48 protein-coding genes and 1 pseudogene (1 of these 49 only partly in view) are annotated in these 57,671 nt (G+C 65.1%); 28 read left to right on the forward strand and 21 right to left on the reverse strand.

Going from position 1 to position 57,671, the window contains the following annotated elements; genetic code table 11:
• The first annotated feature begins 534 nt into the window (after positions 1-534).
• The 3 genes and pseudogenes from TSH64_RS04675 to TSH64_RS04685 all read left to right on the forward strand — a co-directional run bounded on the left by TSH64_RS04675 (position 535) and on the right by TSH64_RS04685 (position 3,987).
• Complete coding sequence (locus TSH64_RS04675; RefSeq protein WP_109452283.1) at positions 535-1,548, forward strand: IS110 family transposase; 1,014 nt, start codon at positions 535-537, stop codon at positions 1,546-1,548.
• Positions 1,549-2,068: 520 nt separating this feature from the next.
• Positions 2,069-3,269 (forward strand): annotated as a pseudogene (locus TSH64_RS04680) (IS256 family transposase).
• A 352-nt stretch (positions 3,270-3,621) separates the two neighbouring features.
• Complete coding sequence (locus TSH64_RS04685; protein ID WP_109095766.1) at positions 3,622-3,987, forward strand: response regulator; 366 nt, start codon at positions 3,622-3,624, stop codon at positions 3,985-3,987.
• Between the two features lie 163 nt (positions 3,988-4,150).
• On the opposite strand, the gene TSH64_RS04690 is transcribed toward TSH64_RS04685, so the two are convergent.
• The 6 genes from TSH64_RS04690 to TSH64_RS04715 form a co-directional block, all read right to left on the reverse strand.
• Entirely contained in the window at positions 4,151-4,516 is a 366-nt protein-coding gene (locus TSH64_RS04690; RefSeq protein ID WP_109095767.1) for a response regulator, read from the reverse strand.
• The gene (locus TSH64_RS04695; RefSeq protein ID WP_109095768.1) at positions 4,513-7,668 is read right to left on the reverse strand and encodes a chemotaxis protein CheB; all 3,156 of its coding nucleotides are present in this window, start codon (positions 7,666-7,668) and stop codon (positions 4,513-4,515) included. Before TSH64_RS04695 ends, TSH64_RS04690 begins: the two co-directional genes overlap by 4 nt.
• Before the next feature lie 472 nt (positions 7,669-8,140).
• Positions 8,141-8,425: a hypothetical protein gene (locus tag TSH64_RS04700; RefSeq protein WP_109095769.1), complete on the reverse strand. Its 285-nt coding sequence runs from the start codon at positions 8,423-8,425 to the stop codon at positions 8,141-8,143.
• Positions 8,426-8,474: 49 nt separating this feature from the next.
• Positions 8,475-8,630: a hypothetical protein gene (locus TSH64_RS35580; RefSeq protein ID WP_158279295.1), complete on the reverse strand. Its 156-nt coding sequence runs from the start codon at positions 8,628-8,630 to the stop codon at positions 8,475-8,477.
• 260 nt (positions 8,631-8,890) lie between these two features.
• Positions 8,891-9,490, reverse strand: a complete 600-nt coding sequence (locus TSH64_RS04710) for an exopolysaccharide biosynthesis protein (RefSeq protein ID WP_247872752.1) — start codon at positions 9,488-9,490, stop codon at positions 8,891-8,893.
• A gap of 43 nt (positions 9,491-9,533) precedes the next feature.
• Positions 9,534-10,727 (reverse strand): sensor histidine kinase, encoded by a 1,194-nt coding sequence (locus TSH64_RS04715; protein WP_247872753.1) that lies wholly within the window; start codon positions 10,725-10,727, stop codon positions 9,534-9,536.
• A 348-nt stretch (positions 10,728-11,075) separates the two neighbouring features.
• Here TSH64_RS04715 and TSH64_RS04720 point away from each other — a divergent pair, with 348 nt between their 5' ends.
• From TSH64_RS04720 to TSH64_RS04755, 8 genes are all read left to right on the forward strand, one after another.
• Complete coding sequence (locus TSH64_RS04720; RefSeq protein ID WP_109050833.1) at positions 11,076-11,636, forward strand: hypothetical protein; 561 nt, start codon at positions 11,076-11,078, stop codon at positions 11,634-11,636.
• A gap of 51 nt (positions 11,637-11,687) precedes the next feature.
• Positions 11,688-12,086, forward strand: coding sequence for a YsnF/AvaK domain-containing protein (locus tag TSH64_RS04725; protein ID WP_109095773.1), 399 nt, complete (start codon positions 11,688-11,690; stop codon positions 12,084-12,086).
• Between the two features lie 54 nt (positions 12,087-12,140).
• The gene (locus TSH64_RS04730) at positions 12,141-12,869 is read left to right on the forward strand and encodes a YsnF/AvaK domain-containing protein (protein WP_109095774.1); all 729 of its coding nucleotides are present in this window, start codon (positions 12,141-12,143) and stop codon (positions 12,867-12,869) included.
• Positions 12,870-13,037: 168 nt separating this feature from the next.
• A complete protein-coding gene (locus TSH64_RS04735; protein WP_109095775.1) occupies positions 13,038-13,556 on the forward strand; it encodes a hypothetical protein in 519 nt (172 codons plus the stop codon).
• Positions 13,553-13,804, forward strand: a complete 252-nt coding sequence (locus TSH64_RS04740; protein WP_109095776.1) for a hypothetical protein — start codon at positions 13,553-13,555, stop codon at positions 13,802-13,804. The genes TSH64_RS04735 and TSH64_RS04740 overlap by 4 nt, the downstream gene beginning before the upstream one ends.
• Entirely contained in the window at positions 13,801-14,163 is a 363-nt protein-coding gene (locus tag TSH64_RS04745; protein ID WP_109095777.1) for a hypothetical protein, read from the forward strand. The genes TSH64_RS04740 and TSH64_RS04745 overlap by 4 nt, the downstream gene beginning before the upstream one ends.
• 173 nt (positions 14,164-14,336) lie before the next feature.
• A complete protein-coding gene (locus TSH64_RS04750; protein WP_109095778.1) occupies positions 14,337-14,963 on the forward strand; it encodes a response regulator transcription factor in 627 nt (208 codons plus the stop codon).
• Positions 14,964-15,552: 589 nt separating this feature from the next.
• Positions 15,553-20,187 (forward strand): chemotaxis protein CheB, encoded by a 4,635-nt coding sequence (locus TSH64_RS04755; RefSeq protein WP_109095779.1) that lies wholly within the window; start codon positions 15,553-15,555, stop codon positions 20,185-20,187.
• Positions 20,188-21,084: 897 nt separating this feature from the next.
• Here the strand turns inward: TSH64_RS04755 and TSH64_RS04760 are convergent.
• From TSH64_RS04760 to TSH64_RS04775, 4 genes are read right to left on the reverse strand one after another with little or no spacing between them, the layout of a single operon-like run.
• On the reverse strand, positions 21,085-21,579 hold the full coding sequence (locus tag TSH64_RS04760; RefSeq protein ID WP_247872755.1) for a DoxX family protein: 495 nt from the start codon (positions 21,577-21,579) through the stop codon (positions 21,085-21,087).
• 3 nt (positions 21,580-21,582) lie between these two features.
• Complete coding sequence (locus TSH64_RS04765; RefSeq protein ID WP_109095780.1) at positions 21,583-22,344, reverse strand: DNA-binding domain-containing protein; 762 nt, start codon at positions 22,342-22,344, stop codon at positions 21,583-21,585.
• Entirely contained in the window at positions 22,334-23,209 is an 876-nt protein-coding gene (locus TSH64_RS04770; protein WP_109095781.1) for a DUF692 domain-containing protein, read from the reverse strand. Before TSH64_RS04770 ends, TSH64_RS04765 begins: the two co-directional genes overlap by 11 nt.
• A 37-nt stretch (positions 23,210-23,246) precedes the next feature.
• Positions 23,247-23,564, reverse strand: a complete 318-nt coding sequence (locus tag TSH64_RS04775; protein WP_199237466.1) for a DUF2282 domain-containing protein — start codon at positions 23,562-23,564, stop codon at positions 23,247-23,249.
• A 245-nt stretch (positions 23,565-23,809) separates the two neighbouring features.
• Between TSH64_RS04775 and TSH64_RS04780 the strand changes: the two genes are divergently transcribed.
• Positions 23,810-24,736: a LysR family transcriptional regulator gene (locus tag TSH64_RS04780; protein WP_109095782.1), complete on the forward strand. Its 927-nt coding sequence runs from the start codon at positions 23,810-23,812 to the stop codon at positions 24,734-24,736.
• A gap of 45 nt (positions 24,737-24,781) precedes the next feature.
• Here the strand turns inward: TSH64_RS04780 and TSH64_RS04785 are convergent, their stop codons facing one another.
• The 8 genes from TSH64_RS04785 to TSH64_RS35585 all read right to left on the reverse strand — a co-directional run bounded on the left by TSH64_RS04785 (position 24,782) and on the right by TSH64_RS35585 (position 36,328).
• Positions 24,782-27,481, reverse strand: a complete 2,700-nt coding sequence (locus tag TSH64_RS04785) for a glucosidase (protein ID WP_109095783.1) — start codon at positions 27,479-27,481, stop codon at positions 24,782-24,784.
• A gap of 19 nt (positions 27,482-27,500) precedes the next feature.
• Positions 27,501-29,546 carry an amylo-alpha-1,6-glucosidase gene (locus tag TSH64_RS04790; protein WP_109095784.1) on the reverse strand — a complete coding sequence of 682 codons (2,046 nt, stop codon included), beginning with the start codon at positions 29,544-29,546 and terminating at the stop codon, positions 27,501-27,503.
• 14 nt (positions 29,547-29,560) lie between these two features.
• Entirely contained in the window at positions 29,561-31,768 is a 2,208-nt protein-coding gene (locus tag TSH64_RS04795) for an FAD-dependent oxidoreductase (protein ID WP_109095785.1), read from the reverse strand.
• A complete protein-coding gene (locus tag TSH64_RS04800) occupies positions 31,761-32,792 on the reverse strand; it encodes a VOC family protein (protein ID WP_109095786.1) in 1,032 nt (343 codons plus the stop codon). Before TSH64_RS04800 ends, TSH64_RS04795 begins: the two co-directional genes overlap by 8 nt.
• A complete protein-coding gene (locus tag TSH64_RS04805) occupies positions 32,789-34,351 on the reverse strand; it encodes a GMC family oxidoreductase (protein WP_109095787.1) in 1,563 nt (520 codons plus the stop codon). The genes TSH64_RS04800 and TSH64_RS04805 overlap by 4 nt, the downstream gene beginning before the upstream one ends.
• Positions 34,341-35,150 (reverse strand): aquaporin, encoded by an 810-nt coding sequence (locus TSH64_RS04810; RefSeq protein WP_109095788.1) that lies wholly within the window; start codon positions 35,148-35,150, stop codon positions 34,341-34,343. The genes TSH64_RS04805 and TSH64_RS04810 overlap by 11 nt, the downstream gene beginning before the upstream one ends.
• Before the next feature lie 3 nt (positions 35,151-35,153).
• Positions 35,154-36,002: a glucose 1-dehydrogenase gene (locus TSH64_RS04815; protein WP_109095789.1), complete on the reverse strand. Its 849-nt coding sequence runs from the start codon at positions 36,000-36,002 to the stop codon at positions 35,154-35,156.
• Between the two features lie 152 nt (positions 36,003-36,154).
• Entirely contained in the window at positions 36,155-36,328 is a 174-nt protein-coding gene (locus tag TSH64_RS35585) for a hypothetical protein (protein ID WP_158285340.1), read from the reverse strand.
• Between the two features lie 266 nt (positions 36,329-36,594).
• On the opposite strand from TSH64_RS35585, the gene TSH64_RS35240 reads away from it, so the two are divergent.
• Positions 36,595-37,287, forward strand: a complete 693-nt coding sequence (locus tag TSH64_RS35240) for a hypothetical protein (protein ID WP_146207986.1) — start codon at positions 36,595-36,597, stop codon at positions 37,285-37,287.
• Positions 37,288-37,612: 325 nt separating this feature from the next.
• Here TSH64_RS35240 and TSH64_RS04820 read toward each other — a convergent pair whose 3' ends face one another.
• Positions 37,613-39,766 carry a molybdopterin cofactor-binding domain-containing protein gene (locus tag TSH64_RS04820; protein ID WP_109095790.1) on the reverse strand — a complete coding sequence of 718 codons (2,154 nt, stop codon included), beginning with the start codon at positions 39,764-39,766 and terminating at the stop codon, positions 37,613-37,615.
• Positions 39,763-40,245 (reverse strand): (2Fe-2S)-binding protein, encoded by a 483-nt coding sequence (locus TSH64_RS04825; protein WP_109452289.1) that lies wholly within the window; start codon positions 40,243-40,245, stop codon positions 39,763-39,765. Before TSH64_RS04825 ends, TSH64_RS04820 begins: the two co-directional genes overlap by 4 nt.
• Positions 40,246-40,511: 266 nt before the next feature.
• Here TSH64_RS04825 and TSH64_RS04830 point away from each other — a divergent pair, with 266 nt between their 5' ends.
• From TSH64_RS04830 to TSH64_RS04840, 3 genes are all read left to right on the forward strand, one after another.
• A complete protein-coding gene (locus TSH64_RS04830) occupies positions 40,512-41,408 on the forward strand; it encodes a LysR family transcriptional regulator (RefSeq protein ID WP_109095791.1) in 897 nt (298 codons plus the stop codon).
• Between the two features lie 329 nt (positions 41,409-41,737).
• The gene (locus TSH64_RS04835) at positions 41,738-43,804 is read left to right on the forward strand and encodes an FAD-dependent oxidoreductase (RefSeq protein WP_158285341.1); all 2,067 of its coding nucleotides are present in this window, start codon (positions 41,738-41,740) and stop codon (positions 43,802-43,804) included.
• A gap of 88 nt (positions 43,805-43,892) precedes the next feature.
• On the forward strand, positions 43,893-45,071 hold the full coding sequence (locus TSH64_RS04840) for an ABC transporter substrate-binding protein (RefSeq protein WP_109095793.1): 1,179 nt from the start codon (positions 43,893-43,895) through the stop codon (positions 45,069-45,071).
• A 42-nt stretch (positions 45,072-45,113) separates the two neighbouring features.
• Here the strand turns inward: TSH64_RS04840 and TSH64_RS04845 are convergent, their stop codons facing one another.
• Positions 45,114-45,878, reverse strand: coding sequence for a helix-turn-helix domain-containing protein (locus TSH64_RS04845; RefSeq protein WP_247872756.1), 765 nt, complete (start codon positions 45,876-45,878; stop codon positions 45,114-45,116).
• Between TSH64_RS04845 and TSH64_RS36190 the strand changes: the two genes are divergently transcribed.
• The 12 genes from TSH64_RS36190 to TSH64_RS04900 all read left to right on the forward strand — a co-directional run.
• Positions 45,864-46,115, forward strand: a complete 252-nt coding sequence (locus TSH64_RS36190) for a hypothetical protein (RefSeq protein ID WP_247872757.1) — start codon at positions 45,864-45,866, stop codon at positions 46,113-46,115. The genes TSH64_RS04845 and TSH64_RS36190 overlap by 15 nt on opposite strands.
• Positions 46,090-47,115: a LysR family transcriptional regulator gene (locus TSH64_RS04850; protein ID WP_247872758.1), complete on the forward strand. Its 1,026-nt coding sequence runs from the start codon at positions 46,090-46,092 to the stop codon at positions 47,113-47,115. The genes TSH64_RS36190 and TSH64_RS04850 overlap by 26 nt, the downstream gene beginning before the upstream one ends.
• A 291-nt stretch (positions 47,116-47,406) precedes the next feature.
• Positions 47,407-48,591, forward strand: a complete 1,185-nt coding sequence (locus TSH64_RS04855) for a CoA transferase (RefSeq protein ID WP_109452293.1) — start codon at positions 47,407-47,409, stop codon at positions 48,589-48,591.
• Between the two features lie 74 nt (positions 48,592-48,665).
• On the forward strand, positions 48,666-49,541 hold the full coding sequence (locus tag TSH64_RS04860) for a branched-chain amino acid ABC transporter permease (protein WP_109095795.1): 876 nt from the start codon (positions 48,666-48,668) through the stop codon (positions 49,539-49,541).
• A complete protein-coding gene (locus tag TSH64_RS04865; RefSeq protein ID WP_109095796.1) occupies positions 49,534-50,490 on the forward strand; it encodes a branched-chain amino acid ABC transporter permease in 957 nt (318 codons plus the stop codon). The genes TSH64_RS04860 and TSH64_RS04865 overlap by 8 nt, the downstream gene beginning before the upstream one ends.
• Positions 50,487-51,233 (forward strand): ABC transporter ATP-binding protein, encoded by a 747-nt coding sequence (locus TSH64_RS04870; protein WP_109095797.1) that lies wholly within the window; start codon positions 50,487-50,489, stop codon positions 51,231-51,233. Before TSH64_RS04865 ends, TSH64_RS04870 begins: the two co-directional genes overlap by 4 nt.
• On the forward strand, positions 51,220-51,942 hold the full coding sequence (locus TSH64_RS04875; RefSeq protein ID WP_109095798.1) for an ABC transporter ATP-binding protein: 723 nt from the start codon (positions 51,220-51,222) through the stop codon (positions 51,940-51,942). Before TSH64_RS04870 ends, TSH64_RS04875 begins: the two co-directional genes overlap by 14 nt.
• A gap of 94 nt (positions 51,943-52,036) precedes the next feature.
• Positions 52,037-53,986 (forward strand): AMP-binding protein, encoded by a 1,950-nt coding sequence (locus TSH64_RS04880; RefSeq protein ID WP_109095799.1) that lies wholly within the window; start codon positions 52,037-52,039, stop codon positions 53,984-53,986.
• A 23-nt stretch (positions 53,987-54,009) separates the two neighbouring features.
• Positions 54,010-54,792: an SDR family oxidoreductase gene (locus TSH64_RS04885; protein ID WP_109095800.1), complete on the forward strand. Its 783-nt coding sequence runs from the start codon at positions 54,010-54,012 to the stop codon at positions 54,790-54,792.
• 12 nt (positions 54,793-54,804) lie between these two features.
• Positions 54,805-55,614 (forward strand): enoyl-CoA hydratase/isomerase family protein, encoded by an 810-nt coding sequence (locus TSH64_RS04890; protein ID WP_109095801.1) that lies wholly within the window; start codon positions 54,805-54,807, stop codon positions 55,612-55,614.
• A gap of 347 nt (positions 55,615-55,961) precedes the next feature.
• Positions 55,962-56,810 (forward strand): MaoC/PaaZ C-terminal domain-containing protein, encoded by an 849-nt coding sequence (locus TSH64_RS04895; protein WP_109095802.1) that lies wholly within the window; start codon positions 55,962-55,964, stop codon positions 56,808-56,810.
• 85 nt (positions 56,811-56,895) lie between these two features.
• Positions 56,896-57,671: the 5' portion of an acyl-CoA dehydrogenase family protein gene (locus TSH64_RS04900; RefSeq protein ID WP_247872759.1), read on the forward strand. Its footprint extends 259 nt past the window's final position; 776 of the gene's 1,035 nt are visible here — the first part of the coding sequence; it begins with the start codon at positions 56,896-56,898; its stop codon lies beyond the right edge, outside the window.

Here is a 57,671-nt window from a genome sequence, read left to right on the forward strand (position 1 = left end):
GACGCTGCGCCTCCAACCCGGCGTTCGAGAGGGCAGGGGGCACGCGACCTTGTCGACCGCTGCCCCGACTGATGCGCCAGATGCCCCTTTGCAGCAACGATCCAGAGCCGGTCAGCGTGCTCCCACCACAGTAAGGAAGGCGGGGTTGTCAAGCGCTTCGTCAATGGTGGCCTGCATAATGTCATTGGGAAGCTTGGTGAGTTCCTCAACTGAACCGAAGACTGAACTGATGGTGTGGATGCCCCCTCTCGTCGGCATCGGAGTATGCCAGGATGCAGTTGTCAGGCGCGCCCTAGAACTGCCGCCCTGGCGACACGAAGGCTGAAGGCTGCCCCCCGGTTGCCCCGGTGGGCCCACAGGCTTGATCCTCCTCGGGCTGGAAAACTGCCCGTCGGATCAAGCCTATGGACTACCGGGACAACCTGAAGCCCATGCTGCGGTAACGATGGCAGAGGGGGCAGCGCTCGTATTGCCAGGGAAATAGGGATGTCGTTTGACAGCAGTGTTTGTCTGGCCTTGCTGAAGGAGGGCGGCATGACTGAGACCTATCTGGTGGCGATTGATCTGGGGAAGCGGCATTTTCAGGTGTGCGCGACGGATGAAACGGGCAAGACGCTGTTCAACAGGGCCTTTTCCCGACAGAAGCTGCAGGAGTTCTTGGACCAGCTGCCGGCCTGCATCGTGGCGATGGAAGCCTGTGCGACCAGCCACCATTGGGGTCGCATTGGCCTTGCGGCTGGGCATGAGGTTCGGCTCATTCCGCCGATTTACGTGAAGCCGTTCGTTAAGCGGCAGAAGAACGATGCCGCCGATGCGGAGGCGATCGCGGAAGCGGCACGCCGCCCGAACCTTCGGTTCGTTGCGGTCAAAAGCGCCGAACATCAGGCGCGCGCCGTCACCTTCCGCACCCACCAGTGTTTCGTGAAACAGCGCACCCAGCTCATCAATGCTCTGCGCGGCCATCTGGCGGAATTCGGGGTGATCGCTCCCGGCGGAGCGACCAATGTCAAGCAGTTGGAGCAGGCGATCCGCGAGGAGGGCACCGATCTGCCGGCAGTCGTGCGAGAGATGGCCCGCTTTTACCTCGAACAGATTGCGGCTCTGACGATCAGGATCGACGAGTTGGTTCAGCAGCTGCAACTGGCGTCCCGCACGGATAGCTTTCTGCGGCGCCTGTGCACGGTTCCAGGCGTTGGTCCCGTGACGGCCGGGGCCATTGCCGCCTTCGCGCCTGACTTGCGGACCTTCTCCAACGGCAGGAACTTCGCGGCTTGGCTTGGTCTGGTACCGAAGCAGCATTCGTCCGGCGGCAAGACCCGGCTGGGCGGCATGAGCAGGATGGGACAGGAAGACATCCGCAAGCTGCTGATCGTCGGCGCCATGAGTTGCATCCGATGGATCTGCCGACGCGGCACGAACCCGGACAACTGGCTCGGCCGTCTCTTGGCCCGCAAGCCACGCATGGTTGCCGCCGTCGCCCTGGCCAACAAGATGGCGCGCGCCATCTGGGCGATGGTGGTCAAGCAACAGGATTATCGGACAGCGTGATCCGGAGGAAGCAAAAGGCGACCAACGGATTGCGTTGCGGGCCATCCGGCCCGGGCAGGAAGATCGACTGACGGTGTAGGCGGCAAGGACTTCAATGTTCAGATGGAGAGATCCAGTCCCGGCGCGCGAGCGTCACAGCTCTCTGAACCGATGTGGGCTCCATCTTTCGAACAGCATACCGGCCCGTGGCCTTGTCAGGCCACATCATGAGGCCTGACACACGACCGATAGAATGCCCGGCACGCCCTACAATGTCAGAAGATTCCTCTTGCTTAACCGGGGGCATCCACACACGCTCCGGGTTTCTCGGAGGCCATTTGTGTTGAGTCACACCGCCATAGCGACGTCCTCGGTTTGGGTCACGTCCCAGAGCGTGGTGTAGGAACTGTGGGTAAGCGGGCCGCCGAAGCGCCTCCACATGGCTGGCGTAGGCGGGCCGGTTCCCCACAGCGGGGCGGTCATCGTGGATCTTCGGTAGAGTCTGGTCACCACACCTCAACCCGACCGAAGGGTGACCACGATGACCGACGAGATGATGGCGCTTCGCGCGCTGCTGGAGAAGAGCCCTGACGCCGACGTTCTGCGCGAGATGATCGGTTTCGCGGCCGAGCGGCTGATGGAGTTGGAGGTGCAGGGCCTGACCGGTGCTGCCCACGGCGAGCGCTCCGCCGAGCGGCTGGTCCAGCGCAACGGCTACCGCGAGCGCGACTGGGAAACCCGCGCCGGCACCGTCGAGCTGCGCATCCCAAAACTGCGCAAGGGCTCGTACTTCCCCGGTTTCCTGGAGCCGCGCCGGATGGCCGAGAAGGCGCTGACCGCGGTGATCCAGGAAGCCTACGTGCACGGCATCTCGACGCGCTCGGTGGACGACCTGGTCAAGGCGCTCGGCATGGGCGGCATCTCCAAGAGCCAGGTCAGCCGGCTGTGCGAAGAGATCGACGAGCGGGTGAAGACCTTCCTGGAGCGCCCCCATCGAAGGCGACTGGCCGTACCTGTGGATTGACGCCACCTATGTGAAGGTCCGCCAGAATGGCCGCATCGTCTCGGTCGCCGTCACCATCGCGGTGGCGGTGAACACCGATGGCCGGCGCGAGGTGCTGGGCATGGATATCGGCGCCTCGGAGGCGGAGACCTTCTGGATCGACTTCCTGCGTAAGCTCAAGCGCCGCGGCTTGGCCGGCGTGAAGCTGGTGATCTCCGACGCCCACGAGGGCATCAAGGCCGCCGTGTCCAAGGTGTTCCGCGCCACGTGGCAGCGCTGTCGGGTGCATTTCATGCGCAACGTGCTGGCGCATGCCGGCCGGAGCGGCCGGCGCGTGGTGTCGGCCTTCATTGCCACGGCGTTTGCCCAGGACGACGCCGGCGCCGCCAAGGCGCAGTGGCGCCAAGTCGCCGATCAGGTCCGCCCCAAGCTGCCGAAGCTGGCCGCCCTGCTCGACGAGGCCGAGGACGACGTGCTGGCCTTCATGACCTTCCCCAAGGAGCACCGCGCCAAGATCCACAGCACGAACCCACTGGAACGCCTGAACGGCAAGATCAAGCGGCGCACCGAGGTGGTCGGCATCTTTCCCAAAGAGGCGGCGATCACCCGGCTGATCGGTGCCATCCTGCTCGAACAGAACGACGAATGGGCGGTGCAGCGGGCGCGTTACATGACCCTGGAAACCATCGCCCCGCTGCGCGATGATCTTGCCCTCACGTTGCCCGCTGCGGCCGCGTGACCGTCCCGGCTCCTACACCACGCCTCGGGACACGACCGTTGGGAAAGTCCGACAACTCATCGCGATCAGCCGAACGGCTTCTCGCTTGAACTCTTTGGTCACCTTACGACGTTGACCAGTACCCATGCCAAACCTCCCAGTCTCTCAGGCTATGGATGGAATTGCAGGAGTTGGAATATCTTTCCCCTTCCAAATCGGAAACGCGACCGGTTGTAGTGCTTCCATATGTTGGCGCTACCAATATGAGAAAACTGACTCCCCGTCAGCGTGCATAGCCATTGCTTTTGTCCAACTGCAAATCGCTGACCAAAAGCTCATGCTCTACGGGAAACCTGATTAAAGGGAGCGGCGGATGTCCCAAAAGCTGCTGAACGGCCGTCGTGTCCTCATCGTTGAGGACGAGTTCCTCGTCACCGTCGTTCTAGAGACGGCGGTCCAGGAGGCAGGAGCCAGTGTGGTTCGGCTTGCCGCTTCGACCGTGGATGCTCTTGCGCTGATTGAAGCCGAGCCCTTCGATGTTGCGCTTCTGGACGCCCGATTGGATGAAGAGCCGGTCTCTGACGTTGCCGAAGCTTTGGAAAAACGAGGCATTCCATTCGTTTTCCATTCGGGATATGGCCCAGAACATCTTCCAAGCAGCCATCGTCATCGCCCCCTGCTCCGTAAGCCATCACTTTCATCCAGTGTCGTCCATGCACTGTACGAGGCAATGGAATAGCTGGAACCGGGCGGAAGGCCCATTGCAGCGAAAGACGCTGACTCTCTGCCGGCCTCTTATGGTTCGGTTATGTCCCCCATCATCGTTGGGTCGACGGTGGACACGGCCATCCGGCACCGTGCCTTTCACGGTTTTCCACTTTGATGGGCTCGTCGGTGCCCGTTCATGCCATGGCAGTGCACAACATGCGAACGATGGCAGCGGGGGCGCAGGGCTTCCGAAGCAACGGTCTGTGTCGGTGTTGTTGCGGAAGGAGTTCCGCCCCGTATCCCGAGTGGAAGACAAATGGCTTCGCGCCGGCTTCGAGCGCGTCGGCGACGGCAGTCACCCGCTCATCGTCGAGCCGGACATCCAGGATGGCGGCATCGAAATCTTCCCGTTCGATCAGCGCCAGGGCATCCGCCACGCAGCTGGCCATGCCGATGATGGTGGCTCCCGCATCCTGCAGGATTTCCTCCAACGCCATGGCGATCAGCAATTCGTCCTCGACGATCATGATCCTGCAGCCTTCCAGATGCTTTCCGGTCATGAAGCATTCTCAGGGGGGGCGGGGCTTTCGTCGTCGCTCCTCGTCTGGGCGACCGGTACGGTGAACGTCGCCTGGAGACCGGTCGGATCGTAATCCACCATGACATCGCCGCGCAGTTCATAGCGGATTTGCTGGGTGATCAGCTTGGAGCCGAAGCCATGATGGGTGGGAGGCGACACGGGGGGACCGTCCATCTCGCGCCAATGGACAAGCAGCACCGCATCGGCATCCCTTTGCCCGAATTCCCAGGTCACGACGACGCGCCCTTCCGCCACGGACAGTGCGCCGTATTTCAGCGCGTTGGTCACCAACTCGTGGATCACCATGCCGAGCGCCAACGCGGCCTTGGGCCGGAGTTGAACGGCAGGTCCGTCAACGGCAAAGCGTCCTTCGCTGGTGGCATAAGGCTTCACCTCATTGAGCACGACGTCGCTGAGGAGAACGTTTCCCCAACCGTCACGGGTCAGCAGATCGTAGGTGCTGGCGACCGCCTGCAGGCGCCCGAGAAACGCCGTGCATTCCGGTGCCTCGGCAATCGCCTTCAGCGTCTGCTGGGCCAGGGCGGTGACGACGGCCAGCATGTTCTTGACGCGGTGGTCGAGTTCACCGATGAGCTGGCGCTGCTGCTCCTCGGCCTCCTTGAGCGACGTCACGTCGACGAAGGTCAACAACAGGCCTTCCAGATCGTTGCGGGCCTTCCGGTAAGGCAGGATGCGCATCATGTAGTGCCTGGTCCCGTCCCTTGACCGAACCGCCTTTTCCACGGTCGCCGGGTCGGTTAGCGCATGTCTCAGATCCCGATCCAGATCGACCTGGTCGAGATGGCTGACGATATCGGTCAGCGGACGACCGCGGTCGGTCGCGATCAGATTGAAAATCTGGGTGATCGCCGGCGTGAAACTCCGGATCAGCAGGGATCGGTCCAGGAAGATGATCCCGATCTGGGTGCTGTTGAACAGATTCTGGAGATCGCTGTTGGACTGGTCCAGCTCCTCGACCTTGCTGTTGAGTTCGATATTGACTGCGTGAAGCTCCTCATTGACGGATTGCGTTTCCTCTTTGGCTGTTTCCAGCTCCTCATTGGTCGATTGCAGTTCCTCGTTGACCGAGATGAGTTCCTCGTTGGCGGACTTCAGTTCCTCCAATGAGGTTTCATACTCTTCGATCGTGCTCTGGAGACGCTCCTTGGTATCGCGAAGTTCACGTTCCAGCTGCTCCACCGCACCGGGATCCTGGCCCCAGTGACGCTCCTTGCCGTAGATTTCCTCCGCAGGACTTGGATCTCCGACATCGGAAAACAGGACCAGGAAGAAGGGTTCCCCTTCGCGGTCGAACGGCTCGATCGTCAGATCGAGCATTTGGACACGATCGTCCACCTCCACCGCCAGGTGCTTGCGGGTTACCGGCTTGTGGGTCTGCATCGCCTCGTGCAGGGCGCCGCGAAGATCGAGCCGAAGTCCCTTGCGGGCCATCGCCAGAAGCTGGCGGTTCGGGGCGCCGGGCGGCGCCTGAAGGTATTTGCCGGTGTTGGCGGAATAATAGACCACCTCACTGCTTTGATTGACGACGACATGGGCCGGAGCGAAACGCTCCAGCACGCGCGCCTCCACATGCCCACGCAGATTGGCGGCGTTGGACTGGATCGAGCGGGGGGTCTCGGCCGATCCGCGAGGCGTGCGGCCGCCATGCTCCGCCATGGCGAAGGGAATGGTCACGGAAACCGCATCCTGCCGGCGGAACAGGCGATGTTTTTTGTCTATGGGCACGAACAGCGTCTGATGTTGCCCGATGGTCTCGGCCACGCCGAGGAAAAGATAGCCGCTGGGGCGCAATGCATAGTGGAACATTGGGATCACCTGATCCTGAAGTCCCATCCCCAAGTAAATGAGCAGATTGCGGCACGAAATCAGGTCGATGCGTGAAAATGGCGGGTCACGGACGACGCTGTGCGACGAGAAGATGCACAGGTCGCGCACCTCCTTGCGAACGAGATAGCTGGTGCCGTCCTCAGTGAAATGGCGTTTGAGCCGGTCCGCCCGCACATCCCGCACCAGATTGGCGGGATAGCGCCCGGTGCGTGCCACTTCCAGGGCATGCTCGTCGATGTCGGTGGCGAAGACCTGGATCTTCGGCACGCTGTGGAGGGTTCCCGCATATTCGGACAGCAGCATGGCGATGGAGTACACCTCCTCGCCGGTGGCGCAGCCCGGCACCCAGACGCGCACCGCATCGCCGACGCTTTTCCCGGCGAACAGATGCGGGATGACGAGTTCCTCCAGCGCCCGGAAGGTCTCGCCGTCGCGGAAGAAGGTGGTGACACCGATCAGCAGATCGCGAAACAGTGCCGCGGCTTCGGTACGGTCCTCACGCAGGTGTTCGACATAGCTGTCGATGTCCGTCAGCCGCAGGGCCTGCATCCTGCGTTGGACACGGCGCAGGAAAGTGTTGTGCTTGTAGCCCTGGAAATCGTGCCCGATCTGATTGCGCAGAATGGTGGTGATGCTTCTGCGTGCCGATTCCAGCCGCGCATCCTCTTGAACATCCTTCTCACCCGTCAGATCGCCCAGCGACGTGGCGGTTCGCGCGTAGTCCACCAGCGTCGCCGCCATCGTTTCGACCGGCGCGACAAGGTCGACGACGCCGGTGGCGATGGCGCTGTTCGGCATGCCGTCATGGCGGGGAATTCCGTCATGCCCTTGGGCGATGGTGAAGCCGCCCCGTTCCTTGATCGCTTTGACGCCCAGAGTGCCGTCGCTGCCGCCGCCCGACAGGATGATGCCCACCGCTCTTTCACCGCAGTCGCTGGCGAGCGAGCTGAGGAAGAGGTCGATGGGGTTGCGCTCGCGGCGGGAGGCGCTGTCCGGCCGGACATGCAGCCGGCCGCTGTCGATGGTCAGCAGGGTTCCCGGCTGCAGGGTGTAGATGCGGTTTGGCTCGACCAAATCCCCGTCGCAGGCCTGATGCGCCGGCGTGGGCGTGCATCGGCCGATGATGTCGGCCAGCAGGCTTTCGTGTTCCGGTGACAGATGCGTCACGACCACGAAGGCCATGCCGCTGTCGGCAGGAACGGCGCCGAACAGCCCCTCCAAGGCCTCCACCCCGCCAGCGGATGCGCCGATCCCGACGATTGGGAAGGATGCCTTGTCGCTCATGCTGCTGCCCTTCCACAGATCCTGACGATCCGGATCGATGTCGTTTGAGGATGCCGGGGATGGCGCTCTTGTCGGCGATGAGCTTTTCTACAGTTCAACTGGAGCACCCCCTCGGGACGATGGCCGGCCGTCCCTGGTGGCGTTCTTCCTCACAGTCGATGCCAAATTCTGACGCGGACGGTCAACTCACTCTCTAGCACCTTCCTTTGGTTGGGCACCACCGTCATCGTCCCAGTTGCGAAGCAGAGTGCTACGCTCCCGCTGGAGTAGACGCTCATCGCCGATCCTTGCGGTCACCGGTGGCACGGACGCGGTTTCAATGAACATTTTCCCGTTCAGGAAATGGACTGACGACGAACGATGTTTCAGTTGTACGGTTTGCATAACGACACCTCCTCTGCGGTAAAGTTCGGTGCGGAACGGCTTTCCGCGATAGACGGAGCATTGCTCCGCCCGGCCCTCGCAACAATGTTCATCCGGGCAGGAGAGCTGCGTTTCCCGCCGGTTCCAGGAGCCGGTCCAGTTCATCGGGGTCGATGAGCACCGTCTGCTCCATGGCCATTCCGCGATTGGAATGCGGAAGACGGAGCCAGGTCGCGCTGCGCCGATACACAGGGAAGGAGAGCGAGTCGATCAACTCCTCGTCGGTCTCCACGATGTAGCTTCCCGCCGGTTGCACCCCGTCGACGCCGCTCAAGGCAAAAGGATGGGCGAACGTTACGGTCCTGCTGGTGGTGCGGGTGAATGCGTTGGTCATCGAAGGGTGCTCCCATTCATGTCCGGCGGATTTCCTTGAAAGCAGCTGTCTATCCGCCCGAACTGGAGAACAGCAGCCCGGCAAGAAAGCCGACTGAGACGCCGAGTGTCAGATAAGCCATGTTCTTCCATTTCGGCGCGGACAAAGCCCAGGCGGCACGCTCTGAAACCATCCACTCCGACAACGTCCCGTGCGTGAGCGACATGGCGATCTCCTTCCGGATATTTGCTTCGAAATATGGTGCCGCCGAATTTTATTACAATGGAGAGGGGCAAATAATTACATTGATGCTTATTTGATTCGGACTGCCGCCAGCCTCCGCTGGACAGGATCCTCTACCTGGATGATTCTTGAGCGTCCCTCAGGCTGCCTTCTCACCATTTGCTGCGATGGAGCAACGACTTGCATGTCAAAGCACGCGGCAAAAACCTGCCATACGCGGCCCTGACCGATGTGAGCCACGGCTCAAAAAAACATGGACCGGACCACCTCGACCGACTGCCAGACGGTGATCGCCGTGGCGATGAGAACGGCGGCGGCCATCGCCAACGACACTGCCAGCAACACCCCGTCCTCTTCCAGATAGGCCAAGGCGATCAGCATGATCGTCACCGCCGGGACGACATTGCTCAGCGGAATGGGAACGAAGAAGACGCCTGCCAGCACGAGGACGACCAATCCGACCACGCGCGTCGTCGTCTCGAACGGCATCTTCCAGCGCGGGCGTATGACCGTCTCCATGCGCCTCAAAACCGGCACGGTACGATCGACCATACGGACCAGGCGCTGTGTCGAGAAACGCCGCGACATGATCGTCCTGGGAAAGGCCGGAGTTTCCCGCGCGAGGATCATCTGGAACGCGGGAATGGTCAGCAGCAGCCCGACGACCGGCGATGTTCCCGGAGTCAGCCCGATCAGTGCCAGCAACAGCAGAACGACGCCGAAGGAGCGCTTGTGCAGCCTGTCCAGCAGCCAGCCGAATGTAACGCCCTCGGCCGGAGCTTCTGCGAGCAGGCCACGCAAAACCTCGGATGTCGGGATATGCGGGGGCAAGACCGCGGTCATGACCGCATCGCTCCGGCAGTTTCGGTGGGGCGACACCTGCCTGTCATGCCGGGATCGACACCGTAACGGTCGTGCCGGCGCCGGACCCGACGGTCAGACCGCCTTTGACCTGCTCGGCCAGCAACTCCATCAAGGTGAGGCCGAGCGACCCCGTGCGTCGTTCGTCGGCCATGCCGATGCCATCGTCACTGATGCTCATGCGCAGGACTTCGTACGAGATTTCCCGGAACGAGACGGCGATGCGGCCGGATCGCCCGTCCGGGAAAGCGTATTTCAGCGCATTGATCATCGCCTCGTTGGCGATGAGGGCCAGCGGGATGGCCCGATCCGGTTTCAGGAACACCTCGTCGGCTTCGACATCCAGCACCACCCGCAAACTCTGTGCAGGCTCGAAGGACATCAGCAGGTCGCGGCACAGCATCCGCAGATATCCCCCGAACTCGATCTCCTGCAGCCCCTGCGTCCGGTAGAGCGTCTCGTGGATCTCGGCCATGCGGTCCAGCCTTTCCACGGCGCTGTGCAGCGCCTCCTGCACGGCCGGCTCCCGGCCATGTGTGAGGTCCAACCTGATGCGCAGGAAGGACGAGGCCATCTGGAGGGTGTTTTTGACGCGGTGGTTCACCTCCTTCATCAGGTTGTCCTTGTCGCGCAGCAGCACGTCCTTGTCGGCAAGGGTGTTGCGCAGCACACGCTCCACCTCGGTGCGGCGCTCAACTTCGGCGGCAAGTTGGCGATTGAGCTCATCCAGCCGCGCGGTGCGCACCGAGACACGGTGATCGAGTTCTTCGTTGAGCTGGCGCAATCCGTCTTCCGCCGCCTTGCGCTCGGTGATGTCGACAAAGGACACGAAATGGTGGCGGATACGGTCTTCTTCGAAAACGGGGGCGACATGCTGGAGCACCCATAGCGGCTTTCCGTCCCTCCGATAGAGACGGACCTGACGCACGATGGCCTCGCCGGCGCGGAGGGCAAGGCCAATGGCGCGCGCCACCTCCGGGTCGGTGCCGGAGCCGGACAGCAGATGATAGCTCTTGCCCAGAATCTCTTCGCGCGCATAGCCGCTGAGCCTGGTGAATGCGGCATTGGCGAAGACGATCGGGATATCCGGCAGGGTGGGATCGGCGATCAGCATGGGCATCAGGGTCGTTTCCGCGGCCACCACGAAGGGACCTCCGCGCGCTGCCTCCATCCTGACCATTCTCTCTGCGTCCTGTTGGTCGCGGGGATTATCGGGCATGCAGCGCTCCTTCGTCCGATCCATTATTCGAAAAGGATATAGCCGCTGAATGCAGCCTTCCCAGGCGAAGAAGTGGCAGAGCCTGTTCGCTGGTTTTGCGTCGAATGGCAAAATATACCGATTGATCCACGGCAAAAATCTCCTGACCTTCTTACGTATGTAAAATATAGCTTCACGAACACCAAAAGAACATCTCCTTTATATTCAGCAATTTATAGTTCCTAATTTCAGTTTATGTTTTCAAGGCCATTGATATTTTGCGGTGCGGCATAATATAGGATTAAGTCATCGAGGTAGAGCGCAGCGCTCCCTTTCAGCTCTCGCACCCCAAACAGTCATGGAGACGTCATGGACGACGGCACTCATCCCACCCCCACCATTCGCCCGACCAATCGCCCTACCATTCGCAGTGCCAGCGACGAAGCCGCGGCGGGTAACGACGCGCCGAAGGGCGCCGGCATCCGCAGCGCCAGCGAGGAGCACACGGCGAAACCTGCCCGCGAGCTTGGTCAGCAGCCGAGGCCCTGGCCGCCGAGGCTGCCCGGCGCTTCAGACAACCAGGGCTTTCCGGAATCCGTCCGGACCGCCGGCCAGAGATTTGACCGTGCTCTCAAAGACGGTCTCGACGAGGGTGGCGGTCGGGCCACGGCACTCGGCGGTGCCCTGATGGCAGGCTATGGAACGGCCATTTCAGAGGCGGTCTCCTTCATGGGCCAAGCCGCGGAACGCCAGAACGAACTGTTGGGCAGCATGCTTCAGGCCCGCGGCCCACAGGACATCATGACGGCAGGACAACGCTACCTGCTCGGCGGATGGCTGGCCTTCTTCGAAGCCAATGTCCGCGTCGCCCAGGCTGCGTCCCGGCTGTCGCAAGACACCGCGCACAGCCCGCCCCGGCCTGGCGCCTGAGGCCGCCGGCGCTCTTCAAAGCCGCATGACAATATTTCGGGAGGATCTCCGTTGACCGGTTCGGAAAAGGAGACGCAGACGCTTCTCACCGTCGAAGAGCAGGTGGGCGTCCGCAAACGCCGACAGGTCACCGGGACCGTCCGCGCCAGCACCTTCAGCCATGAGCGGGAACAGGCGGTCGAAGCCGACCTGTCGACGGAAACACTGGAGGTCGAGCGGGTTCCCATCGGACGGTTCGTCGATGGCCCGATCCCCGACCGCCAGGACGGCGACACCACCGTCATCTCGGTGATCGAGGAGGTGGCGACGGTGGAGGTTCGCCTGAAGCTGGTGGAGGAGGTTCGGATCACCCGCCGCACCGCCAGTCGCAAGATGACCGACCAGGTCATGCTGCGCCGTCAGGAGGTCGTCATCGAACAGGATCCGTCTTTGGACAACCCCGTGACTTGAGCGGCCTGACTTACCTCAAGAAATTGAATACTTTAAATCCTACTGGAGACTATCATGAGCACGATCATCGTTGGACTTTACAAGGAAAGCGGTTCCGCCAAGAAGGCCTTCCAGGCCTTGGTCGCGGCGGGCTGCCAGGAAGCGGACATCGAGACCTTCGGCGGCGCCGATAGCGCCGACAAGGCCGCCCAGGGCCTGCTGGGGCACGGTTTCGACAAGGAACTGGCCGAGCAGTACGGTGCAGCCATCCGCCAGGGCCACACCCTGGTTGCGGCCGACATCGCCGACCAGGATGCCGACGCGGCGGAAGCCATCCTCGATGAAAACGGGTCCGTTGACCTGCCCGAGCCCCCTGCGGTGCGGAAGCCGGCCCAGAAGGCGGGCAATGGCGCCACCGTCGAGCAGGAAACCCTCCAGTCGGTGAAGGAGGAGGTCGAGATCGGCAAGCGCCGGGTCGCCAAAGGCGGATTGAAAGCCGTGTCGGAGATCACGGAAACCCCAATTCAGGAGACCGTAACGCTGCGCGACGAGGCGGTGGGCGTGGAACACCGCAAGGTCGATCGGCCTCTCCGCCCCGACGAGGAGAAGGCTGCGTTCGGCGAGAAGACCGTCGAGCTGACGGCGACCTCCGAAACGCCGGAAATCACCAAGGAAGCCCGCGTGGTCGGGGAGGTCGTGTTGTCCAAGACCGCTTCCGAACAGGAAAAGACCGTGGGAACCGTCGTCCGACGCAGCGATGTCAAGGTGGAGCCTGTCGGAAACAAGCCCGGCAACAAGCGCTGATCTGAAGCGTGCACAACAGACGGGGCGGCCGTTCGGCCGCCTCCCGCCGCAGCGGATACAACCTGCGGCGGAGCGATTGAAGGTCAATCGAAGTGACATCCAGATTCATTTCCCGTTTGTCGGGAGATTTATATCAATAGAAACACAAAATCGATTCCGAGACATTGAATGTCCACCGATGTATTTCGGCGATATCCCATTGTGGAAAACTCTGGGAACCCCCACTTTAATTATTTCAAAGCCACCCCACGCCTGCTCATTTTTACCGAGGATTGCAAATCCGAGGTGTTTCCTGGCGTGACTCGATCCGGATGGCATGGCTGCCGCCATTGCCGACAAACCGGTCCACATCGGAGACACTTTATGAATTCCCGGACAAGGCTGGCCTTCTTCATTCTTAAAACCCACGCCGGATGGATCGTCCGTGCGGACGGCTTCGTCTATCCGCCCTGCGCCGACCAGATCGATGCGCTCGCCAAAGCCATTCGGGAAGCGCAAGCAGCGGAACGTCTCGGCTTCGCCAGCGTCGTGCTGGCGCAATCGGCGGCAGGGGAACCCTGCCATGTCCGCTGGTGCTGTGCCGGCAATGACGGAGCGGCACAGGCGGTTATGGAGCCTCCATATCCGATAATTCCGGCCATGGCTGACATCCTGACGCCGACATCCGCATCGGAGGAACGTCCATGACCCCCCTTCTCCATTCCATCGAGGGGCGATGCCCCCGTGGCGCCGATGCGTTGCGTGAGCAGCTGCGCTGGATGAATGCCGAGCGCCGCTGGCATCCAACTGTCTACGGCGCATCGCCGGACCAGTTTCCCCCCGCCTTTACACCACCGAGCCACGTCAGCCTGCCGCAGGGTGCCACGCTGACCCGCCTTACCAGAGCCTGTGCCGCGGTTGGTGCGGACGCCATCAAGGAACGGATGATCTCATGAGCCTATCAGCCCATTATACCGTGTCGTGCCGTACAGACGGGTGGTTCGTCGGGCTTGAGGGGGAACGCTACGGCCCCTTTCCCAACGGACAGGTCGGTGCCCTGATCGCCGCTGTACAGGCCGCCAACCACGCCGGAAAGGACGGCCACGATGCCCGCGTGCTGTTGCGTATGGCGGATGGCCGGACCGACGCCGTCTGGATATTCGGCGTGAACAGCTACCCGTCGCCCTGGGTGGAGGAATTGCATCGGATTGCACAACTGCCGCGGCGCGACCGCGCGCGTGCACCGATCCCGTCCATTCTTTCAACAGATCTGCAAGCCATGATTCCGGATTCTGCGGTTGCTGGCCGGGCGTGACTGGGCCGGCCAGGATTTTCCTTGTTTGTTCAGGCACGAATTTCAGAATTTCCCCTTATTAAAAAATAAAAAATCTCCAAATAGCAGGTCGCCATTCCAATATTATGAGCGCAATACTACCGAATTATTTTAGAAATCCGGAGTATCTGGTAATGTCTCTTGTTTCCATATCCATGATAGACGCGAACAATCTTTTCCGCCAAGGATTGAAAGCCATGTTCGAGGAGCAGGGTTTTCACGTCGCCAAAGAGACTTCGTCTCTCAAGGCGGCACTCCAGATCGTCCAGGAAGGCGACGCATCACAGGTCATTTTGATCGATCCTGTCGGCATCGGCGACTTCACGGATCTTATCCGGGCACTGAAGGTGGCCTGTCCGGACACGCATGTGGTGGTGCTTACCAGCACTCTGGACGCGGAAATCATGACGAAGGCCATCCAGGCCGGTGCGGACGGATTCTTGATGAAGGACATCTCCATGGAGGCGCTGGCGCAATCGTTGCGGCTTGTCATGATCGGCGAAACGGTCTTCCCCAGCGCCTTGGCCGCACTGCTGATCGACAGTCGCCTGAACGGCGCCGCCGATCTGGCGGCGCCGAACAAAGGTGTTTCCAGGCGCGAGGCGCAGGTTCTGCGCTGCCTGCAGAATGGCAGTTCCAACAAGAAAATCGCCAACCATCTCCGGATCACCGAGGCGACCGTCAAGCTTCACCTCAAAAGTTTGCTGCGCAAGATCGACGTCTCGAACCGCACGCAGGCCGCCCTCTGGGGCCTCAACAACGGCTTTGCGGATGCAGAGTGACCGGACTTTCTCTGACGGCATCATGGGATGGCCGCCGTGCCGGCCATGGACGGAAGCGTGAAGCCGGCGACGTGACACTCACCGCAAGGGATTTGGCGCCCTCCGGCCCATTGCGAAGCGGTTGGCCGCAGCCGGACAGATCAGCCGGTTATCCCGTTGGTCCAGGCACAGGTTCTGCCAATCTGTTGTCATAGAAGATGTGGCTGAGCCACATATTCACTGCATCGCGTCGATGCGCAATCAATATTTTGCTGTTCCGAGTGGTGTTCCTGTGCAGGATAACGCATCTATTTTTACCAAACCCCACATAGATAGAAAATAAAGAAGCTATAGAAATTATCGTTTGACAGATCGTAATTTTCGCGTTAATTTTATTCTTATTTCATAAGTTCCCTGAATTTGCCGCAGAGTTATGGGGGTAATTAATTTAACATCTGTCTTCTTGAGAGCATGTGCAAAATTTATATGTGCTCTAATTGTTTAGCGTCTACACGTTAATTTCATGCTCTCCTGCCATGAAACCCGGCGGGGCGAGGCTTGGCTAAGAATTTTCTCTGACTCGAATCGTCGTATTGGCGGAAAGCCGATCATGATGTCGGCGGGTGAAGGCACGGATCGTCATTGTCAGGACATTCCCAATATGGATCAGGATGAACAGCGGCGCATACGGCCCGGCCCTTTGGCGATCGTCGGCATCGGTGCCTCGGCTGGCGGCCTTAAAGCCATCACGGCCCTGCTTAGAGCAATACCGGCTGACAGCGGTTTGGCCTTTGTGGTGATTCAGCACCGGATCCCGAACAATGAACGATTGCTTGCCGACCTGTTGAAAAATGTGACGGTGCTGTCGGTCCATACGGCTCATGACGGGATTCCGCTGGAGGCCGATCACATCTACATCGCTCCGGCGGGTCGGTTGCCGACCATGGAGGCCGGCCAACTGCGCATCCACGAATCGCGGCAGTCTGTCGACGCGACCCTGCCCATCGACGTTTTCTTCCGCACACTGGCGACCGACCAGCAGGAGAAGGCGATCTGCGTCGTGCTGTCCGGTACCGGCGCCGACGGCACCAATGGACTGCGTTCGATCAAGGAATGCGGTGGGCTGGTGGTCGTGCAGGATCCGACGACCGCCGACTTCGACGGCATGCCGGGCAGCGCCATCGCCACCGGCATGGCCGACTATATCCTGCCGCCGGAGCGCATGCCTGGCGCCATCGTCGATTTCGTCCACCAACCCTATATCGGCCCGGCAACGGTTCAGAAGGCCGAAGCGCCGGACGGCGCGCTGGGCGGCATCATCGATCTGCTGAGCGCGCACACCAAGCGCGATCACAGGGCTTACAAGCCGCGGTCGCTGACCCGCCGCATCGAGCGGCGGATGGGGATTCACCATATCGCCGATATGACGGAATACCGGGCGTTTCTGGGCACCCACCCGGCCGAAATCGAACTGCTGTCCCGCGACATCCTGATCAGCGTGACGCGCTTTTTCCGCGATGGTCCGGCGTTCGACATCCTGGCCGGAGACTACATCGTCCCACTGGTGCGGAACCAGCCGGCGGGCAAGCCGATCCGCGTCTGGGTCCCGGCCTGCGCCACCGGGGAAGAGGCTTACTCCATCGCAATCCTGTTGATGGAGGCCTGCGCACGAAGCGGCGTATCTCCCGGCTTCCGGGTCTTCGCAACCGACGTGGACAATCGGGCGCTGACCGTCGCCCGCACCGGCCTGTATCCCGAAACCATCACGGTCGACGTGTCGGTCGACCGGCTCGCCCGCTTCTTCACAAAGGTCGAGGGCGGCTACAAGGTCGCCAAGCCATTGCGCGATGTGGTTTCCTTCGCCCAGCACGATCTGCTCAGCGATCCGCCTTTTTCCAAGCTCGACCTGATCAGTTGCCGCAACATGCTGATCTATATCGAGCCGGACGTGCAGAAGGCCATCTTCGCCCTGTTCCATTTCGCCTTGTTGGATAATGGCGGCCTGTTCCTCGGTACGGCGGAGAACCTTGACACGCTCTCCAACCTGTTCGCGCCTCTTTCAAAAAAATGGCGTCTGTACCGGAAGATCGGTGCGACGCGCAGCAGTGCGATGGCGGTCCCGACGACGGGGGGGCGGTCCGCGGTCCCGGTGCCGACACCGCCCACCCCCTTGCGCGGCACCAGCCCGGCGGACATCATCCGACAGGCCCTGCTGCTTGAATACGCGCCGGCGGCAGTTCTGATCGACGGGCTGCATCGCATCCAGTATCTCTTCGGTCCGACCGGCGATTTCCTCGACCTGCCAACGGGAGAACCGCCCTGGGATCTGACGGCGATGGCACGCGGAGAGTTGCGCCTGCAGCTCCGCCGCGCCGTCGCACAGGTGCTCGCCGTGCACGGCCGGGTTCAAATCTCCGGAATCCGGCACAAGCGTCACGGCATTGTGGTGCCGGTGACCGTTCTGGTTATCCCGGTGCGTTTCCCCCGGGCCGGCAATGACTTGTTTCTGGTGACATTCACGGCGGACCACGCGGCGCCAAGTACACCGGTCGCCGAGACCGCGCCGCTGCCGATGGAAATTGACGGCGTCGAACAGCTCGAAAACGAGCTGCGCATGACCCGTGAGGAGTTGAACGACACCATCGAAGAACTCAGTGCCACCAGCGAGGCGCTGCGGGGCGCCAACGAGGAGATCCTGTCGATCGGCGAGGAGTACCAGTCGACCACGGAGGAGCTGGAGACATCCAAGGAAGAGCTGCAATCCCTCAACGAGGAACTCAGCACGCTGAACTCCCAGCTGCATGAAAAGGTCGACGAGCTGGAGGCGACCACCAACGATCTGGGCAATCTGCTGAGCAGCACCGACATCGCCACGGTCTTCCTGTCGTCAGACATGCGGATCAAGCGTTTCACGCCGTCGGCGGCCCGGCTGTTCGCTCTGCTGCCGCAGGACGCCGGACGCCTGATCACCGATATCGCCCGACATTTCTCCGATCCTTGCCTGCTGCCCGACATCCGGTCGGTGCTGTCATCCCTGATGCCGTTGGAACGGGAAGTGTCGACGGACGACGATGCGACCTTCCTTCGGCGCATCCAGCCCTACCGGACGCAGCAAGGCCGGGGGGAGGGGGTCGTGATCACCTTCAGCGACGTGACGCCGCTGAAGCGCACCAGCCTGGCCATGGCTCTGCAGGCCCGCCAGTACAAGCTGATCGCCGATCTCGGGCGCAGGGACCTCATCGGAGCGGAAGGCCCGGAGATACTGGCGGAAGCGGCCCGTCTGATTGCCGAAGGGCTGGATGCGGACGGCGTCGCCATCCTCGGTCCCAGCGAGGATCCATCGGGCCGGCGCACCGGGGACGCTGACGATCTGATCCTGTTCGGCAGTGCCGGCCTCTCCGTTCCACAGGAGCCTGCCGTCAGGATCCCCAGCGACATGTCGACACTGGTCGGACGGGTGTTCCGGTCCCGGCAGCCGTCGATCGTCGAGGATTTCGCCACCGATCAACGTGTCCGCTCCTCCATGGCGCTGTCGGGCAGCCACTTCGTCAGCGGTCTGTCGGTTCCCTTCGGTGGCGCGGCACGCGGACCATCCGTTCTCGCGGTTCTGAGCCACAAGGCCGGACGGTTCAGCGATGCCGACCTGGAATTCGTCCACGCCATCGCCAGCGTGCTGGGGCTGGTCATCGAACGGGCGGGGGTGCTGCGCACAGCGCGGGCTGAGCGCGATTTCGCCCAGGCCATCGTCGACACGGTCCGCGAACCGCTGCTGGTGCTGGACGAGATGCTGCGGGTGGTCGGCGCGAGTGCGGCCTTCCACCGATCCTTCGCCACCACGCCGGACGGCGTGCTCGGCATCCAACTGGCCGAGACGGCCGGCGGTCTGCTGGCCGATCCCGAGCTGCACCGGGTACTGGAACGGATCATACCCGATGGCACGGTCATCGATGCGCTGGAACTGACCATCGGTCAGGGTGTCGGCGACCAAGGCGCCGGGGGACGCCGCACCCTGCTGCTGAACGCCCGCCGGCTCAATCAGGCGGGCCAGCTGATCCTGTTGGCGATGGAAGACGTCACAGAGCAGGTGCGCGTGCGCGAAGCCCTCGCCGCCGCCAAGGCTGCCGCCGAACTGGCAAGCGCCAGCAAAACCCGATTTCTTGCCGCTGCCAGCCACGACCTGCGTCAGCCGGTCCAGGCCCTGCTGATGTTCCATCATCTGGTGGCGATGCAGCCGCAGGGCGAGGCGGCGGCAAAGCTGCTGGTCAGCATGGGCAACGCGCTGGGCGCCATGACCGCCATGCTCGACGACATCCTGGATGTGTCGCGCCTCGACGCCGGCATCATCCATGTGACGCTCCGGCCGTGTCCGGTCCAGACGATGATCGATTCGCTGTGCGCCGAGTTATCGCCGTTGGCCGAGGCTGCCGAACTGACATTGCACAGCGTTCGGACGAGCCTGTCGGTGCAGAGCGACCCCAAGCTGCTGGAGCGCATCCTGCGGAACTTCATCGCCAATGCGATCAAATACACCGACCAGGGTCGCATCGTGGTGGGCTGCCGCCGTGCCGGGCCGAACCTGCGCATTCAGGTCTGGGACACCGGGCGCGGCATTCCGCCGAACCAGTTGGCATCGATCTTCGAGGAGTTCCATCAGGTCGACAATCCGGAGCGTGACCGGCGGCAGGGGCTGGGGCTGGGCCTTTCCATCGTGGAACGCCTTGCCGCGCTGCTCCATCACCCGATACGGGTCAAATCGGCGCCAGGGCAAGGATCGATGTTCGAGATCCTGGTTCCGTTGGCCAGTCCGGACGATTCCCTTCCGAAGGACGAGGAGATGGTCGTATCCGACGGCGGCAACGGCGAGCGGGTGGTGGTGATCGACGATGACCCGACCGTCCTCGACGGGGTCGCCGCCTTTCTCCATGAATTGGGCTACGATGTGGTGGCTGCATCCGATGGCGACACGGCGGTGGAGCGGTTGGGGAACGGGGTACCGGATTTGGTCATCGCCGATTTCCGGCTGAAGGGCACGGAAACCGGATCGGAGGCAATCCGCCGGCTGGAGCGGCATTTCGCCGCCCGGCTGCCCGGAATCCTTCTGACCGGAGACACCTCGCCCGCGCGCATCCGGGAGGCGAGCGCCAGCGGCTTCCTGTTGCTGCACAAGCCACTGAGCCCGGAGCCTCTGCTGACCGCCATACGACACGCCCTGACGGACCGCTTCGTGGAGCCGGGAACCGCCTGATCCTCTACCCGGTTCCTCTGCCAAGGCTGGTCAAGCAACTCAGGGTTCCACCTCATCCGTCCAGATTTGGAACCCTGTCAACTGAACACCTCGATAAACCACCTCTGCACGCGCGTTGAGGGCAGCGAAAGACCCGCGCTCGTGGAAAAGAAGCGTTCTTTGGAGACTGAACTCTCGATTTTAGTCCAAAAAATGGTGGGAATATGCGGCTTTATTGGTGATATGCGCGCGTAGTTCGCTTCTCAAGCCAGATCGGACGTCGGAAATTGTACGCGAGGTTGGCGATCCCGAACTCCACCGTCGCGTGAGCGAGGCCGATGGTGTGGCCCCGGTGTCGGCCGCCCCTTCGGCCTTTCGGAAATGCACCATGCTGCGGCGTCCCGCCGCCGTGATGGCCGCTTTGTTGGCTTCTGAACGGTAGGCGCTGTCCGCCCACACCCGGCTGTCGATGTTGATGTGCGACTTGTAGCCTACGAGCCGGCGCAGGACGTCCCTGGACACGCTGAGCGCCGGTCCCTCGATGACTGGCTGGCTGCCGCCCGCCGGAACGTCGCTGGAAGGCTTCGCGTCCGGGCTTCGGAGGACTTGGCGGCCGTACGGGCGCAGCATAATCGGCTGAGCTGACCTGAATATCGGGGGCAGCTCAGCGGTCGTCTTCAAAATTTAAAGGCGATGCATCGCTCGACTGACGGCATTAAACATCTACCGGTGGCAGAGTCAATTCTCGGTGGCTTCGCGCCCCCGCAACCAACCTTTTCGTAGCAAGCCGTTGAGATGCATCGCATTTCGACGGCTTTTCTATTCTGGCGCAACCACCGAGATTTGTCTGATGCAGCAGGTCTGGTGCCAGTGGTCAAGGCGTAGCAGATCCGCTGCATCTGCATGATAAGCCGCCGCTCAGCGCGGCAGCCGGTGGCGCAGCACCCCGTCCAGCGACAGACTTCCCGGTCCGTGCACCACGATCGCCAGAAGCAGAAACATCCAATAGAAATGCTCGACGGAATCGTAGCTTGGGTTGGCGGCACCCAACACGAACTGGATCACCAGTGCCATGCCAAGCAGCGGCAGCGCCGCCAGCCGGCTGAACAGCCCAATCACCAGAAGCACCGGCATGCCCAATTCGAACATGGTGCCGAGCGTGGCCGCCACCTCGGGCGGCAGCAGAGGCACTTTGTACTCATCGGCGAACAGTAGAACAGTGGTGTCCCAGTCCTGAATCTTGGTCAGGCCAGAGGTGAAGAACACTTTGGCCATCCATAGTCTCATGCCGAGTTGCAGCACCGGTGCGCCCCAGGCGTTCAGCCGGCTGATAACGACGTCCACCATGTCAATGATGGGGACGAGCGGAGTGTGACGCGGACGCACGGGCGTCGTAGCGGCGAGATCGATCATCTCTCATTCCTCCAGAGGAAAGGAAAAGGCGGTGAAGGTGCCCAGTTGCAGATGGGCCAGAAGGGCAGCCTGCAGATCGAGGCCGGGATCGGTTCCGGCTGCGGCGGTGGAGGCGTGCCAAAGGTCCGCGCCCGCCGACAGGGCGAGCAGCAGAGTGAACTCGCCGCGGCCGATAGCCACAGCGCACACCTCGGCCAAGGGGCGGACGATCAGCACCTGTTCGCCGCCCGGCGGCGGGTCTATGGGCAACGGGCCGGGCGGCGGCTCGTCATGGCGCAACGCCTTCCACAGGTCGAGGACAGGGTGTGCCACGGTGAGCAGGTGCGCCGACGGGTGCAGCGTGAAGCGCAGCTCCGGGTAGCGGTGCTGGGGCACGGCGCGGAGATCCGCCGGGTCGAGCATCGGCGCGTCGGCGGCAAAGAAGGCGGCGTTCCACGCCCATTCGAAACGAGCCAATTCAGCCGCCTCCGGCATCTCGTCCAAGTGGTCCGGGAAGCGGTCGCCGAAGGCGAGGATCTGCGGGACGTGTGGCGGATGCCGGCGGACGTAACCCGCCGCGGCGCGGCGGAACACCGCATGGCCGAGCAGGCGTACCGTTGCCGGGAAGGCCGCTTCCAGCGCCTCCACCAGCGAGCCGACGACGTTGTTCGCATGGACGGCGAACCGCACCGGGGCGGGGACGGCGTCGCCCAGGATTCCGGGTGGCGGAGCGGGGTGGGCCGACAGGAGCTGCCGGCGCATGGCCGCTTGCAGGTCACGCAGCATGGCGCATCTCCAGCAGGTGGTCGGCGCGCGCGGCTTCGGCCATCAGCACGGCAAGCTCCGGCACCCGCGTGTCCCACTCCACCAGCACCGGGCGCGGGCCGATGCGCTCCAGGGTGGACGCCAGCAGCGCCCACACGGCATCGGCCACCACGTCGCCATGGTCGTCGATGAGAAGCGTGCCGGTTCCCGTCTCGTGCACGGCGTGGCCGGCGACATGGATCTCCCCCACCGCCTGGGCGGGGACGTGCGCCAGGTATGCGTCCGCATCGAAGCCGAGGTTGCCGGCGCTGACGTACACGTTGTTGACGTCCAGCAGCAGGCCACAGCCGGTGCGCGCGGCGAGTTCGGCCAGGAACTCCCATTCGGGGATGGTGGACTGTTCGAAGTCGAGGTAGCGCGAGGGGTTCTCCACCAGGATCCGCCGGCCCAGCGTCTCCTGCGTGCGCTCGACGTTGCGGCGAACGAGGTCCAGCGCCTCTTCGGTGTAGGGCAGTGGCAGCAAATCGTTGAGGTAGGTGCCGCCGGTGACGCTCCAGGCCAGATGGTCTGAGACAAGGTCCGGCTCCAGGCGGTCGTACAGGGTGGCCAGCCGAGCGAGGTGCTCGGGATCGACTCCCTCGGCCGAACCGAGGGAGAGGCCGACCCCATGGCAGCTCAGCGGGTAGTCCCGGCGGATCGCCTCCAGGGCGCGCAGCCGGGGACCGCCGGCCGCCAGATAGGTCTCGCTGTGCACCTCAATCCACGCCACGCGCGGGCGGGAGGTGAGGAACTCCGCGACGTGGCGGTGCCGCAGTCCGATGCCCGCCTGGGAGGGCACGGGGAAGGACGCTTTGGCGGCATGGTTCGCGGGAATCGGGGTGGACATGGGAGACGTCTCCGGCGGCCGGCGGAACGGGGTGGGATCAGCCCTTCTTGGTCATGTCCTTGGGCGTTCCGATGCCGTTGAACGCTTCGGTCTTGCCACCGATCTCCTTGCAAACGCCGGCCTTGACCGCGCGCCACTCGCCGCCGTCGTAGTCCTTGGCGGACTGGCCGGCGCAGGAATGGGTGCCGGCGGCGTTGGCGCAGCTGTTCTGTCCGGCCTTGGAGACGCCGTAGCACTTCTCCAGCCCCGAGGCCTCGGCCGCGGCGGCGCTGTGCAGGGGGATCAGCGCAGCCATCGACAGGGCGCCGGCCAGCGCGGCGGCAACGGTCATCGTCGTGTTCATCTTGGCGGTCATGGTTTCTCTCCTCATGTGGGGCCTTCCGTTGTTGGAGGCGTCCGGTGAAGATCAAAGTATTTGTTGGACGACCTCGACGGAAATGCCTGGTGAGTATTTGTTGCATAGCCGCCGGCTATGGACGGATCACGTTCCCTTCGCGCCCTATCACAATGATGTGAAAGGTTGTTTACCGGCCTCCCCCAACTGAGCACCGGCATCGGCGGCATCACAGTGTATGATCGGTCACGAAAGGGGGTCCGATCATGGAGATGCACCAGATCCGTTACTTCCTGGCCGTCGCCGAAACGCTGAACTTCACGCGCGCGGCGGAGCAGTGCAACGTCACCCAACCCTCGCTGACCCGCGCCATCCAAAAGCTGGAAGAGGAAATGGGCGGCCTGCTGTTCAGCCGCGAGCACCACAACACCCACCTGACCGAGCTGGGCCGGCTGGTGCTGCCGCATCTGGACTCCATCTATACGACCAACTCGGCCGTGCTGGCGGAGGCCAAGCAGTACCGCAGCATGGAGCGGGCACCCCTCAAGCTCGGTGTCATGTGCACGATCAGCCCCGGCCGCCTCGTCGGCTTCTTCGAGCAGTTGCGTGCCCGCATCCCCATGCTCGACCTGCAGATCCAGGACCTGCCGGCAAAGCCGCTGGTGGAGGCGTTGGTGGGCGGCGATCTGGACGTGGCGCTGGTGGCGCTGCCGTCGTTTCCCGAGCGCTGCACCGCGCGGCCCCTGTTCACCGAGCGGTATCTGATCGCATGCCCGCGTGGTCACCGGTTCGAGAGCATGAACGCCGTTCCTCTGCCCGAACTGGACGGCGAGGACTACCTTCAGCGCGTGCACTGCGAGTTCCGCTATCATTTCGAAGTGTTGAAAGTGCCGAAGCGGCACGCTGTGAACATCCGCTATCACAGTGAGCGGGAGGATTGGGTCCAGGCGATGATCGCCGCCGGCATGGGCTGTGCGGTGATGCCGGAGAACATGGCAACGCTGCCGGGCGTGGTGACGCGCGCCATCGTCGAGCCGGAAGTGACGCGCACCATCCACTTGGTCACCGTTGCCGGGCGCCGCTTCACACCGGTGGAGCAGGTCGCCATCCGCATGGCCCAGACCTACCACTGGGATGCCGCCGAACCGACGCGCACGTCGATGAGATGGGAGGATGTCGCCGTGGTGGAGTGAACAGAAAATCCTCCCCCAGCGGGACTGGGGGAGGGCTTGAACGATCTACGCCGTCGCTTCCTGCACGCTCTTCTCCTTCCAGTATTCGGGCACCTCCCGCCGGTATCGCCTCATCACCAGATTGGCGAGCAGGCCCGTCCAGCCGGTCTGGTGCGCCGCTCCCAGGCCCTGGCCGGTGTCGGCGTGGAAGTATTCGTAGAACAGCAGCAGATCGCGCCAGTGCGGGTCGTCGTGGAAGACCGGTTGCGCACGGTAGACCGGCCGCCGACCCTCGTCATCGGGCCGGTAAATGGACACCAGCCGGTCCGACACCAGCGTGGCGATCTCCTTCAGCGTCAGCCGCCGTCCGCCCAGGCATGGCACCGGCACGGTGAAATCGTCGCCGAGGAAGCGGTGGAACTTCTCCAGACCCTGGACCAGCGTGTAGTTCACCGGCATCCACACCGGCCCGCGCCAGTTGGAATTGCCGCCGAACAGGCCGGAGGTGGACTCGCCCGGCGAATATTCGATCAGCGCCTGCCCGACGCCCGGCAGGTCGCCAATATGGCGATGCTCGGCGTGGATGCGGCTGACGCTGCGCACGCCGTAGTCAGACAGGAATTGCCCCTGGTCGAGCAGGCGCTGGAGGATGCGCGGCAGCATGGTGTGATCGACCAACGCCAGCAGATGCTCGCCCCGCGCGTTCTCCCAGTCCGGGCAGGCGCAGACGGTGCTGCCCTGGAACTTGCCGCCCTGGTGCCGGGTCAGCAGGGCGCGGAAGCGCGGCACACATTCCAGGAGGCGGCGGTCGATCACTTCGGTGGCGAACAGCGGGATCAGGCCGACCATGGAGTAGACGTTGACGCGACTGACCTTGCCGTCCGGGCAGACGATCAGGTCCTTGAAGAAGCCGTCCTCGTCGTCCCACAGCGACACCGCACCCGGCACATGGCCACCGATGGTGTTGGCGACCGACAGGAACTGGCTGTAGATCTGGATCGCGATGTCCTCGTAATCGTGGTCCTCCCGCGCCAGTTCCAGCGCCATCACCACCATGTTGAGCGCGAACATCGCCATCCAACCGGTGGCGTCGGCCTGCTTCAGGCTGTAGCCCGGCGGCAGTGGCTGTGAGCGGTCGAACACCGAGATGTTGTCGAGACCGAGGAAGCCGCCCTCGAACACGTTGTGGCCGTCCGTGTCCTTGCGGTTGATCCACCAGGCGTAGTTCAGCAGCAGCTTGTGGAAGACGCGGTGCAGGAAGTGCGTGTCGCCCTCGCCGCGCTGCACGCGCTCGGCCCGGAAGACCTTCAGCGCCGCCATGGCGTGCACCGGCGGGTTGACGTCGCCGAACGCCCACTCGTAGGCGGGGATCTGGCCGTTGGGGTGCAGGAAGCGCTCGCTCAGCAGCACCTCGACCTGGTCCTTGGCGAAATCGACGTCCGCCAGCGCCAGCGCCGCGCAGTGGTAGGCGAGGTCCCAGGCGGCGAACCATGGGTATTCCCAGGCGTCGGGCATGGAGATGACGTCGGAGGACTTCAGATGCTTCCAGGAGCGGTTGCGCCCTGACTTGTGGCTCTCGGGCGGGGAAATCTGGTCGCCGCCCAACCAGCGCTCCACGTCGTAGTGGAAGAACTGCTTCGACCAGATCATGCCGGCCTGCGCCTGACGCAGGATGCGCGCATCCTCCGCGTCGGCGTCGGGAGCCAAGTCGCGGTAGAAGGCGTCGGCCTCGGCCAATCGCGTGTCGAGGACGCGCCGCGTGCTGGCGAAGGGCCGGGCGAGCGGCTCACCGGACAGCACGAGGTTCACCGAGGCGGCGCCGCCGGCCGGCACCTCCAGCACGGTCCATGCCGCCGCCTTGGTGCCCTCGCCGGCCGGGTTGACGGCGGCCTCATCGCCGCCGACCACGCGGCGGTGGAAGGCGTCCTTGACGTAGGGCGTGGGGTTGGGCACGCCCCACAGGCGTTCGGCGTTGCTGTCGTTTTCGGTGAACAGCAGCTCGGCCGCTTGGGCGCCATACAGGCGGTAGTCGCCCAAGCCGGGGTGCGCGGCGCGGATCGCCCAGGCAGCCCCTTCCGGCGCCATGTCGCGTGCGAGGCTCGGGCGCTGCGTCCCGTCGCCCCACGCCCAGGTGTTGCGGAACCACAGGGTGGGAAGCAGGTGCAGGGTCGCGGCCTCGGGGCCGCGGTTGGATGCGGTGATGCGGATGTGGATCTCCCGCGGGCCGGCCTTGGCGTAGGTCACCTCCACGTCCCAAGTGCGGCTGTCGTCGAACACCCCGGTATCAGCCAGACCGAACGGCGGGTCGGTGCGACCGCGCGCGCGGTTCTCCGCCACCAGCCGATCGTAGGGATAGGCCGCCTGCGGGTATTTGTAGAGCGCGCGCAGGTGCGCGTGGCTGGGCGTGGCGTCGAGGTAGAAGTAGTATTCCTTCACGTCTTCGCCGCGGTTGCCCTCGTTGCCGGTCAGGCCGAAAGCGCGCTCCTTGAGGATCGGGTCCCGGCCGTTCCACAGCGCAAGCGCGAAGCACAGCCGCTGCTCCGCGTCGCAGATCCCGACCAAGCCATCCTCGCTCCAGCGATAGGCGCGCGAGCGCGCCTGATCGTGGCTGAAATCCTCCCACGCCGTGCCGTGCGCGCTGTAGTCCTCGCGCACCGTGCCCCAGGCCCGCTCGGACAGGTAGGGGCCCCAGAGGCGCCAGTCCTCGGTGCCGGCCCGCTGGGCCTCCAGGCGTCGGCGTTCGGCGTTCATGGTGTTGGTGGTCATGGGATCGTTCCTCCTTGGATCAGGTTCGTTTGGCTTGTTCGAGCCGCCACCACGCTTCGAGCAGGCAGGCGACCGACCAGGCTTGCGCCGGGGCTCCGCGCGGGGCATGCGGCGGGGCGCCTTCGAAGATCTCGCTGACCTGGCCGAGCGCGGCGTCGGTCAAATGGTCGGCGATGGGGGCCAGCAGGCGTTGCGCCGCCGCGGCGTCGCCGGTCACCCGGAACGCGGCCAGCGCGTAAGGGCCGAGCAGCCATCCCCACACCGGGCCCTGGTGGTAGCCGCCATCGCGTTCCAGAACGCCGCCGCGATAGCTGGGTCGGTAGTCGGGATGACCGGGCGACAGCGAGCGGAGGCCATAGCTGGTCAGCAGTTCCCGTCGGCACTCATCGACGACGCGGGCCTGTGTCGCGCGGTCGAGCGGGCTGTGCGGCAGGCTGACGGCGAAGATCTGGTTGGGGCGGATGGTCGGGTCATCTCCTGCCGGGCCGTCGATCACGTCGAACAGGCCACCCCTGGGGCGCAGGAAGCGCCCGAACGACCTGCGCACGCGCTCCGCGGCGGCGTGATAAGCGTCCGCGGGCTTGCCCAGGCGCTCCGCGAATCCCGCCATGACGGAGAGCGCGTTGAACCACAGCGCGTTGATCTCCACCGGTTTGCCGTGGCGGGGTGTCACCACCCAGTCACCGATCTTGGCGTCCATCCAGGTGAGCTGAAGGCCCGGTTCCCCGGCGCGCAGCAGGCCGTCCGCCGGGTCCTCGCCGATGCCGTAGCGCGTGCCGCGCCGATGCCAGTCGATGATCTCCGCCAGGACGGGCAGGGCGGTCTCCAGCGCCGCGTCGTCGCCGGTGGCATCCACGTAGGCGCGCCACGCCTCGACGTACCAGAGCGCGGCGTCCACGGTGTTGTAGTCGGCGCGTTCGCCGGCACCGGGGAAGACGTTGGGCAGCATGCCCCGGTCCACGAAGCGGGCGAAGGTCTCCAGGATGCGGCGGGCGCTGCCGGCGCGGCCGGTCGCCAGCGTCAGACCGGGCAGTGCGATCATGGTATCGCGTCCCCAGTCGCCGAACCACGGGTAGCCGGCGATGACCGACTGCCCGTCCGGCACGCCGGGCAGCGGCCGGGTGAACAGGTAGCTGTCGGCCGCCAGCACCAGCCGGTGCACCCAATCCGGCGCGTCGGCCAGCTCCGGCACGGTGGCGGAGGCCACGTCGAGCACCGCCGCCTCCGCACCCAGACGGCGCGCCAGCGCTGCCGGCAGATCGGTGGGCGCATCCTCTTCAAGGCTGCCGACGATGCCGGCCCAGGCGCCGGGCGTCAGGTCCAGCAACGCCTCGCCGACGCAGAGATGGTGATCGTCGGCCGGTAGGCCGCGTTCCGCCTCGATGGGCAGGGCGAAGTCGGCGTGCCAGTCATGGCGTGGCTCGATCCGCCCGCCGACCGCGGTGAGGTGGAGGGTGAAGGCGGGATCGACGACACGCAGGCCATGCCCGTCCACCGCCTCCACCACCGGGTGGAAGCCGCTGCGGTCGACGGTGCCGTGGTGGTCGCGGCCGTTTGCCAGCAGCGACACCCTCAGCCGCCAGGGCTCGCCGTCCGGGTCGAGGCGCCACGCGGCGTAGACTGTGTTGGCGCCCTGCTCCAGCCAGACGCGCGCCTCGATGCGGCGGCCGGCGACGGCGTAGGTCCACACTGGGACGCGGCCGTCCAACTCGAAGCTCTCCAGGTTCGCGTGGCCGGCCGGGGCGATGGTGCCGCTGCTCCAGCGGTTGGTGAACAGCGGGATCTCGTGCCCGTCGGCCAGCAGCGTGGCGTCGGCCTTGGCAAACACCAGCCGCCGGCCGAGCGGCGGCTCCACCGGCGCCACCAGCAGGCCGTGGTAGCGCCGGGTCAGGCTGCCAGCGAGGGTGCCGGCGGCGTAGGCGCCCAGTCCATTGGCGAGCCACCACTCCCGCCGCTCGGCCTGGGCGAGGTCGCCGCACACGGCACGTCCGAAGCGGATGGGCATCGGGTCATTGTCCCTGAGGCCGGAAACGGACTCCTCTTCGCGGATGATCGCGATGGTCATCGGATGGTCTCCCTTCAGGAGGCGGTTTCAAGAGCGCGGGGGCGCGCCGGCTCGGGCGTTTTCGGGGGTGCGGACGGGCCGGTGATCAGGCGGGTGCCCTGGCGCAGCGTCAGGTAGGCCCAGAACCACTCCAGAGCGACGCCGATGCGGTTGCGCATGCCCGACAGGAACAGCACATGCACCGCGCCCCACAGCCACCACGCGGCCGCTCCCGTCAGACGCAGCCGGCCGAAGTCGGCGACCGCCGCCTTGCGCCCGATGGTCGCCAGACTGCCGGCGTGGCGGTAGCGGAACGGGCCGGGGGCCGTCCGTCCGGCGATGCGCGCGGCGATCACCGCGGCGACGTGGATGCCGCCCTGCTTGGCCGCCGGGGCGAGGCCGGGGACCGGCTGGCCGTCCCAGCCGTCGGACGCTGCGGTGTCGCCTATCGCGAAGACGTTCGGCAGACCGGTGACCGAGAGGTCCGGCCCTACCTTGACCCGGCCCGCGCTGTCGGCGGGCGCGCCCAGCCATTGCGCGGCCGGTGAGGCCATGACTCCGGCCGCCCAGAACACGGTGCGCGCCGGGATGCGCCGGCCCGACACCGTGACGCCTAGGGCTTCCACCGTCTCCACGCGGCTGCCGGTCATGACGCGCACCCCAAGCGCTTCCAGGGACGCTGCGGCGCTGGCCGACAGCGGTTCGGGGAAGGTGGGCAGGACGCGGGGGCCGGATTGAACCAGCAGGATCTGCGCCTCGGCCGGATCGATGGCGCGGAACTCGCCGGCCAGCCCGTGGCGGGCCAGTTCGGCGATGGCGCCGGCCAACTCGACGCCGGTCGGGCCGCCGCCGACGATCACGAAGGTCAGGTGGGCGCGGCGCAACTCGGGATCGGTGGCGTTCTCCGCCTCCTCGAAGGCGAGCAGCAGGCGGCGACGGATTTCGGTGGCGTCCTCGACCTTCTTCAGGCCGGGAGCGAAAGGCTCCCACTCCTCGCGGCCGAAATAGCCGTGACGGGCGCCTGTCGCGAGCACGAGTTGATCGTAGGGCACGCGGCGCCCATCCTCCAGCAGGACGGACTGCTCCGAGGTGTCCACCCCGGACACGTCGCCCAGCAGGACGCGGGCGTTGGGCTGGTCGCGCAGCAGGCTGCGGATCGGCGTGGCGATGTCGGCCGGCGACAGGCTGGCGGTCGCCACCTGATAGAGCAGTGGCTGAAACAGGTGGTGGTTGCGCCGGTCGATCAGCGTGACGCGGCACGCCGTCCGCGCCAGTCCGCGCACCGCCGCCAGCCCTCCGAAGCCGCCACCGACCACCACCACGTGCGGCGCGTTCTCCGGCAGTGCCGGCGCCATGCCGGCCAGCCGCGGGAAACGGCTGCGCACGATCCCGGCGATGACGCGGTCCAGCGACAGCGGGCCGGGGCCGCGGGCGACGATGAGGCCCAGCAGCATCAGCCAATAGAGGTGGTCGACGTGGTGCAGGTAGGTGGCGTCGATGACCAGCGTCATGCCGATCAACGGCAGTGCGGCGAGGCGTGTACCCAGCCCGATCACCAGCAGCACCGGGCACGTCAGCTCGAACGCGGTGGAGACGACCGCGGCCAGTTCTGGCGACAGCAGCGGCACCGAATACTCGGACTGGAACAGCAGGACCGTCGTCTCGAAATCGGCGATCTTCGTCAGGCCGGAGCGGAAGAACACCCCGGCGATCCAGCACCGGACGAGAAGCTGCACCAACGGGCCGGCGTACCGCGTCAACCCAGCCAGCAACCGCGCCGTGGTCTGCGCAAAGGGCAGGGCGCTGCCCGGCAGCCCGCGCACCAGGCGCCGGTCGAGCGACAGCGGCCCGGCGCCCAGGACGACGTACCAGACCAGCAGCACGGCCTGGAACAGGTGCTGGTCGAGCGCCAGATAGGCGTACTGCGTGACCAGCGCCAGGGCCAGCAGCGGCAGCGCTGCGGCGCGGGTGGCGAGGCCGAGCGCCAGCAGCGGCGGGCCGATCAATTCGACCGCCGCGCCGAGCACGGCAGCGGTCGCCGGGTCGAGCCAGGACACCGGGTATTCGGTGCGGGCGAGGAACAGCGCCTGCTCCCAGTCGTGCAGCTTGACGATGCCCGACACCCAGAAGGTCTGGGCCAGCCACAGGCGGATGAGCAGGTCGAGCGCCGGCCATGCCGCCCGTTGCGCGACGCGCAGCAGGTCGAGCGCGCGCTCGGCGCGATGCAGGGTTCGGTCAATCATGGGCGTGGTCCTGTCGCGAGGGTTGGGCGAGGACGAAGGCGTGTCCGTCCGGGTCGCGGGCCATCAGCGCCCGTCCGAGGCCAAGGTTGCGGTCCGGCAGGACGACGATCTCCGGCGACACCAAGCGGTGCCGTGCGGCGTCGGCCGGGGTGAGGTCGTCGGTGAGCAGCGTGACCTGCTCGTGCCAGAGGTCGTTGGCGCGGGTGTCGGCGGGGGCCAGGCGGCCATCGCGCGGCGTCAGATATTCCAGCAATTCGATGCCCGGCCCGGAGGCGGCGCGCAGCGTGGTGATGCGCAGCCGCGCGCCGAAGACGTTGTTCAGGTGCTCCTGCTCGGTCCCGTAATTTTCCGCACCGCCCGCCACCCGCAGGCCGAGGCGGTCGCGGTAGAGGGCAAGGCTGGCATCGGTGTCGGCGACCACGATGGCGGTGTGGTCGATGCCGAGGAACAGGCGGTCATCGGCACGGTGCCACTTCGAATCGCCCTTGCCGGGCGGGAATTGCAAGATCTCCAGCGGGTTGCCGTCCGGGTCCTTGAAATAGAAGGCGCGGATGCCCCCAGCGTTTGGGTTCCAGTCCGGCAGGGTCTGCGGGCCGGTGGAGGCGTGCCTCGCCTTTGCGGCACGCAGCCGCGCGTAGGCCCGATCCATGTCGCTGACGATGATGGCGACATGCTGGAACCAGCGGTCGTTGCTGCGGGAGTCCGCCGGGATCGGCCGGCCCTCGGGGGCAAGGTACTGGATCAGTTCCACCGCCTCGTCGCCCAGAGCCATGCGAACCACGCGGATGCGCGCGCCAAAGACGCCGGTCAGCGCCTCGTACTCAGGACCCGCCATCTCCACATCGGAAACGGGGCGGAAGTCGAGCGCGCCGCGGTAGAACGCCAGCGCCCGGTCCATATCGGACACAGTGATGCCGACGGAATCCACCGCCCGCACCGTCTGCGCCATGGCGGCTGCGCTCAGCATCAGCACGGCGAAGCCGGCCAGGACGATAATGGGGAGGATGGAGCGGGAGGGAGTCATGCCGCACCTCCCGCCGCCCCGAGGCGCTCAATCAGGTGGTCGCCGACGCGCAGCGCGTTGGCGATGATGGTCAGCGTCGGGTTCACCGCCGCGCTGGAAGGAAAGATGCTGGCGTCCGCCACGTACAGATTGTCCACCTCGTGCGCCTTGCAGTTCACGTCTAGCGCCGAGGTCTTCGGGTCGTGGCCGAAGCGGATGGTCCCGTTCTGGTGGCCGGTGCCGGCGATGGGGATGCGCTTGCCGAAATAAGCCTCGCGAGGGATCAGGGTGCGCTCACAGCCGATGCGGGCCAGGAGACCCTTCAGCTTGGCGACCAGCCGTTCATGTGCCTCGACGTTGTTCGGCGTGTAGCGCAGGGTGATGCGGCCGTCTCGCCCGACCTCCACCCGGTTGTCGGGATCGGGCAGATCCTCCGACGTCAGCCAGAAGTCGAGCGCGCGCCTTGCCAGCGTGTCGGCGGCAAAACCCGGCAGCAGTCCGCCGCTTTCGGCGGCGAACATGGCGGCGTCGGTCTTGCCGAGCATCTGGATATGGCCAAGCGGATGGTCCCAGTCGTCCGCCCCGAAATAGAAGTCGTTGAGTCCCAGCGTCTTCTGGAAACGCGTCGGATTGGGGCGGCGCGACACGGCGACGAGGGCCGAATTCAGGTGGCACATGTAATGCCGCCCGACCACGCCCGAGCCGTTGGCGAGCCCGTCCGGATGCCGGTCGTTGGCCGAGCGCAGCAGCAGCGCGGCGGAGTTGATGGCTCCGCAGGAGACGACGACGAGATCGCCACGGTAGGTCTCGGCCATGCCGTGCCGGCGGACCGCCACGCCGGTGACGGTGCGTCCCGAGGAGTCGGTTTCCAGCCGTTCCACATAGGCGCCGGTGAGCAGTGTGACGTTGGGATGCTCGACCGCCGGAGCGACGCAGGTGACATGCGCGTCCGCCTTGGCTTGCACCAGGCATGGAAAACCGTCGCAGGTGGAGCAGCGCAGGCAGGCGCTGCGATGCGGCTGCGCTTCGTCCAGGCGGATGCCGACGGGCAGCGGGAACGGCCGGTGTCCGGCGCGCATCAGGTCGTCGGACAGTTCCTGGATGCGGGGCTCGTGGCTGACCGGTGGGTGGGGGTAAGGATCGGCGCAGGGCGGCTCGGTCGGATCGCTGCCGCGCAGGCCATGCACGCCGTAGAGCCGTTCGGCCCTGATGTAGTAGGGCGCCAGGTCGGCGTAGCCGATCGGCCAGGGCGGCGAGATCCCGCCCCTGTGGTGCAGCGTGCCGAAATCCCGCTCGCGCAGGCGCAGCAGCACGGCGCCGTAGAATTTGGTGTTGCCGCCGACACAGTAATGGATGCCGGGATGGAAGGGGCGGCCGTCCTTGTCGAGCCAGGTCTCGTCCGCCTTGTACTTGCCGTCCACCACGACGGCTCTGGAATCCCAGTTATCGCGCTCGCGCGGCAGATAGTCGCCGCGTTCCAGCAGCAGGATGCGCTTGCCGGTGGGCGCCAGATGGTGGGCCAGTGTGCCGCCCCCCGCCCCGGTGCCGACGATGATGACGTCGTAGCGCTCAGTGGACATGGATGTCCTCCATGGAGTGGGCCGCCGCGCCGGGATGGCCGCAGAAGATGCAGGGATGCCGCGGGTCGTGGTCGAGCTTGGCGCAGGCGGCAGGGCGCCCCACCCGCAGATGCGCCTCGGCGGCCAGCAGCATCCCCAGGGGTGGTGCCACGGCGTAAATCCAGGCGTGGGTCCACACCCCGCCGGCGACCGCCGAGGCCAGCGTGCGCGCCGGGTTGATGCTCATGCCCGACAGCGGTGCCGCGGCGGTGATGAAGAACGCCACCAGTGCTCCGGCGCACAGCCCGGTCAGGCGCATCCGGCGCGTGTCGCCGGAGATGGCCAGCACCGTCGACATCAGGACGAAAGCCATCGCCGCTTCGACGGTGAAGGCCGCTGCCGGACCGGCAGGGCCCGGTACCGTGGCGATGGCGGAGAGTGGCGGCAGCGTGAACCGCTCACCCAGCAACCCCGCCACCAGCAGCGCGCCGGTGATGCCTCCCAGGCACTGGAAGACCACGTAGAAGGCCGCGTCGGCCGCGGTGATCTTGCCCAGACGCAGGAAGGCCAGCGTGACGGCCGGGTTGATGTGCGCTCCCGACCGCCGGCCCATGGGGGAGTGGATGATCGCCACCGCCGTCAGGCCCATGGCTGCCCCCATCAGCGCACGCCGGCCAAATGCCGACGGCAGCGCATGGCGGACCGGCGAGGCGGGGTGCTCCAGCAGCGTGGCGACGAGACCGGCGGACAGCATGAAGAGACCAACCCCGATCGCCTCCATGAGGTACTCCGGCCAGTGCGCGCGAAGGGTGTGCGGCATCGCTCAGCCTCCGGACTCGAAGCCGGGGTAGAGCGTCATGCCCCCGTCCACGAACAGCGTCGTGCCGGTGATGTAGTCGGCGGCATCCGACGCCAGCCATGCCGCCGCCGCCGCGATGTCCTCCGGCTCGCCGATGCGCTTGTAGGGGACGAGCTTCAGGAGCGACGCGTAGGCTTCCGGTGTCTCCCAGGCCTCGCGGTTGATCGGCGTGCGGATGGCGCCGGGAGCGATGCCGACGACGCGGATGCGGTCGGCCGCCAATTCCTGCGCCAGGGTTTTCATCATCAGCATGACGCCGCCCTTCGAAGCCGCGTAATTGACGTGCCCGGCCCATGGGATAATCTCGTGCACCGAGCTGACACAGATGATCTTGCCGAGCGCGCGCGAGACCTCCGGGCGTGGCCCGCGCCGCTTGAACTCGCGCACGGCTGCGCGGGCGCAGAGAAACTGGCCGGTGAGGTTCACGCCGATCACCCGGTTCCACTGCTCCAGCGTCATCGTCTCGACCGGTGCGTCCTGTTGCAGGCCGGCGTTGTTGACCAGGATGTCCAGCGTGCCGAATGCGGTGATGGTGTGGGCGAACATCGCCTCGACCTCGTCCTCGCGCGAAACATCGGCCTTCACCGTGACGGCGCGCACGCCGAGGTCGCGGAATTCGGCCGCGGCCGCCTCGGCGGCGGCCTCCCCACGGGTGTAGTTGAGCGCGACGTCGGCGCCGGCCTCCGCCAGGGCACGCGCTATTGCGCGTCCGATTCCCGAACTGGACCCGGTCACCAAGGCCCGCTGACCGTACAGTGGACGCGCGTCTCCTCTCGCCGGCCCATGCCCGGGCCGCCCGAAATTGCCTTCCATGACTGACCTCCTGTATGAACGGTGGCGCACGGCCCGGATGTCACGGGGGCGGTTCGCGCCGTCTTTCGCATTTCGGAGCCTAAGTGCCCCGGCCTGCGGTTGTGAAATGCCCGATGTCTTTGGTCTCCATAGCGGCCGGCTATGGCATGCGCTCAGGGCAGGAAGTTGACGACGGGTGCCACCGCCACGAGGACAAGGATGAGGGTCGCGGCCCGCCGCTCGACCGAGGACCAGCGTGCCCAGTCGCGCAGGAAGCTGCGCAGGGTCTGTCGCAGGCTGAGGGTATGCGCGGTGGACGGTTCGGTGCGTGCGTTGGCATCGCTCATGGCATCCTCCTTTGAACTACCGGCCCCTGAGTTGCCGGTGATCCGACGCCGTTCATGCTAGAGTCGGGCGGGCGGTCTTGTTAAATGGCAAGAATTCATCGCTTCGATGCCGGGTGGCTATGGTGCGGCAGCGATGTCCAGGCGCGGCCGCTATCGTATCGATGTCATCAATCGATTTCGCTCCGTCGTTCTTCCGGACCTATCGTTCAGTTATAAAGTTGGAAGGCTGAAATTATCTTCTGGACGAGCAGGAAAATCGCAATCAAATGAGTTCGCCGTGTCGTCACATCGTCTTATCACTATCGCTGCTCTTACCTTCATTTCCTTGGAATCATCAGAAATTTCTCGCAAAAATTGTTTTTTCGCCTTCTGCGATGAAGTTCCCGGTGCAGCTTGCGGAGACCAAGTCCTCCGTCTGCACCTTCAACAGAGCGACCCTGGACTGGACGGAGCGCTTAGAGGCCGACAAGTACGTCGCCCGCCCGGAATCGCTGTACGGCCTTGGTTCGGAGAAGAATGCCAGGGAGTTCCTTGACGTGGCACGCAGCCGGCTGCGGCATGTCGATCATGCCCTGGGACATGCAGTTGACCTCAGGTATCGGGGACCAACTCCGCTCGCCGCACGGAGCATCGGCATGCGCAAAGATCGGGGAGGGTTGCCCGTCGCCGGGCGAGCCTCTTTTCGGCATTTGCAGCAAGGAGATGTCGCTTCAGACCGAGATGGCTGGCAGCCGCAATTCTCGGTGGCTTCGCGCCCCCGCAACCAACCTTTACCGAACATACCAAAGGCCGGCCGCTTTCTCAGCGCCGGCCTTCTGTTTTTGGGCTCAGCCGAAGGCCGAGAGGCGTCACCAGATCACTCTCCAACTCGATCTCGACGACGCTGGTCATCAGCGGTGCTGATGCGCACCGTTACCTGCTCGATCAGCGAACGCAGCCGGTCGAGCGTTTCGATCTGACGATGGGGATGCCGCGGATCTGGCTATACATCGCGCAGATGCACCCTCAAGTACAACGTCCGGGGCGGAGGCGAATTGGACATCGCGCCAGCTATACCCTCAGCCGAGCAGCAGTTGCCCCGTTTTGTGACGGGCTTCCAATGATTTGGGTCGGAGGTCATAGCCGGTTTCCGGCGCAGCAGGAGCTATACCTGATCAATACCCAGCGCAACCAACTGTGCCAGTTCAACGCCTCATCCAGATGTCTTCAACATTCCGCCGGATAACCTCCTATAGCGTCGTGCATTTCATAGGAAACGCACGACGCCATCGTCCCGACGCCGACTCACCTGTCGGATGTGATCGGCAGATTCCGAACACGGTTGCCCGTCGCTGCATACACGGCGTTTGCAACGGCAGGGGCGATGCCGGACGTACCGGATTCACCGACACCGAACGGCGCCTCTCCACTTTCGATGAGATGAACGGCCACGCGTGGAGCTTCGTCCATCCGCACCGCGGCGTAGCTGTCGAAATTCCCCTGTTCGACACGCCCCTCGGAGAAGGTGATCTGGCCGTAGAGCGCGGCGGAGAGGCCGAAGATGACGCCGCCCTGGATCTGGGCGATCACCGTGTCGGGATTGACCAGCTTGCCGCAGTCGACGACGGAGGTGACCCTGCCCACCCGAAGCGATCCGCCGTCATGGACGGAGACCTCGGCGATCTGGGCAAGGATCGTTCCGCCGAAATCCTGAAGAAGACTGATGCCGCGGCCGCTTCCTGGAGGCAATGGCTCGCCCCAGGCGGATTTTTCGGCTGCCAGATCCAGCACGGCCCGCAGGCGCGGGTCATCCCGAAGGTGCCGCCGGCGGAATTCCAACGGATCGACCCCGCTCGCCGCAGCCAGTTCGTCGATGAAGCTCTCGACGACGAACACGTTGTGGGTGGTTCCGACGCCTCTCCAGAAGCCGGACCGGAAAGCGTGCTCCTCATGCCGGACATAATCGACATGCCGGTTCGGGAATTGGTAAGGACCGGTCGCACTGGTCACCGCATCGGGGTCGAGCCCGTTCTGAACGGCCGGCGGCAGCCAGCGGGCGAGGGGCGACGGGCCGACGATCCGGTGGAACCAGCTCGTGACCCGGCCGTCCCGATCGAGTCCGGCTCGCAGCGTGTTGTGATAGGCCGGCCGGTAGAAATCGTGCTGCGTGTCCTCCTCGCGGCTCCAGACGACCTTGACCGGGTGGTCCAGACGCCGCGCGATGGACACGGCCTGGACGATGTTGTCGGTCTCGGCACGCCTGCCGAACGAGCCGCCGAGATATTGGTTGTGAATCGTCACACGATCCTGCTGCAGGCCCGCGGCGGCAGCCGCGGCAGCCTGGGCGCGGCTTGCCGCCTGGGTGCCGACCCAGACGTCACAGCGCCCGCCGTGCAGATGGACGGTGCAGTTGAGCGGTTCCATCGCCGCGTGGGCCAGGAGCGGCAGCCGGTAAACGGCCTCCGCCCGCCGCGCCGCGCTGGCGAAGGCGCCCGCCTCGTCGCCCGCCTCGTCGCCGACCACGCCGTCCCGCTGTGAGGCGGCGTCCAGTTCGCCCTTGAGGCGGGCGGTCGAGAAGCCGGCGTTCGGCCCATCGTCCCAGGTGACGACCATGGTATCGAGAGCTTTCTTCGCGGCCGCCCAGTGGTCGGCGACGACCGCCACGGCATCATCGAGGCGAACAACGCTGCGGACTCCCGTCACCCGGCGTGCTTCGCGGTCGTCCAGACTGGCGATCCGCCCCCCGAGCACCGGCGAGGCCATCACCGCGGCGATCTTCATTCCCGGCAATCGCACATCCATGCCGAAGATCGCGGTGCCATTGATCTTGTCCGCCGAGTCCAGCCGCTTCTGCGGCCGTCCAATCAGGGTGAAGGCCGCCGCGTCTTTTAGCGTCACCTGCGGCGGTATGGGCAAGGTCGCCGCCCGTTCGGCGAGGTCGCCATAGGCGATGCGGCGGCGCGTCCGATCATGGACGACGAATCCCTCCGCCGCCCGGCATTCGGCGGCGTCCACCCGCCACTCCGCGGCGGCCGCGGCGATCAGCATCGTCCGCGCCGTGGCCCCGGCGCGGCGCATCGGCTCCCACGCCGCACGCATCGACAGCGAACCGTCGGTCTCCTGCGCTCCCATGATCGGGTTGCGGTAAAGCATGTCGTCGGCCGGCGCGTGTTCGAGCGTCACCGCGGCAAGCGGCACCTCCAGCTCCTCCGCGATCAGCATCGGCACCGAAGTATAGGTGCCTTGTCCCATCTCGACATAGGGCATGGTCAGCGTGACGGTGCCGTTCCGGGCGATCCTGATGAACGCGTTCGGAGCAAAATCGACCGGGCCGCTCTTCGAGAGAACCGGCGCCGCCAGCGGAACGCCGACCAGCAGCCCGCCCCCGACGGCGATGCCTGCGGACAGGACGGTGCGGCGCGATGGGCCGTGGCCCGGGCGGGTGGCGGGAGTCGTCATTGCGCCGTCTCCATGGCCGGCTTGGCGAGATGGGCGGCGTGTCGGATCGCGTCGCGGATGCGGCTGTAGGTTCCGCAGCGGCAGAGATTTCCCGACATCGCCTCGTCGATCTCGCCATCGGACGGGTCGGGGTTTCCGGCGAGCAGGGCGGCGGCCGACATGATCTGGCCGGGCTGGCAATAGCCGCACTGCACCACCTCCAAGTCGATCCAGGCCTGCTGGACAAACCGGCCGGCGTCGGTGCGGTCCACGCCCTCGACGGTCACGATCCCGGCGGTGCCGACGCTGTCGATCGGAGTCTGGCAGGCGCGGATCGCCACGCCGTCGATGTGCACCGTGCAGCAGCCGCAAAGGCCGGCACCACAACCGAATTTCGTTCCAGTCATCCCGAGGATGTCGCGGAGCGCCCACAGCAGGGGCGTGTCGCCATCGGCGTCGATCTCGCGCGTCTCGCCGTTGATGGTCAGTCTGTAGGGCATGTCGTCGATCTCCTGATCCAAAGGGGGCCACGGTCATCGCCAACCCCGCATCAGTGCGTTCCGGTGTTTGGCGAAGGGCGGTCGGCAGGCCCTGCATTTTCTGGATCAGGAGGTATTGCGGCAGGTTTACCCGTACAATCCCGGGGCGTTTGACTTGAAAGTTCACATTATGTGAACGTAGGCGCCGGCCGGCGTGCCGGTTGCCTCGGATCGGGTTCCGAAATCGCCGAGTTTCGCGGGAGGAGCATGTGGACAGATTGCGTGCCATGGAGGTTTTCGTCCATGTCGTGGATAGGAACGGCTTCCAGAAGGCCGCCCATGCCCTATCCCTGCCTCGCTCGTCTGTCACTATGACGATCCAGAGGCTGGAGCAGCATCTCGGGGTCCAGCTGATCAACCGCACGACGCGCCAGATCAAGCTGACCCCGGACGGGGAAGCCTATTACGAACAGAGCCGCCAGATCCTGTCGATGGTCGACACCGTCGAGAATGGGCTGCGGGACGGGCGCGGGCGAGCCAGCGGCCGGTTGAGGGTGAACATGCCGGCTTCCATCGGGCGTTCGATCATTCTTCCCGCGCTTCCAGGATTCCGTGAACGGTATCCGGAGGTGGACCTCGTGATCGGCATGAGCGACCGGCTGGTCGATCTCGTCCAGGAAGGGATCGATTGCGTCATCCGCACTGGAACCCTGCCGGATTCCAGCCTCATTGCGCGGCGCATCGGCTGCTTCCGCTGGGTTGTCTGCGCCGCGCCGTCCTATCTTGCCGCGCGCGGTGAACCACAGGAACTGGCGGACCTCCAGGATCATATCGCCATCGGCTACTCGTCCTCTCGCAACGGCCGGCCCGATGGGTGGACCTTCAGCGAGGGCGGTGCATCGACCACCATGACCATGCGGACCGGCTTGGTGGTCGACGAGACCTTCGCGCTCCGCGACCTCGCCACGGCCGGATTCGGGCTTGCCCGCCTGTCCGATTTCATCGTCGCCGACGCTGTGAAACGCGGTGACCTGCGCGAGGTGCTCGGTTCGTACAGCCCCGAACCGGTCCCCGTGTCCGTCCTCTATCCGTCGTCACGGCATCTTTCGCCTGCCTTGCGGGTCTTCGTCGATTGGGTGCAGAGCATAGCAGGCGCCAGACTAGCCCCTCCCTCGGTCGTATGAATTGGCAGGCCACATTTCTGATTCCCGAAGAGGTGCGCTCGGCATCGGTCGGCCGACAGTTCTTCTTCACCACCGTTTCTTTCCAGATGCGTTTGCGGACAGAGGTAAAACCTATGACGGCCAAAGGAGGCCGCGCGGTGGCGTTTGACTTCATTTGCATGTGGAGCTAGGGCTTTATTGCCACACGGCTACGCCGGCCCGTCGCGAAGCGGGCGAATTGGCAGGGTCGTGCGAATACTGCCTGTAAAAGGCGGATTATACATAAAGCCGGCTGAGCGCTGCGAGCAATCCCCGCTATTTCCGGTGCATTCGGGATGGGAAGGAACGTCATGTCGAACAAGCAGAATTACTCGGATTTTGAAGCGGACGTCGTCGTCGTCGGCGGAACGGCGGCCGGCTGTTCCGCGGCCATAGCGGCAGCCCGCGGCGGCATGACGGTCATCGTCCTGGAGCCGACGCCGACCCTGGGTGGGGTGACGACGAACGGTGTGCATTGCTTCGATACCGGCTCGTTGCAAGCCCTGAGCGGAATCGCGGAAGAGTTCGTGGACCTCGTGCTGAGGCATTACAAGCAGGTCGGCCTGGTCGATCCGATGCTCGCAAGCCGGTCGGATGTCTTCTGGGAGTTCCATGTCGCCGAACGCATCTGGCGCGAGCTTCTGGCGAACCATCCGAACATCACGGTCATCACCGGTGCCGTCCCCGTCGATGTCGTGGTCGACCGGAAACGCCTCAGGGAGGTTCACTGGGAACCGGCCAGCGATTCCTTCGGCAACCCGCCCGGCGAGCCGACGCAGCCGAACCGGGTGCGCGGCAAGGTTTTCATCGATGCGAGTTACGAAGGCGACGTGGCGGCCTGGGCGGGAGCGCCGTTCGACATCGGCCGCGAAGCCCGCTCGGCGGAGGAGCCGCATGCCGGCGTGATCTACACCGCGACGCACGAACGCCGGGTCGACGACCAGGGGTTCCTGCCGTCGACGATCCTGCCGGGCAGCACGGGCGCGATGGACGACAACATCATGGCCTTCACCTACCGGTTGAGCCTGCGCTATCTGAAGGATGGCTCTGCGGGCCGCATGCAGGCCAGGCCGTCGTCCTATGACCCCGGCAAATACGCATGGAACTCCGCTGCGCTGTCCGCCGACGGCGTTCCCACCTTCGGACCTGACGTCATTCCGACGGTGAACGGCAAGATGATCCTCAATCGGCGGTACGAGGGGAACGATCTGCTCCAGGGGACGCGGGAGTTCATTCTTTCCCATCCCCGCGAGCGGACGGCGATCCGCCAGAATTTCTTCGATCACGTCCTGGGTTTCCTCCATTTCATCCAGACCGAAGGAGGAATGCCGCAACTCGTCCTCGCCGAAGACGAGTATGTCGAGAACGACCATCTTCCCTACATTCTCTATGTCCGGGAAGGGCGGCGGTTCCGCGGGCAGGTGAAGATGACGGAAGCGAACGTCAACCCCTATCTGGCCGGACCGGGGCCGCGCCCACCGAGACAGCCGGATTCGATAGCGATCGGCGACTGGGCGATCGAGAGCAGGCGCTGCAACGACGAACCCAGCTCGGCGACGAAGACCTATGAAGGGTCGATGTTCATGCGGGCGCTCCGTGCTCCCTATCAGGTGCCGTACGGATGCCTGACGCCGCAAGGCGTCGACAACCTGCTGGTCACCACGACCATCTCCGCCAGCCATGTCGCCTTCTGCGCCCTGCGCGTCGAGGCCCTCTGGACGGAAACCGGAACGGCGGCGGGCATCGCGGCCGGATTGTCCATCGGCTCCGGATGCAAGGTGTCGGAGGTGCCGGTATCCGACATCCAGGAGGAAATGCTCCAGCGCAAATGCAAGCTGACCTATTTCTCCGACGTCGAAACGGGACATCCCGACTTCGTCGCGATCCAGAAGCTGGCGCTCAAGGGATTCGTGCCGGACGACGAGCGCTACCGGTTCTTGCCGGACTTGGCGGCGACCTGGGGGGACCTCGTCGAAGCCGCGGTGCTCTGCTTCGATATTCCGATCAGCGTGACCGGCTTCCATTTCGAGGGCATCAATCCCGGCCACCGCTCCTTCCGCTACGTCGAGTCACTCTATGATCTGGCCAGCCGGGCCGGTGTGATGCTGTTCCCCAACATGCGCCATCCGGTCATCGATGTGCCCGCCGACCATCTCAGGCCGGAACTGCGGACGCGCTGGCTGGAGTTGCAGGTCGATGCCCCCGTGTCGTCCGCACAAGGCGAAGCGTTTCTGGACCTGCTGCTCCAGTCGCTCGGCCATTCATCCGGCCATCCGTCCGACAGCCGGTCCGGATCGCCGGAAAACGCGCCAGCCCCCGCCCCGATGCTCACGCGCGGGGCTCTTGCAAGCCTGCTGGTCGGCGCCGCGCGCGCCTGACGGCGCGATACGGCCAGCCGCTTCATGTCGCATTCGCTGAAATGACAACAGGCCGGTCGCCAAGACCGGCCAACAGGAGGACACGGCCATGATCCGGACGAAATCCGTCATTGTTCCCTGCATTGCTGCCCTTGCATCCTGCTGGGTCGCCGGTGCCGAAGCGGCCGACAAGGTCAGGATCGGCTTCGTTGCGACCCTGTCGGGGACGAACTCCGTCATCGGCATCCATGCGCACGACGCATTCAACCTCGCCATCGAGCATTCCGGCGGCAAGCTCGGCGGGTTGCCGGTGGAAGTCCTCGTCGAGGACGACCAGCAGAAGCCCGATGTCGCGCGCCAGATCGCGGACAAGTTCATCGAGTTCGACAAGGTCGACGTCGTCGTCGGGCCGGTGATTTCCAGCGCCCTCCTGGCGGCGTCGGAACGGGTGACAAGCAACAAGACGGTCATGATCGGCCCGAACGCCGGGCCTTCTCCCCTGGCTGGCGACAAGTGCTCCGAGTATTATTTCTCGACCTCGTGGCAGGGCGACAATCTGGCCGAAGCGATGGGATCGGTGCTGCAGAACAAGGGGGTCAAGAAGCTCTACGTCATGGCGCCGAACTTCCTGTCCGGCCGGGACGTCATCAATGGCATCAAGCGGTACTACAAGGGCACCATCGCGGGGGAAGTCTATACGCCTCTGAACCAGCTGGATTTTGCGGCTGAACTGGCTCAACTGCGGGCGGCGAAGCCGGACGCCGTGTTCGCGTTCTATCCGTCCGGGCTGGCGATCCAGTTTGTGAAGCAGTTCGTGCAGAGCGGCATGAAGGAGCAGTTCCCGCTCTACATGTCCTACTCCGTCGACAACATGAACCTTCCGGCCATCGGCGACGCCGCGCTCGGTATTACCGTGACCGATAACTGGAGCCATGTCGGAGGCAACGAAGAGAACAGGAAATTCGTCGCGGATTTCATGCGCAAGTACAAATACGCGCCGTCGGCAACCGCGGCGCAGGCCTATGATGCCGGTCGGCTGCTGGACAGCGCCATCGGGAAGGTCAACGGGAAGATCGAAGACAAGAAGGCCTTCCTCGCGGCGATCAAGGCAGCCGATTTCCATTCGGTCCGCGGAAACTTCAAGTTCAACACCAATCATTTTCCGATCCAGGATCTGTTCGCCGGAACGGTCGTCAAGGGTGCTGATGGAGAGCCCGTCATCGAGTTGGGCAACGCAGTGATGAAGGAACACGGTGATGTTTATGCGGCGAAATGCTCGTTGAAGTGAGGACGGTTCGGGGCCTGCCGGAGCAGGCCTCAGAAATTCAGCTCATTCTCCATTCTGAATGCCATTTTGTTTAATGCCAGCCGTTCTGGGGAAGAGTGATTGACCGACGACCTCCGCCACTTCGCGGAGGTCGTTTCCCAACTCCGCCAAGCGTTCCAGGGAGTGCTGGCCGGCAATCGTGATGCCGCTGAGCCCGAACCGCGGCTGGCGGTTTGCGTCGGTCACCAGCGCGGCGACCGTGATGATTCCCCGATAGAGCTGGCCATTGTCGATTGCCCACCCACGTTCTCGCGCGACGGCAACGTCCGCCGCATAGCTCTCGAAACCAGGGGGCGATTGCCAGCGCAAAGTCGAGAAACGTCGCCGTAGCTCGGAAGACGGCAGGTCAAGCGACGCCGCGACGCAGCGGCCGATCGCACCGATCAACTGCGGCACGCGAAGCCCGATCCGCATCTCGACCCTGACCGCCGTGTGGCTGTGAGCCCGGTCGATCAGCACGAGATGCCCGTTCTCGGTGACCCGCCACAGCACGATCAGCATGTCGTAGTTGAGGGCCAGCCGTTCCAGTTCCGGACGGATCAGCTCCGCATGACCGATTCCGATCATTCCCGCCGCCATTTCCGCCACGGCCAAGCCCAGCGTGTAGCTCTTGTCCGCGCTATGGAAGGCGACGAAGCGGGCCCGCGCCAGCGTGCGCAGGATGTTGAAACAGGTGCTCGGGCTGATCCCCGTCCCGCGGGCCACGGCGGCCACCCCCACCGGCGCCGTCGCGCTGGAGAGGAAGCGAAGAATATGGACGGCGTTCACAACCGCCCCGACATCCTTCGAGGCGGGCGCCGCATCATTTCCATATACAGATTGATCTTCCGTATTCTGAATGATAGCCTCCCTGATCGTCGGTTGATCAATGCAAACCGAACGGGCCGTGATATGCCCTCGGAACTCGTCGGCAGGATCATCGGCACGAAAGAAGAAGTCAAGCTCAACTTGACCGATGCACCAAATAATGACCGGATATATGAAGATGTTTTGGCATCTTCTTGAAATATTCGGTGATAACAAAAGTTTCCGACAAGGGAGGAAGAGCATGGAATTTCGGCAGATGAGCTATTTTCTATCCATCGTCGATCACCGGTCGGTGTCCGCTGCCGCGGCGCGTCTTGGCATCGCCCAGCCATCCCTGTCGGATGTCCTCGGAAAGCTGGAAAGGGAGTTGGACGTGCAGCTGATGGTGCGGACCCCGCGCGGCACACGCCTGACGGAGGCCGGTGCGGCGCTGGCCCGCCACAGCCGGGACATCCTGCATAACGTCGATATCGCCGTGCAGGAGGTCAGGAACCTGGGAGGAACCAATGCCGGGGGCGCCGTTTCCATCGGCCTGCCGCCCTCGATGGCCTTGCTGTTGAGCGTGCCGCTCGCCGAGACGGTCCGCAACGATTTTCCCGCCGTCCGCCTGCGCATCATCGAATCCATGTCGGGCTATGTCCTCGACTGGCTGACCTCGGGGCATGTCGACATCGCCTGTCTCTATGACCCGCCCGATTCCGACCAGCTCGTCGTCAAGCCGCTGCTCAATGAAGAACTGTACCTCGTCACCGCACCCGATCACTGGCCGTCGGCAGAGGTCGTCGACGGCGTCGCTGTCGAAGGATGCAGCTTCTCCGACGTCTGCAAGCTGCCGCTCGTGCTGCCGAGCCGGCCCCATGGGCTGCGGGAGATCATCGAACGCCACGCCCGCTCGGCCGGCACCGCGACCAATGTGGTGATGGAGGTCGACTCGCTTGCGCAGATCCTGAAGCTGGTGGACCGGGCAAGCGCCTATACGATCCTTTCGCATGCGGCCTGCTTCGATGCGGTCCACGATGGCCGCGTCATCCTGGTTCCCATCGAGAAGCCGGCGCTGAAGCGGACCGCCTATCTGGCGCGCCGCGGCGACCGGCCCGCGAGCAGTGCCAGCCTCCAGGTGGAATCGGTGATCGGGACGATCCTGGAGGAGGCGATAAACCGCTTCAACCTGCGGGCCCAACTTGCCGCCACACGCTGACCTGCATGCCCGCTCCCCTGTCAGGAACCGGTGCTTGACTGTATTGGTTGTCGATCCCGTTCCTGAGCAAGATACAGAATTAAGAGACAGAAGATCAAATATAAAGAAACATTGGAGCGACGTATAGATTTTATCTATCCATTATCAAGGAAAAATGGATGATCTTTCCTCTGTGTGACTTTGATATAGAAAAGCCCAGTCAAAGAAAATTGGCGATCTCGGGAGCGTCTTGCAGGTTCTTCTATTCGGAAGACCAATCCCAAGCCGGAGCGAATGGGCATGGATATGGGAATGAACGGGGTTCTGGAGGGCATCCGGGTCCTTGATTTCGGTCGCTACATCGCCGCCCCCTATTGCGCGGCGATGCTGGCCGGCCTGGGCGCCGAGGTCATCCGGATCGAGCGGCCCGGCGGCAACGACGACCGCTACGTGATGCCGCTCACCCCGGACGGCGAGGGCGCCGTCTATCACCAGATGAACAGCGGAAAGCGGTCGCTGACCCTCGACCTGACGCAGCCGAAGGCGCGGGATATCCTGACCCGCCTCGTCGCGGGCTGCGACGTGGCGGTGGTCAACCTTCCGCCCAAGGCCGCGCATCGCCTGGGATTGGACTATGAGGCGCTCCGTGCGGTGAAGCCGGACATCATCCTGGTCTCGATCACCGCCTTCGGCTCGCGCGGGTCGCGCAAAGACAGCATCGGCTTCGACGTGACCGGTCAGGCGATGAGCGGTGCGATGGCCTTGACCGGCCTGCCCGGCCAGCCTTTCCGGTCGGCCACCTCCTATGTCGATTACAGCACCGGGATTTCCGCGGCCTATGGGGCCTTGGCGGCCATCCTGGCCCGGTACAGGACGGGGAGGGGGCAACAGGTCGAGGCCTCCCTGCTCGGGACGGCGCTCGCCATCATGAATCCGGTGCTGATCGAGGAGGCTTCCGGCGCCCGTTCCCGGACCGCGACCGGCAACCGCAGTCCGATTTCGGGACCTTCCGATCTCTTCGTGACGCGCGACGGGTGGGTGTTCGTCCAGGTGATCGGTCAGGATATGTTCGAGCGCCTGGCACGGCTCGTCGGGGCGCCGGGGTTGATCGACGATCCGCGTTTCGCCGACGACATCGGACGCGGCGAACATGGTGAGGTCCTGAGCACGATCGTCGCGGAGTGGTGCGCGCCGCGGACCAGCGCGGAGTGTCTGGCCGAATTGGCGGAAGCCCGTGTCCCGGGCTGCCGGCTCCTGTCGCCCGCCGAGGCGCTGGTCGAACCCCAGCATGCCGAAGGCGGACATTTCGACTGGGTGCAGCCGCCAGGGCTTCCCGCCGCGATTCCGCTCGTGGCGCCGACGGCCAGGCTGACGGCGGGGGCGCGGCTGGGGCGGCAGCCGGCGCCTGCGCTGGGGGCCGATACCGACGACATCCTGAAGAGCTTGGGGTACGGCGATCGTGAGATCGCCGATTTTCGGACTACCGGCGTCGTCTGACGCGACTGCCTGCAGATCCCCCTGCAACTGTTGCCGGCCGGTGTATTCCCGTCCGCAGCCAAGGAGTATGCGGCATGCAGACCGCATTGCAAATCATTGCCACGGGGCTTCAGATCGGCGCCATCTATGTGCTGTTCTCCCTTGGCCTCACCCTGACCTTCGGAATCATGCGCATCGTCAATTTCGCGCATGGCCAGTTCTTCACCCTCTCGGCCCTGGTCGTGGCGGTGGTGATGCCGTACTTGGCGACCGCCGGCCTGCCGCTGCCGGCGGCCTTCGCCGGCTCCGCCGCGGCCGGGGTCGCCGCCTCGCTGCTGCTGGGCCTCGTCACCTATGAGTGGGGGTTCAAGCGCCTCCAGCGCGACTTCGTCGGGTCCTTCATCCTGTCCCTCGGCCTGATCCTGCTGCTCGAAGGGCTGTACCTCGACGTCTTCGGCGGTGCAGTGCGGTCGGTCCCGCCGATCATCGACGGTACGGTGTCGGTCTTCGGCGCGTCGCTGACCTCCCAGCGCCTTCTGCTCTGCTTCGTCGCCGTGGTCCTGACCGGCCTGCTCTACGCGGCGCTGGCGATGACGCCGGTGGGCAAGGCCCTGCGCGCGGCGTCGATCGACCACGAAGCGGCGATGCTCCAGGGCATCCCCTACCAGCGCATCGCGCGGCACGGCTTCATGATCGCGACGCTGCTGGCGGCGGTCGCCGGCGCCCTGATCGCGCCGGTCTCGGTGGTCACCACGACGCTGGGTTCCGACTACCTGATCAAGGGGTTCATCGCCGTGATCGTCGGCGGGCTGGGCAGCATTCCGGGCGCCATCATCGGCAGCCTGTTCATCGCGCTTGTCGAGAGCGTCGGCGGCTACTTCTTCGATCCGTCGCGGGCAAGCATCGCCATCTTCGCGCTGGTCATGGTGGTCCTGCTGGTCAGGCCCCAGGGGTTGATGGGACATGGATAATCACGCAATTCTGAAAGCCGGCGCTCCAGCCGTCCTCGCCATCGCGCTCGCGGCGGTCCTTCCGGCGTCCTATGCGTCGAACCTGCTGAACTGGATCGCCATCGCCGCGCTGATCGCCGCCAGCCTCAGGATGGTCCTGCTGTTCGGCGAACTCAATTTCGGCACCGCGGCCTTCGTCAGCATCGGCGCCTATACCGCCGGCCTGCTGACGACCCGCTTCGAGCTGCCCTTCCTGGCGGCGATCCTGGCCGCCGGCGTCATGGCCGCCCTGGTCAGCATCCTGTTCGGCTATGTCACGCTGCGGATCAAGGGGCCCTACTTCAAGCTGATCGGCTTCGCCTTCGCCGAAGTCGTGCGGCTCTGCTGCACGCAGATCGACTGGCTCGGCGGGAATTCCGGAATGGTCGGCATCTTTCCGCCGGCCGGCCTGGACGCCTGGTACGGCACCTTCGTCATGACCGTGGTCGTTCTGATGCTGGTCGGGCTTTATGCCGTGGAGCGGTCCGATTTCGGCAAGGTCCTGACCGCCATCCGCGACAATGACGCGGTGGTGCGGACGGTCGGCATCGACGTGCACCGCGCGAAGGTGATCTGCTTCGCCATCGCCTGCTTCGCCGCCGGGATCGCGGGGTCGCTCCAGGCCTTCGCCAACACCGTCATCAGTCCCGGCGATTTCGGCGTGCTGCTCTCGATCATGGCGCTCGCCTACCTGAAGGTCGGCGGCGAGGAGTCGATCTTCGGACCGGTCGCCGGTGCCGCGCTCCTGATCCTTCTCGGCAGCGTCGCGCTGAGCTTCGGGGCAGGGGAACATGTCTTCTACGGCGCCGCAATCGTCCTGTCGGTGCTGATCATGCCCAAGGGGATCGTCGGCATGGTGGACGGACTCCTGCGCCGGCCGGGCGGGCCGGCCGCTTCCACCCCGGCCATCCGGGAGGCTCGTGGACAATGACCGACACCACCGCACTTCTGCGAACCGAAGCATTGACCCGTCGTTTCGGCGGCCTGCTGGCGGTTTCCAATCTCGACATGGACATCCGTCCCAACGAGATCCTCGGCCTGATCGGCCCGAACGGCGCCGGCAAGAGCACGACGTTCAACCTGATCAGCGGCTTTCACAAGCCGACGGCCGGACGTCTGTTCATTGGGGGACGCGATGTCACCGGCCGGTCGCCCGAACAGATCAGCCGGCTGGGCCTGGTCCGGACCTTCCAGCACGGCAGCCTGATGCGCGGCATGACGGTGCGCGACAATCTGCTGGTCGGCGCGGTGGGGGCGCTGCCGCAGGCGCGTGGCGAACCGCGCCGCGCCCGTGTGGCGGAGACGGCGAAGCGTCTGCGCCTCACCGCCTATCTCGACGAAAGGGCGGGCAACCTGCCGCACGGCCTCCAGCGGCTGGTCAGCATCGGGATCGCCGTGGCCACCGGGCCACGGGTGCTTTGCCTGGACGAGCCCCTGACCGGGCTGAACCAGTCTGAGGTCGCCGGCATCCTGGACCTCTTCCGCTCGATCCGGGACGAGGACGGCAGTTCGATCCTGCTGGTCGAGCACAACATGAAGGCGGTCATGCAGGTCTGCGACCGGATCGTCGTCCTTCACCACGGCCAGAAGCTCGCCAGCGGCACGCCCGCGGAGATCGGCCGCGACGAAGCCGTCATCTCCGCCTATTTGGGAAAGCGCCATGACTCCCACTGAACTTTCCCTGGAGATCACGGATCTCAGCGTCAATTTCGGCGTGGTTCCCGCTCTGCGCGGCGTATCGCTGGCGCTGCGCAAGGGGCGGATCGCCACGATCATCGGCGCCAACGGGGCCGGCAAATCGACGATCATGAAGGCGGTCTGCGGTCTGGTGAAGCCTCGCGGCGGCAGCGTCAGCCTGTTCGGCAAGCCGGTCACCGGCCTGCCCGCCGACGAGATCGTCGTGCGCGGCCTGTCGCTGGTCCCGGAAGGCCGCCGGCTGTTCGGCAGCATGACCATCCGCGAGAATCTCGAGCTTGGCGCCTACCGACGCAAGGACAGGCTGCGGGTGGGCGAAGACTTTGCGCGCGTGCTTGACTATTTCCCGGCGCTGCGCGACCGGCTGTCCACCCCGGTCGGCAGCCTCAGCGGCGGTCAGCAGCAGATGGTCGCCGTCGGCCGGGCATTGATGAGCGCGCCCAGGATCCTGCTGCTTGACGAGCCCACCATCGGGCTGGCACCGGCGGTGGTCGACGATATCGCCGGAATCGTCAGGACGATCGGGCGATCCGGCGTCGACGTCCTTCTGGTGGAGCAGAACGCCGAAGTCGCGCTGTCGATCGCCGACTACGGCTACATCCTGGAAAACGGCAGCATCGTGGCCGAGGACGAGTCCACCGCGCTGGCGCGCAGCGAGACGGTCCAGCGGGCCTACCTGGGCATCTGAGGCCGCTCCGCCGGGGAGTGGACCATGGCATACTATTCGCTTGAAGGGCAAACTGTTCGATGACTGAAGTGAACAGCCAGTGTGGAGGGCGTCCGTGACGAAAGACCAGTACGGTGTTTGGACGCCCAGCGCGAACGACATCGAATCCGCGAAGGTCACCGAACTGGGCAGGCTGCTGGGCGTATCGGATTACGATGCGCTCTATCGTCTGTCGATCGACGAGCCCGAGCGGTATTGGAGGACGGTGACCGACTATTGCGGCATCGTCTGGCAACGTCCCTACGACCGGCTGGTCGATCTCAGCGATGGGATGGAATTCCCGCGTTGGTTCGTCGGCGGCGAACTGAACTGGGTCGATTCGATTCTGGCCCGTGCCGCCGATCCCGACCTGCGCGATCGTCCGGCCATCGTTGCCGAACACGAGGACGGCACCGTCGGCAGCATTCCCTACAGGGAATTGCCGGAAGCGGTCGGCCGCTTCGCCGGCGGGCTTGCGGAGCTGGGCATCGGACGCGGCGACCGTGTCGGCCTGCTGATGGAAACCGGCATCGAGAGCATCGTCTCCCTGCTGGCGCTCTCCCATATCGGCGCCATCGCCGTGCCGCTGTTCAGCGGCTTCGGCGTCGACGCGATCGTGGCACGGCTTGCCTCCTGCTCGGCGACGGCGCTGCTCGGCACCACGGGCTTCCACCGGCGCGGCCGCTGGATCGGCGTCCTGGCGCATCTGCGCGAGGCGGCGGCGAACCTCCCGGATCTGAGCAGCATCATCGTCAAGCGTCAATCGGCGGACGAGGAGCTGCCCGCGGGGTGGCATGACTGGAACGTCGTATCGGCGTCGGGGGTGGCGCACGCCGCGAAAGCGTCGGCGCGCATGTCGCCCGACGATCCCTTCATGATCATCTACACCTCCGGCACCACGGGAAAGCCCAAGGGAGCCGTTCACACCCACGGCGGCTTCCCGGTCAGGATCGCCCACGATGCCGCGGTCCACTTCAATGTCGGCCGGGGGGACGTGTTCTGCTGGCCGGCGGACATGGGCTGGATCGCCGGCGCGCTGGTCGCCACGACGGCGCTGATGCGGGGAGCGATGCTGGTCTGCTATGACGGCGCCCCCGACTTTCCGGACTGGTCGCGCATGTCGCGGCTGATCGAACGGCATCGCATCACCCATTACGGATCCGCGCCGACCCTGATCCGCGGACTGGCCGCCAATGCGGCGGTGTCGATGCGGGGCGACCTGTCGAGCGTGCGGCTGCTGATCACCGCCGGCGAGGGCATCGACCCCGAACATTTCCAGTGGTACCAGCAGAATTTCGGCCATGGGGCGGCACCGGTCATCAACTATACCGGCGGCACCGAGGTGTCGGGAGCCCTGCTGTCCAGCGTCGTGGTCAAGCCGATCGTGCCGTCGGGCTTCAACACCGCCTCGCCGGGAATCGTGGTGGACGTGGTCGACGATGCCGGGCGCAGCCTGACCGGCCAGATCGGCGAACTGGCGGTCCTCGGCCCCTTCATCGGCATGACCAAGGCCTTCTGGCAGGACCGCGAACGCTATCTCGACAGCTACTGGCGGACCATTCCCGGCATGTGGATCCACGGCGATCTGGTGATCCGTGACAGCGAAGGCAATCATTTCCTGCGCGGACGCTCGGACGACACCTTGAAGGTCGCCGGCAAGCGGCTGGGGCCGGCGGAGGTGGAGGACGTGCTGCTGGAATTGCCGGACATCGCGGAGGCTGCGGCCATCGGGGTGGACGATGCCGTCAAGGGGCAGAAGCTGGTGGTCTTCGTGGTTCCCGCAACGGGCGGCGCGCGCGACGCCGCCGCGCTGTCGGTGGCGGCCGGGAAGCACATCGAACTGCGGCTCGGCAAGCCCTTCCGGCCGGAGAAGGTCCATGTGGTGAGCCAAATCCCCAAGACGCGCACCAGCAAGAGCATGCGGCGCGTGATCCGAAACATCTACCAGAACCGCCCGCCGGGCGACCTGACCGCCCTCAGCAACCCCGATGCGCTCGACGAGATCAGGGCGGCAATTGGCCAATAGGTGGCGGCAGCAAGGAGGGGAAAATGGATCTGGAGTTGAAGGGCAAAAAAATCCTGATCACCGGCGCATCGCAGGGCATCGGCGAGGGGCTGGCCCACGCGTTCGCCGCCGAAGGCTGCTCGCTGCATCTGGTGGCGCGATCCGCCGACAAGCTCGACGCGCTGGCTCAGGCGATCCGCGCCGAGCACGACGTCGCTGTCGCCGTGCAGGCGCTAGACCTGACCGAACCGGGGGCCATCGACCGCCTCGTCGGGGTCTGCGGCGTCGTGGACGTGCTGGTCAACAATGCCGGCGCCATTCCGGGCGGCGACCTTTGGGAGGTCGACGCGGAGCACTGGCGCGCCGGATGGGAGCTGAAGGTCTTCGGCTATATCGATCTGACGCGGGCGATGTACCGGCTGATGAAGGCGAACGGCAGCGGCGTGATCCTGAACAACATCGGGAACGGCGGCGAAGTCTTCGATTTCAACTACATCGCCGGAAGCACGGGCAATGCCAGCCTGATGGCCTTCACCCGCGCGCTCGGCGGGCGCAGCCTGGACGACAACATCCGGGTGGTCGGCGTCAATCCGGGGCCGGTGGCGACCGCCCGTATCGAGGGTCTTCTGAGGAAGCGCGCCAAGGCCCTCCATGGCGACGAGGAGGGCTATCTGCAGTTGGCGCGGGCCTATCCGCTGGGCCGGCCGGCCCATGTGGCGGAGGTCGCCAGCCTCTTCGTCTTCCTGGCCTCGCCGCGATCGGGCTACACGTCGGGCGCGATCTTCACCGTCGATGGCGGCATCGCCTCGCGGCGTTCCATAACGTGAAAGACATTGGACATGAGCGACCTCTATGCCAACTACGAGCGGATCCGGTTCGACCGTCCGGCGGACGGCGTCCTGCGCCTGACGCTGAACCGGCCGGAGCGGATGAACGCGCTGGACGCCATCGGTCATCGCGAGCTGACCGACGTCTGGCGCGACATCGACCGCGACCCCAGCGTCAGCGCCGTCATCCTGTGCGGCGAGGGGCGGGCCTTCTCCGCCGGGGGCGATTTCGAGATGATCGACGAGATGATCGGCGACTTCGACGCGCGCTGCCGGGTCTGGAAGGAAGCCAAGGACCTCGTCTACAACATCCTCAACTGCTCCAAGCCGATCGTCTCCGCCATTCAGGGGCCGGCCGTCGGTGCGGGCCTGGTGGCGGCCCTGCTGTCGGACATCCCGATAGCGGCCAAGGACGCCAAGATCGTCGACGGGCACACCCGCCTGGGCGTCGCCGCCGGCGACCATGCCGTGATCCTGTGGCCTCTTCTGTGCGGCTTGGCGAAGGCCAAGTATTACCTGATGCTGTGTGAACCGCTGACCGGGCAGAAGGCCGAGGAGATCGGGCTGGTCGCGCTCTGCGTCGAGGAAGCGGAGCTTCAGGAAACCGCATTGAAGACCGCGATCCGCTTGGCCGAGGGGGCGCCGAGCGCCATCCGCTGGACCAAATACGCCCTGAACAACTGGCTCCGCATGGCCGGACCGATCTTCGACACCTCGACCGCCTTGGAAATACTGGGGTTCAGCGGCCCCGACGTGCGGGAGGGCGTGGCGTCCCTGCGCGAGAAGCGCCCGCCGTCCTTCGGGAAATCCTGTTCCGTCTGATCGGCCGCATCGCCCGGACGCCGCCTCCAGCCCGGTGGCGTCCGGGCTGCCCGGCATACGGAGCGGTCCGCCGATAATGGAAGGGTCGATTTTAAAATATAGAAGCGGCCTATATCTGCCACGGTCGCAAGAATCGAAGTCTTCTATTCCAATAATCCCGGTGAGATAATCGCTCACACAGCTTGGCCGACCGGCTGACCGGCGTCGCTCCCATGAATCGGGGCGCCGTCGCCGGGATCGGGCCCGGCCACACGCACCGAAAACACATGCGGCGGCACGCAGGGAATTCCCGCGCCAAGGGAAGATCCCGGCGCGGCTCCGCCGCCTGCGGGAACAGCGGATCGCCAATGATCGATGCCGAAAAGCTACTGAAGACAGAAATTCCGGAAATCCGCCAGAGCGTGAGCAAGCGGGACGCGATCCTCTACGCGCTCTCCGTCGGGTTCGGGCAGGAACCGCTGGACGAGCGGCAGCTCGACTTCGTCGATCACCACCGCGATCTGGTGGCGGTCCCCTCCATGGCGGTGGTGCTGGGCCATCCCGGATTCTGGCTCGGCCGCGACGACCGCGGGGTCGATCCCAAATCGGTCCTTCACGGGGAACAGCAAATCGAACTGTTGCGCCCGCTGCCCGTGGACGGGCAGGTGATCGGACGGACGCGCATCACCGGCCTGATCGACAAGGGGGCCGGCGGGGCCGCTCTTCTGCTGACCGAAAAGCGGATCGTCGATGCCACAACCGACGATCTTCTCGCGGTGACGCGCAGCACGATTTTCCTGCGCGGCGGCGGCGGCTTCGGCGGGCCGTCTGGGCCGCTTCCGCCGGTGCACGCCGTTCCCGAGCGGGCGCCCGACATGGTGATCGACATCGCCACCCGGCCCGAGCAGGCCTTGCTCTACCGGTTGAACGGCGACGACAACAGTCTGCATGCCGATCCCGCGGTGGCGCTGCACGCAGGCTTCCCGCGGCCGATCCTGCACGGGCTGTGCAGCTTCGGCATTGCCTGCCACGCCCTGCTCCGGGCGCTGGCGGACTACCGGCCGGACCGGTTGCGGCGGATGTCCCTCCGGTTCTCCGCACCGGTCTTTCCCGGCGAAACCTTACGCACCGAGATTTGGCGTGACGGATCGTTCCGGGCGCGGGTGGTCGAACGCGACGCGGTGGTGCTCAACAACGGGTTCGTCGAATTCACGTAGTCGCGGTTCGCTGCCGGCGCGGATGATTGCAATTGAAGGGTACGGGGCTATGAGTATCGATGCGGACCGGTTGGAAAACATTCGCATGATCCGTGACAGCGCGCAGGCGATCGCCAAGCGCGGCGACTTGCGGCGTGCCCGCGACTGGCGCGACCGGTCGCCCGGCTTCGACCGGGCGGTCTGGCGTTCGATGGGCGATCTCGGATGGATCGGGTTGCGGGTCGAAGAGGCGGATGGCGGCTCCGGCCTTGGCATGCTGGAATTCTGCGCGCTGGTCGAGGAGCTGGGCGCCACGCTGACGCCGGAGCCGCTGATCGCCGCCGTCGCCGCCGTCCGCCTGCTCGGCCGCAACGCCGGCAGCGACCGGCTGTCGGGCGGCCGCATCGTGCTGCTCGCCTGGCAGGAGCGCACCGGCAGCCTCGACCCTACCGGTGGAGCGAGCTTCGCCGGCGGACGGCTTTCCGGCTGCAAGCGCTTCATTCCGTCCGCCGACGGGGTGGACGAGTTCCTGGTGACGACGGAAAGCGGCCTGGTCCTGGTGCCGCGCGACGCCGCCGGCCTGACCGTCGAGCGGTCCCTGGGGCAGGATGGCGGGCATCTGGCGACCCTGCATTTCGACGGCGTGCAGGGAGAACTCCTGCCGGGCGACGCCGGCCGGGTGCTGGACGAGGCTGCGCTCGCCACCGCGGCATATCTGCTGGGCGTAATCGAGGGGGCGCTGGCGCTGACCGTCGACTATCTGAAGACGCGCCGCCAGTTCGACGCGCCGATCGGCAGCTTCCAGGCTCTGCAGCATCGTGTGGTCGACCTGACGCTCCAAGCGGCGCTGACCCGCGCCAGCGTCGAGAGTGCCGCGGCCTG

Origin of the sequence: Azospirillum sp. TSH64 (assembly GCF_003116035.1) — a bacterium.
Lineage (GTDB): Bacteria > Pseudomonadota > Alphaproteobacteria > Azospirillales > Azospirillaceae > Azospirillum.

Excerpts from the sequence above, each read along its gene's own strand:
- TSH64_RS04675 (WP_109452283.1), top strand. The coding sequence starts at position 535 with ATGACTGAGACCTATCTGGTGGCGATTGATCTGGGGAAGCGGCATTTT.
- TSH64_RS04685 (WP_109095766.1), top strand. The coding sequence starts at position 3,622 with ATGTCCCAAAAGCTGCTGAACGGCCGTCGTGTCCTCATCGTTGAGGAC.
- TSH64_RS04690 (WP_109095767.1), bottom strand. The coding sequence starts at position 4,516 with ATGACCGGAAAGCATCTGGAAGGCTGCAGGATCATGATCGTCGAGGAC.
- TSH64_RS04695 (WP_109095768.1), bottom strand. The coding sequence starts at position 7,668 with ATGAGCGACAAGGCATCCTTCCCAATCGTCGGGATCGGCGCATCCGCT.
- TSH64_RS04700 (WP_109095769.1), bottom strand. The coding sequence starts at position 8,425 with ATGACCAACGCATTCACCCGCACCACCAGCAGGACCGTAACGTTCGCC.
- TSH64_RS35580 (WP_158279295.1), bottom strand. The coding sequence starts at position 8,630 with ATGTCGCTCACGCACGGGACGTTGTCGGAGTGGATGGTTTCAGAGCGT.
- TSH64_RS04710 (WP_247872752.1), bottom strand. The coding sequence starts at position 9,490 with ATGACCGCGGTCTTGCCCCCGCATATCCCGACATCCGAGGTTTTGCGT.
- TSH64_RS04715 (WP_247872753.1), bottom strand. The coding sequence starts at position 10,727 with ATGCCCGATAATCCCCGCGACCAACAGGACGCAGAGAGAATGGTCAGG.
- TSH64_RS04720 (WP_109050833.1), top strand. The coding sequence starts at position 11,076 with ATGGACGACGGCACTCATCCCACCCCCACCATTCGCCCGACCAATCGC.
- TSH64_RS04730 (WP_109095774.1), top strand. The coding sequence starts at position 12,141 with ATGAGCACGATCATCGTTGGACTTTACAAGGAAAGCGGTTCCGCCAAG.
- TSH64_RS04735 (WP_109095775.1), top strand. The coding sequence starts at position 13,038 with ATGTCCACCGATGTATTTCGGCGATATCCCATTGTGGAAAACTCTGGG.
- TSH64_RS04740 (WP_109095776.1), top strand. The coding sequence starts at position 13,553 with ATGACCCCCCTTCTCCATTCCATCGAGGGGCGATGCCCCCGTGGCGCC.
- TSH64_RS04745 (WP_109095777.1), top strand. The coding sequence starts at position 13,801 with ATGAGCCTATCAGCCCATTATACCGTGTCGTGCCGTACAGACGGGTGG.
- TSH64_RS04750 (WP_109095778.1), top strand. The coding sequence starts at position 14,337 with ATGATAGACGCGAACAATCTTTTCCGCCAAGGATTGAAAGCCATGTTC.
- TSH64_RS04755 (WP_109095779.1), top strand. The coding sequence starts at position 15,553 with ATGATGTCGGCGGGTGAAGGCACGGATCGTCATTGTCAGGACATTCCC.
- TSH64_RS04760 (WP_247872755.1), bottom strand. The coding sequence starts at position 21,579 with ATGATCGATCTCGCCGCTACGACGCCCGTGCGTCCGCGTCACACTCCG.
- TSH64_RS04765 (WP_109095780.1), bottom strand. The coding sequence starts at position 22,344 with ATGCTGCGTGACCTGCAAGCGGCCATGCGCCGGCAGCTCCTGTCGGCC.
- TSH64_RS04770 (WP_109095781.1), bottom strand. The coding sequence starts at position 23,209 with ATGTCCACCCCGATTCCCGCGAACCATGCCGCCAAAGCGTCCTTCCCC.
- TSH64_RS04775 (WP_199237466.1), bottom strand. The coding sequence starts at position 23,564 with ATGACCGCCAAGATGAACACGACGATGACCGTTGCCGCCGCGCTGGCC.
- TSH64_RS04780 (WP_109095782.1), top strand. The coding sequence starts at position 23,810 with ATGGAGATGCACCAGATCCGTTACTTCCTGGCCGTCGCCGAAACGCTG.
- TSH64_RS04785 (WP_109095783.1), bottom strand. The coding sequence starts at position 27,481 with ATGACCACCAACACCATGAACGCCGAACGCCGACGCCTGGAGGCCCAG.
- TSH64_RS04790 (WP_109095784.1), bottom strand. The coding sequence starts at position 29,546 with ATGACCATCGCGATCATCCGCGAAGAGGAGTCCGTTTCCGGCCTCAGG.
- TSH64_RS04795 (WP_109095785.1), bottom strand. The coding sequence starts at position 31,768 with ATGATTGACCGAACCCTGCATCGCGCCGAGCGCGCGCTCGACCTGCTG.
- TSH64_RS04800 (WP_109095786.1), bottom strand. The coding sequence starts at position 32,792 with ATGACTCCCTCCCGCTCCATCCTCCCCATTATCGTCCTGGCCGGCTTC.
- TSH64_RS04805 (WP_109095787.1), bottom strand. The coding sequence starts at position 34,351 with ATGTCCACTGAGCGCTACGACGTCATCATCGTCGGCACCGGGGCGGGG.
- TSH64_RS04810 (WP_109095788.1), bottom strand. The coding sequence starts at position 35,150 with ATGCCGCACACCCTTCGCGCGCACTGGCCGGAGTACCTCATGGAGGCG.
- TSH64_RS04815 (WP_109095789.1), bottom strand. The coding sequence starts at position 36,002 with ATGGAAGGCAATTTCGGGCGGCCCGGGCATGGGCCGGCGAGAGGAGAC.
- TSH64_RS35585 (WP_158285340.1), bottom strand. The coding sequence starts at position 36,328 with ATGAGCGATGCCAACGCACGCACCGAACCGTCCACCGCGCATACCCTC.
- TSH64_RS35240 (WP_146207986.1), top strand. The coding sequence starts at position 36,595 with ATGAGTTCGCCGTGTCGTCACATCGTCTTATCACTATCGCTGCTCTTA.
- TSH64_RS04820 (WP_109095790.1), bottom strand. The coding sequence starts at position 39,766 with ATGACGACTCCCGCCACCCGCCCGGGCCACGGCCCATCGCGCCGCACC.
- TSH64_RS04825 (WP_109452289.1), bottom strand. The coding sequence starts at position 40,245 with ATGCCCTACAGACTGACCATCAACGGCGAGACGCGCGAGATCGACGCC.
- TSH64_RS04830 (WP_109095791.1), top strand. The coding sequence starts at position 40,512 with ATGGAGGTTTTCGTCCATGTCGTGGATAGGAACGGCTTCCAGAAGGCC.
- TSH64_RS04835 (WP_158285341.1), top strand. The coding sequence starts at position 41,738 with ATGTCGAACAAGCAGAATTACTCGGATTTTGAAGCGGACGTCGTCGTC.
- TSH64_RS04840 (WP_109095793.1), top strand. The coding sequence starts at position 43,893 with ATGATCCGGACGAAATCCGTCATTGTTCCCTGCATTGCTGCCCTTGCA.
- TSH64_RS36190 (WP_247872757.1), top strand. The coding sequence starts at position 45,864 with ATGGACGGCGTTCACAACCGCCCCGACATCCTTCGAGGCGGGCGCCGC.
- TSH64_RS04850 (WP_247872758.1), top strand. The coding sequence starts at position 46,090 with ATGAAGATGTTTTGGCATCTTCTTGAAATATTCGGTGATAACAAAAGT.
- TSH64_RS04855 (WP_109452293.1), top strand. The coding sequence starts at position 47,407 with ATGAACGGGGTTCTGGAGGGCATCCGGGTCCTTGATTTCGGTCGCTAC.
- TSH64_RS04860 (WP_109095795.1), top strand. The coding sequence starts at position 48,666 with ATGCAGACCGCATTGCAAATCATTGCCACGGGGCTTCAGATCGGCGCC.
- TSH64_RS04865 (WP_109095796.1), top strand. The coding sequence starts at position 49,534 with ATGGATAATCACGCAATTCTGAAAGCCGGCGCTCCAGCCGTCCTCGCC.
- TSH64_RS04870 (WP_109095797.1), top strand. The coding sequence starts at position 50,487 with ATGACCGACACCACCGCACTTCTGCGAACCGAAGCATTGACCCGTCGT.
- TSH64_RS04875 (WP_109095798.1), top strand. The coding sequence starts at position 51,220 with ATGACTCCCACTGAACTTTCCCTGGAGATCACGGATCTCAGCGTCAAT.
- TSH64_RS04885 (WP_109095800.1), top strand. The coding sequence starts at position 54,010 with ATGGATCTGGAGTTGAAGGGCAAAAAAATCCTGATCACCGGCGCATCG.
- TSH64_RS04890 (WP_109095801.1), top strand. The coding sequence starts at position 54,805 with ATGAGCGACCTCTATGCCAACTACGAGCGGATCCGGTTCGACCGTCCG.
- TSH64_RS04895 (WP_109095802.1), top strand. The coding sequence starts at position 55,962 with ATGATCGATGCCGAAAAGCTACTGAAGACAGAAATTCCGGAAATCCGC.